General features: G+C 57.0%; 47 protein-coding genes, 1 pseudogene and 2 riboswitches (1 of these 50 running past the window's edge). Of the genes and pseudogenes, 15 read left to right on the top strand and 33 right to left on the bottom strand.

The features are described from left to right. From ACIGG6_RS14690 to ACIGG6_RS14680, 3 genes are all read right to left on the bottom strand, one after another. Positions 1-983, bottom strand: the 5' portion of a protein-coding gene (locus ACIGG6_RS14690; protein WP_399845375.1) for an ABC-F family ATPase. The gene continues 604 nt to the left of window position 1, outside the view; the window shows 983 of its 1,587 coding nt (coding positions 1-983); the start codon lies at positions 981-983; the stop codon falls past the left edge of the window. 125 nt (positions 984-1,108) lie between these two features. Then, on the bottom strand, positions 1,109-1,963 hold the full coding sequence (locus tag ACIGG6_RS14685) for a sirohydrochlorin chelatase (protein WP_399845373.1): 855 nt from the start codon (positions 1,961-1,963) through the stop codon (positions 1,109-1,111). A gap of 26 nt (positions 1,964-1,989) precedes the next feature. Continuing rightward, entirely contained in the window at positions 1,990-2,901 is a 912-nt protein-coding gene (locus ACIGG6_RS14680) for a histone deacetylase (protein WP_399845371.1), read from the bottom strand. A 38-nt stretch (positions 2,902-2,939) separates the two neighbouring features. Here ACIGG6_RS14680 and ACIGG6_RS14675 point away from each other — a divergent pair, with 38 nt between their 5' ends. Continuing rightward, positions 2,940-3,527, top strand: coding sequence for a gamma-glutamylcyclotransferase (locus ACIGG6_RS14675; protein WP_399845370.1), 588 nt, complete (start codon positions 2,940-2,942; stop codon positions 3,525-3,527). Here the strand turns inward: ACIGG6_RS14675 and ACIGG6_RS14670 are convergent. Next, positions 3,518-4,045 carry an HPP family protein gene (locus tag ACIGG6_RS14670; protein WP_016915214.1) on the bottom strand — a complete coding sequence of 176 codons (528 nt, stop codon included), beginning with the start codon at positions 4,043-4,045 and terminating at the stop codon, positions 3,518-3,520. The genes ACIGG6_RS14675 and ACIGG6_RS14670 overlap by 10 nt on opposite strands. 105 nt (positions 4,046-4,150) lie before the next feature. Between ACIGG6_RS14670 and ACIGG6_RS14665 the strand changes: the two genes are divergently transcribed. After that, positions 4,151-5,062: a DMT family transporter gene (locus tag ACIGG6_RS14665; protein ID WP_399845367.1), complete on the top strand. Its 912-nt coding sequence runs from the start codon at positions 4,151-4,153 to the stop codon at positions 5,060-5,062. On the opposite strand, the gene ACIGG6_RS14660 is transcribed toward ACIGG6_RS14665, so the two are convergent. Continuing rightward, positions 5,037-5,330, bottom strand: coding sequence for a hypothetical protein (locus ACIGG6_RS14660; protein WP_399845366.1), 294 nt, complete (start codon positions 5,328-5,330; stop codon positions 5,037-5,039). The two genes, ACIGG6_RS14665 and ACIGG6_RS14660, sit on opposite strands and share 26 nt — an antisense overlap. A gap of 177 nt (positions 5,331-5,507) precedes the next feature. Then, positions 5,508-5,598, top strand: a riboswitch (glycine riboswitch). A gap of 8 nt (positions 5,599-5,606) precedes the next feature. Beyond that, positions 5,607-5,714: riboswitch (glycine riboswitch) on the top strand. 60 nt (positions 5,715-5,774) lie between these two features. Here ACIGG6_RS14660 and ACIGG6_RS14655 point away from each other — a divergent pair. Beyond that, a complete protein-coding gene (locus ACIGG6_RS14655) occupies positions 5,775-7,016 on the top strand; it encodes a D-amino acid dehydrogenase (protein ID WP_399845364.1) in 1,242 nt (413 codons plus the stop codon). 49 nt (positions 7,017-7,065) lie between these two features. Here ACIGG6_RS14655 and ACIGG6_RS14650 read toward each other — a convergent pair whose 3' ends face one another. The 3 genes from ACIGG6_RS14650 to ACIGG6_RS14640 form a co-directional block, all read right to left on the bottom strand. Next, entirely contained in the window at positions 7,066-7,980 is a 915-nt protein-coding gene (locus ACIGG6_RS14650; protein WP_399845361.1) for a GGDEF domain-containing protein, read from the bottom strand. 187 nt (positions 7,981-8,167) lie between these two features. Continuing rightward, complete coding sequence (locus ACIGG6_RS14645; protein ID WP_399845360.1) at positions 8,168-11,227, bottom strand: efflux RND transporter permease subunit; 3,060 nt, start codon at positions 11,225-11,227, stop codon at positions 8,168-8,170. Continuing rightward, positions 11,214-12,371 carry an efflux RND transporter periplasmic adaptor subunit gene (locus ACIGG6_RS14640; protein WP_399845358.1) on the bottom strand — a complete coding sequence of 386 codons (1,158 nt, stop codon included), beginning with the start codon at positions 12,369-12,371 and terminating at the stop codon, positions 11,214-11,216. The genes ACIGG6_RS14645 and ACIGG6_RS14640 overlap by 14 nt, the downstream gene beginning before the upstream one ends. Before the next feature lie 98 nt (positions 12,372-12,469). Between ACIGG6_RS14640 and ACIGG6_RS14635 the strand changes: the two genes are divergently transcribed. Beyond that, positions 12,470-13,120: a TetR/AcrR family transcriptional regulator gene (locus ACIGG6_RS14635; protein ID WP_054645052.1), complete on the top strand. Its 651-nt coding sequence runs from the start codon at positions 12,470-12,472 to the stop codon at positions 13,118-13,120. Positions 13,121-13,190: 70 nt separating this feature from the next. Here ACIGG6_RS14635 and ACIGG6_RS14630 read toward each other — a convergent pair whose 3' ends face one another. Then, positions 13,191-15,323 carry a PhoX family protein gene (locus ACIGG6_RS14630; RefSeq protein WP_399845355.1) on the bottom strand — a complete coding sequence of 711 codons (2,133 nt, stop codon included), beginning with the start codon at positions 15,321-15,323 and terminating at the stop codon, positions 13,191-13,193. Positions 15,324-15,618: 295 nt separating this feature from the next. Here ACIGG6_RS14630 and mgtE point away from each other — a divergent pair, with 295 nt between their 5' ends. Further along, positions 15,619-16,977, top strand: coding sequence for a magnesium transporter (gene mgtE / locus ACIGG6_RS14625; RefSeq protein WP_399845353.1), 1,359 nt, complete (start codon positions 15,619-15,621; stop codon positions 16,975-16,977). Between the two features lie 93 nt (positions 16,978-17,070). Here mgtE and ACIGG6_RS14620 read toward each other — a convergent pair whose 3' ends face one another. The 9 genes from ACIGG6_RS14620 to ACIGG6_RS14580 form a co-directional block, all read right to left on the bottom strand. After that, positions 17,071-18,198, bottom strand: coding sequence for a Gfo/Idh/MocA family protein (locus ACIGG6_RS14620; protein ID WP_399845351.1), 1,128 nt, complete (start codon positions 18,196-18,198; stop codon positions 17,071-17,073). 74 nt (positions 18,199-18,272) lie between these two features. Then, the gene (locus ACIGG6_RS14615) at positions 18,273-19,775 is read right to left on the bottom strand and encodes a CoA-acylating methylmalonate-semialdehyde dehydrogenase (protein WP_399845348.1); all 1,503 of its coding nucleotides are present in this window, start codon (positions 19,773-19,775) and stop codon (positions 18,273-18,275) included. A 28-nt stretch (positions 19,776-19,803) separates the two neighbouring features. Then, positions 19,804-20,706 (bottom strand): myo-inosose-2 dehydratase, encoded by a 903-nt coding sequence (iolE, locus tag ACIGG6_RS14610; protein ID WP_399845345.1) that lies wholly within the window; start codon positions 20,704-20,706, stop codon positions 19,804-19,806. A gap of 31 nt (positions 20,707-20,737) precedes the next feature. Continuing rightward, complete coding sequence (gene iolD, locus ACIGG6_RS14605; RefSeq protein WP_399845344.1) at positions 20,738-22,585, bottom strand: 3D-(3,5/4)-trihydroxycyclohexane-1,2-dione acylhydrolase (decyclizing); 1,848 nt, start codon at positions 22,583-22,585, stop codon at positions 20,738-20,740. A 1-nt stretch (position 22,586) separates the two neighbouring features. After that, positions 22,587-24,545 (bottom strand): bifunctional 5-dehydro-2-deoxygluconokinase/5-dehydro-2-deoxyphosphogluconate aldolase, encoded by a 1,959-nt coding sequence (locus tag ACIGG6_RS14600; protein WP_399845342.1) that lies wholly within the window; start codon positions 24,543-24,545, stop codon positions 22,587-22,589. A 100-nt stretch (positions 24,546-24,645) separates the two neighbouring features. Next, positions 24,646-25,446 (bottom strand): TIM barrel protein, encoded by an 801-nt coding sequence (locus ACIGG6_RS14595; RefSeq protein ID WP_399845340.1) that lies wholly within the window; start codon positions 25,444-25,446, stop codon positions 24,646-24,648. Positions 25,447-25,452: 6 nt separating this feature from the next. Continuing rightward, positions 25,453-26,343, bottom strand: coding sequence for an ATP-binding cassette domain-containing protein (locus ACIGG6_RS14590; RefSeq protein WP_399845338.1), 891 nt, complete (start codon positions 26,341-26,343; stop codon positions 25,453-25,455). A gap of 1 nt (position 26,344) precedes the next feature. Next, positions 26,345-27,475, bottom strand: coding sequence for an ABC transporter permease (locus tag ACIGG6_RS14585; protein ID WP_399845335.1), 1,131 nt, complete (start codon positions 27,473-27,475; stop codon positions 26,345-26,347). Positions 27,476-27,531: 56 nt separating this feature from the next. Further along, positions 27,532-28,488, bottom strand: coding sequence for a sugar ABC transporter substrate-binding protein (locus tag ACIGG6_RS14580; RefSeq protein ID WP_399845334.1), 957 nt, complete (start codon positions 28,486-28,488; stop codon positions 27,532-27,534). Positions 28,489-28,726: 238 nt separating this feature from the next. On the opposite strand from ACIGG6_RS14580, the gene ACIGG6_RS14575 reads away from it, so the two are divergent. The 5 genes and pseudogenes from ACIGG6_RS14575 (at position 28,727) to ACIGG6_RS14555 (ending at position 33,891) form a co-directional block, all read left to right on the top strand. Then, positions 28,727-29,590 carry a MurR/RpiR family transcriptional regulator gene (locus ACIGG6_RS14575; RefSeq protein WP_399845332.1) on the top strand — a complete coding sequence of 288 codons (864 nt, stop codon included), beginning with the start codon at positions 28,727-28,729 and terminating at the stop codon, positions 29,588-29,590. Positions 29,591-29,633: 43 nt separating this feature from the next. After that, positions 29,634-30,629, top strand: coding sequence for an inositol 2-dehydrogenase (gene iolG / locus ACIGG6_RS14570; protein WP_399845330.1), 996 nt, complete (start codon positions 29,634-29,636; stop codon positions 30,627-30,629). An 89-nt stretch (positions 30,630-30,718) separates the two neighbouring features. Further along, positions 30,719-31,512 (top strand): annotated as a pseudogene (gene iolB, locus ACIGG6_RS14565) (5-deoxy-glucuronate isomerase). 107 nt (positions 31,513-31,619) lie between these two features. Then, a complete protein-coding gene (locus tag ACIGG6_RS14560) occupies positions 31,620-32,363 on the top strand; it encodes a sulfite exporter TauE/SafE family protein (protein WP_253504557.1) in 744 nt (247 codons plus the stop codon). Between the two features lie 136 nt (positions 32,364-32,499). Further along, complete coding sequence (locus tag ACIGG6_RS14555; RefSeq protein WP_399845328.1) at positions 32,500-33,891, top strand: alpha-amylase family protein; 1,392 nt, start codon at positions 32,500-32,502, stop codon at positions 33,889-33,891. A 78-nt stretch (positions 33,892-33,969) separates the two neighbouring features. On the opposite strand, the gene ACIGG6_RS14550 is transcribed toward ACIGG6_RS14555, so the two are convergent. Together ACIGG6_RS14550 and ACIGG6_RS14545 are read right to left on the bottom strand one after the other, a co-directional pair. Continuing rightward, entirely contained in the window at positions 33,970-34,671 is a 702-nt protein-coding gene (locus ACIGG6_RS14550; RefSeq protein ID WP_399845326.1) for an HAD family hydrolase, read from the bottom strand. Positions 34,672-34,739: 68 nt separating this feature from the next. Further along, the gene (locus ACIGG6_RS14545) at positions 34,740-37,439 is read right to left on the bottom strand and encodes a bifunctional diguanylate cyclase/phosphodiesterase (protein WP_399845325.1); all 2,700 of its coding nucleotides are present in this window, start codon (positions 37,437-37,439) and stop codon (positions 34,740-34,742) included. A gap of 219 nt (positions 37,440-37,658) precedes the next feature. Between ACIGG6_RS14545 and ACIGG6_RS14540 the strand changes: the two genes are divergently transcribed. Then, entirely contained in the window at positions 37,659-39,188 is a 1,530-nt protein-coding gene (locus ACIGG6_RS14540; RefSeq protein ID WP_399845322.1) for a sensor domain-containing diguanylate cyclase, read from the top strand. A 9-nt stretch (positions 39,189-39,197) separates the two neighbouring features. Here the strand turns inward: ACIGG6_RS14540 and ACIGG6_RS14535 are convergent, their stop codons facing one another. The 5 genes from ACIGG6_RS14535 to ACIGG6_RS14515 all read right to left on the bottom strand — a co-directional run bounded on the left by ACIGG6_RS14535 (position 39,198) and on the right by ACIGG6_RS14515 (position 43,327). After that, entirely contained in the window at positions 39,198-40,502 is a 1,305-nt protein-coding gene (locus tag ACIGG6_RS14535) for a TRAP transporter large permease (RefSeq protein WP_253504864.1), read from the bottom strand. 23 nt (positions 40,503-40,525) lie between these two features. Continuing rightward, the gene (locus tag ACIGG6_RS14530; protein ID WP_044629684.1) at positions 40,526-41,089 is read right to left on the bottom strand and encodes a TRAP transporter small permease; all 564 of its coding nucleotides are present in this window, start codon (positions 41,087-41,089) and stop codon (positions 40,526-40,528) included. Between the two features lie 77 nt (positions 41,090-41,166). Further along, positions 41,167-42,156, bottom strand: coding sequence for a TRAP transporter substrate-binding protein (locus ACIGG6_RS14525; RefSeq protein ID WP_089675852.1), 990 nt, complete (start codon positions 42,154-42,156; stop codon positions 41,167-41,169). A gap of 17 nt (positions 42,157-42,173) precedes the next feature. Next, positions 42,174-43,163: a LysR family transcriptional regulator gene (locus ACIGG6_RS14520; RefSeq protein WP_089675853.1), complete on the bottom strand. Its 990-nt coding sequence runs from the start codon at positions 43,161-43,163 to the stop codon at positions 42,174-42,176. Positions 43,164-43,168: 5 nt separating this feature from the next. Then, a complete protein-coding gene (locus ACIGG6_RS14515) occupies positions 43,169-43,327 on the bottom strand; it encodes a hypothetical protein (protein ID WP_253504867.1) in 159 nt (52 codons plus the stop codon). 363 nt (positions 43,328-43,690) lie between these two features. Here ACIGG6_RS14515 and ACIGG6_RS14510 point away from each other — a divergent pair, with 363 nt between their 5' ends. Genes ACIGG6_RS14510 through ACIGG6_RS14500 form a run of 3 tightly spaced genes read left to right on the top strand, consistent with a single transcriptional unit; the run spans position 43,691 to position 46,073 of the window. Continuing rightward, the gene (locus ACIGG6_RS14510; RefSeq protein ID WP_289125416.1) at positions 43,691-44,443 is read left to right on the top strand and encodes a 5-oxoprolinase subunit PxpA; all 753 of its coding nucleotides are present in this window, start codon (positions 43,691-43,693) and stop codon (positions 44,441-44,443) included. Continuing rightward, positions 44,440-45,144 carry a 5-oxoprolinase subunit PxpB gene (pxpB, locus tag ACIGG6_RS14505; protein ID WP_253504872.1) on the top strand — a complete coding sequence of 235 codons (705 nt, stop codon included), beginning with the start codon at positions 44,440-44,442 and terminating at the stop codon, positions 45,142-45,144. The genes ACIGG6_RS14510 and pxpB overlap by 4 nt, the downstream gene beginning before the upstream one ends. Continuing rightward, positions 45,141-46,073, top strand: a complete 933-nt coding sequence (locus ACIGG6_RS14500) for a biotin-dependent carboxyltransferase family protein (RefSeq protein WP_399845320.1) — start codon at positions 45,141-45,143, stop codon at positions 46,071-46,073. The genes pxpB and ACIGG6_RS14500 overlap by 4 nt, the downstream gene beginning before the upstream one ends. Positions 46,074-46,114: 41 nt before the next feature. Here the strand turns inward: ACIGG6_RS14500 and ACIGG6_RS14495 are convergent, their stop codons facing one another. The 6 genes from ACIGG6_RS14495 to ACIGG6_RS14470 all read right to left on the bottom strand — a co-directional run bounded on the left by ACIGG6_RS14495 (position 46,115) and on the right by ACIGG6_RS14470 (position 54,530). Further along, positions 46,115-47,635, bottom strand: a complete 1,521-nt coding sequence (locus ACIGG6_RS14495) for a sodium:solute symporter family protein (RefSeq protein ID WP_399845318.1) — start codon at positions 47,633-47,635, stop codon at positions 46,115-46,117. Next, positions 47,628-47,816 carry a hypothetical protein gene (locus ACIGG6_RS14490; protein ID WP_054641039.1) on the bottom strand — a complete coding sequence of 63 codons (189 nt, stop codon included), beginning with the start codon at positions 47,814-47,816 and terminating at the stop codon, positions 47,628-47,630. Before ACIGG6_RS14490 ends, ACIGG6_RS14495 begins: the two co-directional genes overlap by 8 nt. A 139-nt stretch (positions 47,817-47,955) precedes the next feature. Next, positions 47,956-50,112 carry a catalase/peroxidase HPI gene (gene katG, locus ACIGG6_RS14485; protein WP_399845316.1) on the bottom strand — a complete coding sequence of 719 codons (2,157 nt, stop codon included), beginning with the start codon at positions 50,110-50,112 and terminating at the stop codon, positions 47,956-47,958. A gap of 237 nt (positions 50,113-50,349) precedes the next feature. Further along, complete coding sequence (locus tag ACIGG6_RS14480; RefSeq protein ID WP_399845315.1) at positions 50,350-51,792, bottom strand: NAD(P)(+) transhydrogenase (Re/Si-specific) subunit beta; 1,443 nt, start codon at positions 51,790-51,792, stop codon at positions 50,350-50,352. Positions 51,793-51,808: 16 nt separating this feature from the next. Beyond that, positions 51,809-53,380 carry a Re/Si-specific NAD(P)(+) transhydrogenase subunit alpha gene (locus ACIGG6_RS14475; protein WP_399845313.1) on the bottom strand — a complete coding sequence of 524 codons (1,572 nt, stop codon included), beginning with the start codon at positions 53,378-53,380 and terminating at the stop codon, positions 51,809-51,811. A 226-nt stretch (positions 53,381-53,606) separates the two neighbouring features. Further along, on the bottom strand, positions 53,607-54,530 hold the full coding sequence (locus tag ACIGG6_RS14470; RefSeq protein ID WP_399845310.1) for a LysR family transcriptional regulator: 924 nt from the start codon (positions 54,528-54,530) through the stop codon (positions 53,607-53,609). 151 nt (positions 54,531-54,681) lie between these two features. On the opposite strand from ACIGG6_RS14470, the gene speB reads away from it, so the two are divergent. Next, positions 54,682-55,605 carry an agmatinase gene (gene speB, locus ACIGG6_RS14465; protein WP_399845308.1) on the top strand — a complete coding sequence of 308 codons (924 nt, stop codon included), beginning with the start codon at positions 54,682-54,684 and terminating at the stop codon, positions 55,603-55,605. Between the two features lie 102 nt (positions 55,606-55,707). Here the strand turns inward: speB and ACIGG6_RS14460 are convergent, their stop codons facing one another. Together ACIGG6_RS14460 and ACIGG6_RS14455 are read right to left on the bottom strand one after the other, a co-directional pair. Then, positions 55,708-56,388 carry a response regulator gene (locus ACIGG6_RS14460; protein WP_399845306.1) on the bottom strand — a complete coding sequence of 227 codons (681 nt, stop codon included), beginning with the start codon at positions 56,386-56,388 and terminating at the stop codon, positions 55,708-55,710. 217 nt (positions 56,389-56,605) lie between these two features. Next, a complete protein-coding gene (locus tag ACIGG6_RS14455; protein WP_399845305.1) occupies positions 56,606-57,160 on the bottom strand; it encodes a response regulator transcription factor in 555 nt (184 codons plus the stop codon). Positions 57,161-57,671 lie beyond the last annotated feature (511 nt).

The following is a 57,671-nucleotide window of genomic DNA, read 5'->3' as shown; positions in this document are numbered from 1 at the left end:
CCTTTGGTAATCGCCTCCACGTTCACCGCGTTACGGTGGATCTTCTTGTTTTGATCAAAGCGGATAAACGGACTCACCCGGCTGGAGGGTTTGATGTCTTCCAACTTGATTTTATCGATCTGGCGCGCCCGCGAGGTGGCTTGCTTCGCTTTAGAGGCGTTGGCCGAGAAGCGGCTGACGAACTGCTGAAGCTCGGCAATTTGCGCTTTCTTCTTGGCGTTATCAGAGTGCTGACGCTCACGGGCAGCGGTGGCGGCCGTCATGTAGTCGTCGTAGTTGCCGGGGAACAGGGTGATTTCGCCGTAATCCAGATCCGCCATGTGGGTACACACGCTGTTCAGGAAGTGGCGGTCGTGGGAAATGATCACCATGGTGCTGCTGCGCGCTTTTAGAATCTCTTCCAGCCAGCGGATAGTATTGATATCCAGGTGGTTGGTGGGTTCGTCCAGCAGCAGCACGTCCGGGTCGGAGAACAGCGCCTGGGCCAGCAGCACGCGCAGCTTCCAGCCGGGGGCGACTTCGCTCATGGGGCCGGTGTGCTGTTCGATAGGAATGCCCAGGCCCAGCAGCAGCTCGCCCGCGCGGGACTCGGCGGTGTAGCCATCCAGCTCAGCAAAGCGCACTTCTAAATCCGCCACGGCCATGCCGTCTTCTTCGCTCATCTCAGGCAGCGAGTAGATACGCTCGCGCTCGGCGGCCACTTTCCACAGCTCGGCGTTGCCCATGATGACGGTGTCGATGACCCGCTCGTTCTCGTAGGCAAACTGGTCCTGGCGCAGCTTACCCAGCCGGGTGCTGCTATCCAGCATCACCTGCCCAGACGAGGGCTCCAGCTCGCCACCCAGGATTTTCATGAAGGTGGACTTACCGCAACCATTCGCGCCAATCAAACCGTAGCGATTGCCGTTATTAAATTTGACGGAAACGTTTTCAAATAGGGGCTTGGCCCCAAACTGCATGGTGATATTGGCGGTTGCGATCAAGATAGAGGCCCTGGTTAACGAGGAAGCGCTGTTTGAGAAACGAGCACGCTTGCAAAAGCTCGCGATTCTACGCGCCTTTGGACAACGTTACATCTCCCCTTGCGCGCTTCCCTTAACCGGGCACTTTACTGCTGAGCAGGCATTTCAAGCAGAAAACGTTCACCGTCAAGCGCTTGGCGTAGGCGCGAATGTAGAATTTCAACAATTCCCTGGTGCTCGCCTACCAGGGCGGTGGTCGTTACCTTCAACCCGCTGTGGCGCTGTTCGGCGGCAGCGCAAATCTCGGCGATATCGCCACCCTCACCGGCATGACGGCCTGGAGAGAGAAACAGCATCGCCAGCACCACGTGGCCACTGCTGAATTCGGGAGTATCCAGCAGGTGCTCCAATAGCGGCTCGTTAAAGCGGTACTCGTCGCCGTCACGTCGCTCCATAGAGGCCGCCGCCACGCAGCGCACTTCGTCGCCCAGCAGCACGCTCAATTGCCCGGCCAAGCGGTTACGCACGGCGGTAACGTCGGGAATGGGGCTGCCGTGGTCCACCAGCGCGACCTTGGCAACTCCTTGTTCAGGCAGCTGCGCACGTACGTTATCGGCCAACAGCTGTGCCAAGCGCAGGTCGTTACTCCCAAGTTCATCCATCAGCGGCTGAGCAACCCGCACCGACACGTTAGGAAAGCGTGCCTGCAACGCAGCCATACGCTCCGGCAAATACCCCGTTAGCGCTTTGCTGGGGCCGAAGAAAAACGGCAGCACGATAATCTCGGTGGCGCCTGCCTCGGCGCTGCGTTCGGCAGCGGGGCCTAACGTAATGGCCGGAATGCCATCGACCTCTTCAGCGGGGATTTTATTGGAGTGCAACAGCGAGGCCGCCTGAACAGTCTCCCCTAGCGTCTCGCTCAACGCGGCCGCTACCCGGCGCAGATTATGGGTCGCCTGGGGGCGCAGGGAGCCGTTATCGACAAGAAAAATAGCGCGCATCGCGTTCGTCCTTTTCAATCAAAGCGTTAATGAGCCGCCAGCACATCCGCAGCGGCTCGATGTAGCTGGGCGTGACGTGTAGCCAGGGCGGCAATATCGCGGTCGTAGCCGCCGCCGATGACCGCCGCCACGGGAATGTCAGACTCACGACAAAGGTTCAACACGTAGTGATCCCGGGCATAGAGCCCGTCGCTGCTGAGCGATAAGTAGCCCAGGCGGTCATCGTGATGCACATCCACGCCCGCATCATAGAGCACTACGTCTGGCTGGTAGGCGGCGAGTACCCCAGGCAGCCAAGATGCGAGTTCGGCCAGATAAGCCGCATCCTCCATGCCGTTGGGCAGGGCGATATCCAGATCGCTTTTTGCTTTGCGGGCGGGGAAGTTACGCGCCGCGTGCATGGAAAAGGTAAACACGCCGGGCTCGTTGGCAAAGAGCCGCGCGGTGCCATCGCCTTGATGCACGTCGCAATCCACAATCAGCACCCGCTCTACCCAGCCCTGCGCCAGCGCGTGGGCGGCGGCCACGGCTAAATCGTTAATCAAACAGTAGCCGCTGGCGGCATCCGCATGGGCGTGGTGTGTACCGCCCGCCGAATTGCAGGCAAGCCCGGTGGCCAGGGCCGCTTCAAGGGTGAGCAGCGTGCCGCCGGTTTCCAGCCGCACTCGCTCCACCAAGGCCTCAGACCAAACGAATCCACTACGTCGCTGAGCGGCACGATCAAGCTGGCCGTGCAAAAATGCCTGAACATAGTCACGGGTGTGCACGCGCTGGAGGCTTTCGAGGGTGGCCGGTTGGGGCGTGTGCCACTCGATGGGGCAGGCCAGCGTTTGCTCGCCCAAGAGCTGCCGAAGCACCCGAAACTTTTCCATGGGGAAGGGGTGATTGGCTGGTAAATCAATCGTATAACCCGGATGATGAACCACCGTTAACGCCATGCGCGTGCAGCCACTTTGGTCACAAATGTAGATCGCTTATGTTGCTTGATACCACGACGTTAAACCAGCAAAGAAACTTCTTCGACGGCCATGCGGATATCTGGCTCTTTGGCTACGGTTCGCTGATTTGGAAGGCCGATTTTGACTATTTAGAACGCCGGCCTGCGGCCATTACCGGTTGGGCGCGGCGCTTCTGGCAGGGCTCCCACGACCACCGCGGCACGCCGGAAGCACCGGGGCGTGTGGCGACGCTGATTCGTGCCGAAGGCGCGGTATGTCACGGCATGGCCTACCGCATCACCCCAGAGGTACTCGCACCGTTGGATGTGCGGGAGAAAAACGGCTACCTGCGGGAAAAAGTCACGCTGACGTTTTTGGATGAGGCGGGTAACCCTGACGCCGACCAAGCGCCTAGCGAGGGGCTGATTTATCTGGCAAGCGACGACAACCCGGCGTTTTTAGGCGATGCCCCGCTGGCCGACATCGCCCAGCAAATTGCCCAGGCCCATGGCCCCAGCGGCCCCAACAGCGCTTACTTGCTGAACCTAGCCCAAGCGCTGCGCGAGCTGGGCACCGAGGATGCGCATATTTTTGCCCTGGAAGAGCAGCTACAGCGCTACCAGTAGCGCGGATAGCGGCGGTGGCGCGCCAGGTTATTGACCAGAATCGCCACCACCAGCATGACGATGCAGCCTGCGCCAATGGGGATCAGCGGATACCACCAACCCAACTGATGCACGCTGGCACCGCCTGCCACGGCAATCAGCGCAGCGGCAGCCCCTGGCGGGTGAACGGTATGGGTAAGCTGCATGACCAAAATGGAGAGCGATACTGCCAACGCCATCGAAAGCGGCGTGGCCCCCAGCAGTTGGTAGCAGCCCACGCCCACACAGGCAGAGAGCACGCTGCCAAACAGCACATGGCTTGGCTGGGCAAAGGGGCTTTCCGGGGCGGCGTAAATCAGCACCGAGGTTGCCCCGAACGAGCCCACGATCAACAGCTGCTGGGAGAGCCACTCGGCGCTTAGCCAGCAAATCAGCGCCATGCCAGTAAAGGCACCCAGCCACGACCAGCAGGCATCCTGCCAGCCCACCCGGGGACGCGGCGTTCGTTCTCCGCGCATCTTGCCAAGATACGTTTTCATCGCACTCGCCTTTGCACAAAAAGAGTGCAGATGATGACAAAATGCACCAAAGAAGCAAATGACGATGCGTCATATGCTCATGAAACTCGCTCAAGGACGACCAGCATGCCACCATCAACTTCCTCTCTCACCGTTGCACCTTCCAGCCTATTGCTAGCGGTGGTGGCTGCTGTGGGTATGGCCACCATCGGCGTGATTTCTCGGATTACCGGGCTGAACGCGGAGAGCATTACCTTCTACCGGTTGGGGTTAGGGGCGCTGTTTTTGCTCGGCTATTTACTGCTGACAAAACGCCATGCAGGACTCACCACACTGCCAGGGCGGCAGGTGGTGATTAGCGGTAGTTTGCTGGCGGCGTTCATCCTGTTTTACGTGCAGGCGATGAACTACACCCAAATGGCCAACGCCATTTTGATGGTGTATCTCGCGCCGATTGTGGCGGCTATCGCGGCCCATGCGCTGTTTAACGAACGGCTTGCAGCGGCGCAGGTTTCGCTCATTGGCTTGGCGCTGTTTGGGTTCGCGATGATGCAGGAGTTTCGACTCAACCTGGACGATCAGCAGGACGTGATTGGCATGGGTTTTGGCTTAGCGGCCATGCTAGCTTACAGCGGTTTTATCCTGACGAACCGCCGATTGCCGCGCCACCTGGATGACCGCACCTGCGCCTTCTGGCAGTTGGCGGTCGGGGCGCTGGTGATCTTGCCGTTTGCGCTATGGCAGCAAGCAGGGCTTGCGGCCAGCACGTGGCAAGTGCCGTGGTTGTTGGCCGCAGGCCTGGTGCCCGGTTTTTTGGCGCTGCTGTGCGCGGTGATGGCGATTAACCGCCTGCCCACCGCGCTATACGGCACGCTGGCTTACTGTGAACCGGTGGCGGTGGTGATTTTTGGCTGGAGCCTGTTTGGCGAAGCGCTTTCGCCTTTGCAGTTAAGCGGCTGTGGGCTGGTGATCGCCTGCGGCGTCGCGCAGGCGTGGGTCGGTGGCCGGGGCGCTACATCATCAGCCACGACAGGATAAACAGCCCAATCAGCGTGCGGAAAATGCCGCCAACAATGGAGCCACGCAAAAACGCACGCAGCCCACCCCATAGCACCAGCAAGCCAATCAGCAGTATGGCTAGGCTTAAAAACGAGTCATTAATCCCCAGCGAACGCGTCAGCCCGCCGATAAAGTCGTCAAAGGCACCGAAAAAGTTGGTAAAAAGCCCTACCAAAAACTCCACCACGACGCGAATGGCGTCGCCTATCGCCTCGCCGATGCCTTCAAAAAATCCGTTTGCCTGCATGCGCGTTGTCCATTGCTTGAAGATAATTGATCGAAAATAGCGAGTTGAAGATAGCTCGTTGAAGATAGCGGGCATTGTGTGTGAAAACACGCAAACTGGCAAAGCCAGGTGATTCAGCGGAGCGGCTTCCACCTTTCGCCTATTCCCTTTTTAGCACTGCCGCGTTACAACGTTAAGTACGCATTTGCGGGAGAGACTGGTGTACGACACCAGCGCCGAAGGAGCAACGACCCCGGAAACTCTCAGGCCAACGGACCGCAACTGCTAACGTTTTTACCAATACGTTCCGAAGAGCGGTTGATGACTGCGTCACTCAGCCCACCGAAGGAGCAAACGCCACATCATCGGCGTGAATCTCTCAGGTTCCATGACGGAAGGGGTACGCCTAGCAAACACGTTTGCTGGGGGTATCGCCCGACGCTCATACAATCTGTGGAGAGACTCATGCAACGCATGGCAATTATTGGCGGTGGCATCACCGGTATTACCAGCGCCTACGCCCTCGTGAAACGCGGCTTTGACGTCACTGTGTTTGAAAAGCATCGCTACGCCGCGATGGAAACCTCGTTTGCCAACGGTGGTCAGCTTTCCGCCTCCAACGCCGAGGTGTGGAACCACTGGCCTACGGTCATCAAAGGCCTGCGCTGGATGCTGAAAAACGACGCCCCGCTGCTCGTCAATCCTCGCCCTACCTGGCACAAGCTGAGCTGGTTTGCGGAATTTATCGCCGCCATTCCCCGCTATGCCGACAACACCACCGAAACAACGCGCCTCGCCATTGCCGCCAGGGAACACCTGTTTCAGTGGGCGCGAGACGAGCAGATCGATTTTGACGTGAAACAGAAAGGCATTCTGCATATCTACCGCGATAAAGCGGGCTACGAGCATGCCGCGAAGGTCTCACAGCTGCTGCATAAAGGCGGGCTTGAGCGCCGCGCGGTCACCCCAGAAGAGATGCGCGCCATCGAGCCTACGCTGGCGGGCAGCTACTACGGCGGCTTCTTTACCGAAAGCGACGCCACCGGGGATATTCATAAGTACACCAACGGCCTCGCGATGGCCGCGGCTAAACACGGCGTCAAGCTGAACTACGGCCACCAGGTGACCGACCTGGGTGCGGATGAAAACAGTGCCTGGGTCAGCGCTTCAATCGACGGTGAAGAGGTACGCCAAAGCTTTGATAGCGTGGTGGTGTGTGCCGGGGTCGGCAGTCGTGCCATCGCCGCCAAGTTGGGCGACCGCGTTAACATCTACCCGGTCAAAGGCTACTCCATCACCGTACAGCTGGACGACGAAGCCTCACAGCAGGCCGCACCGACGGTGAGCCTGTTGGATGACGAAACCAAGCTGGTGACCAGCCGTCTGGGAAACGACCGCTTCCGCGTGGCCGGTACCGCTGAGTTTAACGGCGCGAACCGCGACATTCGCAATGATCGGATTCAGCCGCTGGTGCGCTGGGTAGAGCAGTGCTTCCCCGGCGTGAGTACTCAACGAGTGGTGCCTTGGGCGGGCCTGCGCCCGATGCTGCCGAACATGCTGCCCAAAGTCGGCCCCGGCAAATTGCCGACCGTTTTCTACAACACGGGCCACGGCCACCTGGGCTGGACGCTCTCCGCCATCACCGCCGAAATGCTCGCCGATGAGGTAGATAACTCCCCTGCCACTTCCCTCGCTATGACACGCTAGGCTGAATCATCCGCTTAGAACAACGAAAGGGGCCGCTTGGCCCCTTTCGCTAACATGCCACCCTATCGCGCCCACTCTCTTTCGCTTGATAGAGCGCATTATCAACCCGCTTCAACATACTTTTGGGCGTATCACTGTGGGTGGCTTCTGCCACGCCAAGGCTGACGGTAACATGCTCAGCCCCTGGAAAAGAGGCGCTGCTGATGCGTTGGCGAATCTTCTCGGCCAGTTGTGCCGCTTGGTCGAGTGAGGTTTCAGGGGCAAGAATCATAAACTCCTCCCCACCCCAACGGGCGCAGTAGTCGGCGGTGCGCAGATTGTTTTCCAGTAACGTAGCCAAGGCGCGCAACACTTGGTCGCCCACGTCGTGTCCTTGGCTGTCGTTAATCGTCTTGAAGTAGTCGATATCCAGCATGATGAGCGAAAATGGCCGCACATAGCGGTTCAGCCGCCCAAGCTCGTGTTTGAGCAGGTAATCAAACCGGGAGCGGTTCATCAGCCCGGTGAGCATGTCGGTAGTGGCGAGGCGTTTTAATTCGGCCTCTTTCTCCACCCGCTGGGTGATATCTCTCTGGACCAGTACTAACACATTATCGGCATAGCCAGGCATCGACATAGCTGTGACACGCCACTCAATCAGCGGCCTTGGCGCTTGAGAGCGCGGTGCTTCATCGGCGTGGTCTAGCCCTGACATGGAGCATCCCAGACTGAGCTTACCGCAAGCCAATGCGCTGTTGAGCTGGCAGATCAACTGCTCGTTCGCTGACGCTTGATGCACAATTTTAGGAGAAGCGCCTAACCAGTGGTCACGCTCTCCTCCCCAAAACTGAACATACTCCGCGCTGACATCCAGAATACGGATACCCTCGCCCTCGGGCAGACCGCTCAGTACGGCAACCGCTTGACTGCTGAGTTCGCTGAGGAACAGCGGCTCTCCTTTTTCTTGCTTTATCTCTACCATCATCATTTCATCCAATGAATGTCAGCACTCGGGCCGTCTCATCCTAGAAACAGGCAGTGTTCCAAGTGCCATTAGCCTGCCGGCAATACGTCATCCTTACGCGCTGGCAATAACGCCATTACACAAAAGATACGCTCGTTTACCAAGTAGCAATATAGTCCACGTTATGAATAAGCGAAAAGGCGTGCCCTTATGCTGCGGCTCTTGCGACCCAAAGCCGGTACAGCGCTGGCGTAAAGAAAAACGACACCAATGTAGCCAAGAGCAGACCAAACCCAACGGTTTGCGCGAAAGGTGGCCATAAGCCGCCGGCCGCGACCATGAGGGGAATCAGTCCTGCAAAGGTCGTGATGGTGGTGGACACAATGTGCCGACTCGTGGGGCCGCTGATTACCGCGAGCATCGCGTCCATATTGCCTTGCCGGGCGGCCGGATCATCATCAAAGGCGGCAATAATAATGATGGTGGCGTTAATGGCGACGCCTACCAACCCCATAATGCCGACGATAATCACGAAGCCAAAAGCATGGCCACTCATCAGCAGCGCCACAATCCCCATGCCCATGGCCTGGGCGCCGGCAATAAACACAATGGCGGCGCGGCGGAAGGAGTTAAACGCCAGCACCACCGTAGCCACCATGGCAATCACCAGCAGCACCACCGAGGCGAGCAGTTTACCTACGGCCTCATCACGCTCAGCGGCCTCGCCCCCCGTTTCAATACGGTATCCAGCGGGCAACGTCAGCTCACCGTTCTCAAGCGCTGCCTGGAGCTTGGCATCTAGCTGCGCCATGGATACGGCCGGTAGCGCATCCGCCAATAAATAGCCTTGCACCAGCTGTACCCGCTCCGCATTACGGCGGGTAATCACGCTCCATGAAGGGGCAAGATAGCTCTCGGCGACAGCCGCTAACGGTAAGCCTTCACTCACCTGATTACTCACCAAACGCAGTGCAGCTAGCTGCTCGGCATCAGTACGCCACCCATCGGCATAACGCACACGTATCGGTAGTTGTTGTGTATCTTCCAACAACATACCGGCAGGCTGGCCGGAGAGGGCAGCACCTACCTGTTCCGCCAGGCTCTGCGTCGACAGCCCTGCATCGCTCAATGCGGTGTGGTCGACATCAAGCACTAGCCGAGGCAAATCACGCTGCATCCCTGCGCGTACGTGGGTTACCTGTGGAAGCTGGTGCATCAGGCCCGCTAGCTCCAGGCCCAGAGAGGAGAGCACCTCCAGATCATCGCCATACACGCGAAGCTCAATGGGCGCTTTAAAAGGCGGGCCTTGCTCGTATTTTCGCACAACGCTTTGGGCTTGAGGAAAGCGCTTATCCAGAGATTGCTGCAGCCCCGGCACCTGTTGATTGGTGGCCTCTAACGACACCGTATCGACGATCAGATGTAGGAAGGCGGGGTTGTTATCCTCATTAGTCAGCACGTTGTAATACATCATCGGCGCACTTTCGCCGATAAACGAGGAGACACGCACCACGCCCGGCAGCTCGCGCACCATGTTCTCCACTTCGTGGGCCAGCGCTTCTGTCTTGGCGATACTACTGGCGGCGGGCAGGCGTACTTCAATGTGGAACTGGTCGCGGTCGGCGGGAGGGAAGAACGCTACGTCTAGCGTTGGCATCAGCGCTATTCCACCTACCGGCACACAGAGGGTGATCACCATCGCCGCCACGGGGTGGCGCAGTGTGCTGCGAATCGTGCCGCGAAACGCCCGCTTCATTATATTATCTCGCGGGGCGGGCGGTTTAGCGGCTACCTTGGCCAGCAGCATGGGCGAAAGCGCAGGCACCAGCAGCAGCGAAATCAGATAAGAGCTGACCAGCGCCACCATGACCGCCATGGCGAGCGGCCCGACGAACTCCCCGGCGGGGCCGGGCATCAGCACGATGGGCATAAACGCCAAAATGGTCGTGAGCGTGCTGGCAAGCAGCGGTACCGCCAAATGGCGTAACGCATCCCGAGTCGCGGCCAGCGCGGAATCCCCCTGAAGGAAGCGCTCACGCAGGGCATTGGTCATCACAATGGCGTTATCCACCATCAGCCCCAACGCGACAATAATACCGATGATGCTCATCTGGTGGATTTCCATCCCCAGCGGCTTGAACAGCGCCAGGGTGAGCAGCGCCGTCGCCGGAATGGCCAGCCCAACGGTGAGCGCAGAGCGCCAGCCCATCGTGAGAAATAGAATCGCGACCACCAGCACCAGGCCCATCAGCAGGCTAATCGCTACATCACTGAGACGCTGGTTGGTATAGCTGGCCTGCTCAAAGACTTCTTCTACCGCCAACCCTACCGGCAGTTCATCGGCAAACGCCGCCAGTTGCGCCTGGGCACGCTCAACCCACACATCGATACGCTGGCCCGGCACCATACGGGCACCTACAAATACGGCCCGCTCACCGTTTAGCAGCGCCACCGCGCTGGGTGGGTCTTGAACACCACGGCGCAGCTCGGCAATTTCCCCTAGCTTGACGCTCTGGCCCTGCTGGGTGGTGACGTTGATCTCTCGCAGCCGGTCAAGCGCATCAAACTCGCCGCTCAAGCCCACCGTTAGCCGATGCCCTTGTGTGACCACCTCGCCAGCCGTGCGGCGGCCGTCGCTCGCCTCAATGGCCCCGGCAAGCTGACCAACCGAGAGTCCTAACGCATTCAGTTCCAGCGGGTCTACCATCACCTCGACCTGCTCTCCGGCGACGCCAAAACGGTGGGTATATTCGGTGCCCGCTACCTGCCGTAACTGATCTTCTAGGCGTTCGGCATAGCGCTCCATCAGCTGTGGATTGGGAGGGGCATCCAACGTCCAGCGCAGCGCGGCCACGATACTGAACGCATAGCCACGGTCATCCAACAACTCCGGCGTTTGCACGCCTTCCGGTAGCGAGGGCGCTACATCGCTGAGCTTATCGCGCACGCGGCTCCACACCGGCGTGACATTGGTAACCGCGTCGCTCAGCTCCAGGCTGAGCACGGCAATGCCTTGCCGCGAGGTAGATTCCAGCACATCGATCTCAGCAATGGTGCGTAGCTCCTGTTCGATAGGACGCGCGACCAAGGCTTCGATTTGTTCGGGAGTCGCCCCTGGATACGGTGCCAGCACGGTGGCAATCCGCGCGACAAGGTGTGGGTCTTCCGCCCTGGGAAGGGTTTGGATAGCCGATAGCCCCGCGACAATGAGCAAGCCAAGCGACAGCGCCAGCAGGCGGCGATTAAACAACCACTCAATGCGCTGCATGGGCCACTTCCTCACTGAGCGTGACCTGCTGCCCAGGCGTGATGCGGTGAGTGCCGCTGCTAATTAATCGCATACCGGGGGCCAGCGTGCCGCGCACAAAGGCGTCGTCGCCTTCGGTATGCAGCAGCTCTACGCTCGCCTGGGCCACACGGTAGCGCTCATTTTCCTGAGGTTCGGCAACCAGTACGTTCCACAACCCGCGGTCGGCGGCACGTAGTGCAGATAGTGGTACCCAGTAACCGCTAGCGGGCTCGGTAATTGAGTAGCTCAACTCGGCCAAATCACCAGGCACCGCGCGGCTGTTACTTGTCAGCGCCACCACCAGTGTTTGCGTGCGGCTGTCGCTATCCACCTGGGGCAGGCGAGCGAGCACCTCACCCGTAATAGGCTGGCCGTTTACGTGCAGCGTCACGGACTCCCCCATGGTGAACGTCGCCGCTAGCCGGGCTGGCAAGCCAAGGTGCGCTTCTAAGTGGCGAGTATCCACGATATCGAAAGCCGTCGTGCCGCTGCTCACCAAGCTGCCCACATCAATATGGCGCTCTACCACCCGCCCAGCGAAGGGGGCTTTTAGGGTGCTGTCTTCTAAGTCAGCCGTGAGACTGTCGCGCTCGGCCGCTAGGGCAGCGAGTCGCGCTTGCAGGGTTAAGCGGTCGGTACGGGCTTGGTCCAGCGCCGTGCGGCTAGCAAAGTTACTCTGATTGAGCTGCGCTTCGCGCTCTTCCTGGCGCTGGGCAAGGGCCAAGCTGGCACTGGCTTCTTCGCTGCGCGCCGCCACTTCGGCTAAACGGCTCTCCAAGCGGCGGGTATCCAGACGGGCGAGCACCTCCCCTTGTTCAACCGCATCTCCGCGCTCGGCCAGTACGGCTTCCACCCGCCCCGCTGGTTCAAAAGCCAACGACACCGACTGGCGCGCCACCACCCGACCGGTTAAGCGCACTTCCCGCCTCAACGCATCTGCCTCGGCAAGCGGAATCGTTGCCACCTGTAATAAAGCGTTATCTCCCCCCTGCTGGCGTGCCTGCTGGGCACTACTGTGCTGGCTGGTTAGCAGGAGTATTACCACAACGGTAGCGCCTATCATCAGCAGTGCCGCCAGCATGCCGCGCAGCCGATGCCCCCAGGAAGTGTTTAACGTGCCCATGTTGGCCTCAAATGGTTTATTCTTGAACGATAACGTTCACTATAATATGTGTACGCCACCGTTCAATAACTATTTATGCATGGGCAGAGGTTAATTGCATGACAGACGCTCAACCGCCGTCATCTGACCAAAAACGCAGCGCGGGCCGCCCTAAAGATATGGCCAAACGTAATGCGATGATGGACGCTGCAGCGTGCCTGTTTTTCCGCAATGGTTTGGAAGCCGTCACCATGGAGGCCGTTGCTCGAGAGGCGGGCGTTTCCAAAGTGACGGTGTATGGGCACTTTACGTCTAAGGAAGCGCTGTTTGGCAGCGTGATACGGCGAGAAACCGCAACAATTCGGCAAGGGTTAGAGCAGCTCCCTGACACCCACGACGCGGTACGCCAATCGCTCATTGAGGTAGGCATCGGCATGGTGCGCTTTTTACTGGAGCCCCATGTATTGGCGGTCGAACGGGTGATGAGTCAGCAGGGTGAACAGCACCCCAAGCTGTTACAGGCTTTTTTTGAGGCAGGCCCCTGGGCTATTAGCCAGTGGCTGCGGGAAAAACTGGAAGGACTGGCCAGCGCAGGCCACCTCACCCTGCCCGCCCCCGCGCTAGCTGCCGATCAACTCTGCAGCATGTGGCAGGGGATGCTGACCAAAGAAGTTCGTATGGGCGTACGCCCACCGCCCACGGATGACGAGCTAAAGCGCCAGATCACCAGCGCTGTAGACGTGTTTTTAATGGCGTATGGGCGGCGCTGATGCTCATTAAAAAGCCCCGCATTCGCGAGGCTTTGGTGACTGCTTGAAACAGCGGTAGCACGTTAGCGGTTTACACCCCCACCGGCCCACCATCGCGCTTCTGAATCACCACGGTAGCGGCGCGGGGGCGTACCTGGCCGCTGGCGGCAGCGGTGGCGTCTTGCACCAGGGCGTTGCCATCGGCGGGCCAGTTGCCGGGGTGTTGGATGTTAATAAACAGCGCGGTTTTATCCGGCGTGGCAAAGATGCCGGTTACTTCACACCCGTTCGGGCCGACCGCAAAGCGTTTGAGCTGCTGCTGGTTGCTGCTGTTAATCACCGGCCCGGTGCCGCGAATATCCTCCAGCCCATTGGGCACTACGGCCAGTAGCTGGTCGTTGGTGTGCTCGGTAACGCCTTCATAGCCGTTGTCGGTCTGAATCCACAGGATACCTTGGCCATCTTCACGCTCATCGAACCACAGGCCATCGGGGCTGGCGAACTGGTTCATCTCGTTTAGCCCGGAGTGGTTATCCGCGTCGTCGGCTGCTGCGCCAAACACGAACACTTCCCAGGTGAAGGCGTTGGGCAAGCGGCTCTCCCGCCAACGAATCACGTGCCCGGCCTCGTTATTGGCGCGGGGATTGGAGGCGTTCGCAGGGGCGGTAGCGAAGCCAACGCCCGGCTGGGTAAGCTCGCTGCCGTCGTTAGTGAAGGTGGCATCGGAGCCCTCTTCACTGCGCTGGGTGTTGTTCGTCAGCGTTAGATACACCTCACCCGAGGCCGGGTCTACCGTGGCCCACTCTGGGCGGTCCATCGGCGTGGCGCCCAGCAGGTCGGCGGCATCGCAGGTGTTGATGATGATTCCTGCCAAGTCGTTCTCGGCCAGGCCAAGTGCGGCGGCCAGCGTGCGACCATCCTGGGTCTTGGCGCTCGGTGTGAGCGGCAGCCACTCGCCACTGCCATCAGCATGGAAGCGCGCCACAAAGAGCGTGCCGTTATTCATGTATTTACTGCCAATGGCGAGGCGGTCGTACTCTGCGCCGGGGCGGTTGGCATCGGCGGGATCCCAGGCGGCATCAGAGACGTACTTATAGACATACTCGTTACGGGCATCGTGGCCTGAATAGTAAACGATGGGCTTGCCCGCTTCTAATTTGCCCAGCCAGCACCCTTCATGACGGAAACGTCCCAGCGCCGTGCGCTTCACCGCGCGAGCACCGCTGTAGGGGTCGACTTCTACTTGGTAGCCGAAGGTACGTGCCTCGTTGCGGTAGTCATCTTCGGCACGCTCACCGCGTGGAGTGATGTCAAAGCGGGCAAACTCACCGTTCTGCTCGGTGGCGTCGCCCGCTGAGGTATCCCAGCCATAGCGGCTTTTATCCGTAGGAATACCGATGCGCGCATCATCTTGGAAGCGCTCGCCACGGTTGACGAAGATATCGGGCCAGTTCTCTTCACAGGCGATATAGGTGCCCCAGGGAGTCACGCCGTTACCGCAGTTGTTGTTGGTGCCGCGGGTTTGCGTGCCGTCAGGGGAGAACTGGGTTTTTACATAGTCGCTACCCGCGACGGGTCCAGCAAGATCCATCACCGTGGCGCTGGTGAAGCGGCGGTTATAGGGCGAATTGGCAACGTGAGACCACTGGCCGCTGGCGTCTTTCTCAACTTCAACCAACGTGACGCCGTGGGCATTGATTTCGGTGCGCGATTCGTCCGCTGGACGCGCGCCCGCCTCGGCATTGGTCGGCCCACCTTGGGGCGCCCACAGCGCGTCTTGGTCAATGTACTCGTTGTTTAGCGCCAGTACAAAATGGCGCGAGGCGTTATCCGCATCCAGGGCAAAACCGGCCATGCCGTCGTGATGCATGCCCACGCTCATCGCCTGAAGCTCGGGTGTCATGGGCTGGTCGGCCTGCCACTCCTGGCCTGCCTGTAGCGGCGTGCCCCAGGGCACTAACACCTGGGCTACGTAACCCTCCGGCACGACCACGGCATCGGTGCGAGAACCGCGTACGGCCTCAAAGGCCAGTGTGAGCGGCGTCTTTGCCTGCTCGCCCGCGAGCGCCTGCGCGGCACCGCCAAACCCCAGCATGGACGCCGCCGCTAACCCTAGACCACCTCGCATTACGTCGCGACGGGAGACGTGCTGAGCCAGCACCTCTGCAAACGGCTGGTTGTGACTTTGGTTAAACAGACGGTGATCTTCGATTTCCTTGCTCATGGAGCCCCCTCGTAGTCATGGACATGGTCATAACGGTTTTTGAAGAGGCTAGTAGCGCAAAATGAAATATGTATGACGGGTAAGCGACTTTTTAATGACGGTTCGATGGCAGGCGCTATATGAATAATGCTGCGGATAAGCTCATCAGCCACCATGCGTCACTACGCTCTCCTTAATTATGCCGGTCAATAAGCCTGCATGGCTTTCAACCCAGGCTATCGATAAGATTCATAGTGAGCCATCAAGCGCTTTCAAGTAGTTGTGTTAAAAATTAATTCCCCAAAGGATGGACTCTATGCGCGATGAAGAGAAATACACCAACACCGAGGAGCAGCTGCTCTATCTTCAAAAGTTGCTAGACGAAGAAGATACCGCTGCCTTAAACGAGCTGTTTAATGAGCTCGATATTTTAGCGATTGCGCGCACTCTTGAGTCTTTTCCCGCCAAAACCCGTGATTTGCTGTGGGAGTACATTCCAGAAACGATGCTCGGCGAGGTGCTGGCCGAAGTCGATGAAGACATCCGTGCCGACTACATCGAAGACCTGACCGCCAGCGACGTTGAGCAAATTGTTAAGGGCCTGGATGCCCAGGAAGTCGCCGAGGTTCTCGATGTTGCTGACGAAGAGATCAAAACCACCGTCTACGCCAGCCTAGACCAGGAGATCCGCGCCCAGGTCGAGAATCTTCATGCCTATGAAGAGGACATGGTTGGCCGCTACATGGACCCGGAAACGGTCAATGTTAAACAGGGTGTGTCGTTGGAAGCGGTACAGCGCTATATCCGTATTCATCACTTGCTGGATGATGATTCTCAGCAAGTGATGATCACCGATAAGGAGAAGCGCCTGCTGGGCACCCTGACGCTGATTGATTTGGTCAAACAGCCCCAGGAGAGCACCGTGGACGAGTTCATGGACGATGCTCCCTACACGCTCAACGACCAGATGAAAGTCAGCGAAGCCGCCGCCCTGCTGCGCTCCAAAGAGCTGCCCTTTGTGCCGGTATGTGATAGCGACGGGCTACTGGTAGGCCAATTAAACGCCGCCGACGTACTGGAAATAACTCAAGACGACGCAGACATGACGCTGAAACACATGTCGGGCGTGAGCGACGAAGAGGAAGTGTTCACCCCTATTCTGCGCAGTGCCAAGAGCCGCGGCATTTGGCTTGGTATCAACCTATTAACCGCCTTTCTAGCCGCCTTTGTGATCGGTCAGTTTGAAGCGGTGCTGGATCAAATTGTAGCGCTCGCTATCCTCATGCCGGTGGTCGCCAGCATGGGCGGGATTGCTGGCAGCCAGACGCTAACAGTGGTCATTCGCGGCTTAGCGCTTGGGCAAATCGCCGGTAACAACAAGCAGTGGCTCTACAACAAAGAGCTGTGGGTGGGCATGCTGAATGGCTTGGTATGGGCGCTGGTGGTCGGCGGTATTTCCTACTTGTGGTTTAGCGACCCTCTGATCACCCTCGTCATCACTTTAGCGATTTTTATCAACATGAGCCTCGCCAATGTGTCTGGTGTACTGATCCCCCTGGTACTCAAAAGGCTGCAAATTGACCCTGCTCTATCCGGCGCGGTGATCCTGACCACGGTCACGGATGTGGTGGGCTTTCTATCGTTCTTAGGACTGGCGACGATGATTATTTTGTAATCCTTGAACATCCCACTGACCTTGAAGCCATCGCTTCAGCGTCAGTGGGCTTGCCTAACCGGTATCTGTTAAATATCGCGTTATGATTCAGCTCTAAAGCGATACCTCAACCCACTTGCCTTGTTGATCCGAAGCTTCAATTGCATCGATTAGTCGATTAACGCGGGCAGCTTCGCGAAAATCAGGATAAAGGGGGCGATCGTTGATAATGCCTTCCACTAGATCGCGCACCTCGATAATTTTCTGATCGTTGTAACCCAGGCCGTGGCCCGGTGCGGGGCTGAAAGCGGCATAGTCAGGGTGTTCGGGGCCTGCTAGCAACGTTGTAAAACCGCGCCTTCCTGGAGCATCACTATGGCGATATAGCTGTAGCTCGCTCATGCGCTCTTGATCAAACACGATAGCGCCTTTCGTACCTGTTAGCGTGTAAGCCAGCCCCATTTTGCGCCCAGCGGCCACTCGGGACGTCTCGATATTACCAATTAACCCACGATCAAAACGCAGCATCGCCTGGGCGTGATCGTCGTTCTCCACTGCGGCCATTCCTCTACCGTCGGCCTTCGGTCGCATCGCGATAACGGTCTGTAGTTGACCGCACACCTCCTTAATACGCTGCCCAGTTAAAAACTCAGCCATGTTGAGAATATGTGAGCCCAAATCGCCTAGCGCACCAGCCCCCGCTGTTGCCCGCTGTGTATGCCAATCGTGGGACTTGTGCGGGTCGAGCAGGTAATCCTCGTTGTGCCTTCCACGAAAGTGAATCAGCTCACCAATTTCACCACTGGCGACAATCTGGCGGGCCAACTGGGTGGCGGAATTGCGAATGTAGTTAAAACCCACCAGGGTTTTGACACCCGCCTTTTCAGCTGCGGCGACCATCTCGTCAGCGTCTGCCGTGCTCAGCGCCAGCGGTTTTTCGGCGTAAACATGCTTGCCAGCGGCAATGGCGGCCAATGCCATCTCTTTATGCAGGAAGTTGGGCGCGCAGATATCCACCACGTCCACCTCCCTATCTTCTACCAATTCGCGCCAATCGTCGGTGGCGCGGGCAAATCCCCAGGCCCGCGCCCGACTCTCTGCCGTAGCGAAATCAACATCCGCTAGCAGTTCGCAAACGGGCTTGGCGGGTAACTCAAAAACGCTGGGCGCCGCATTAAAGGCAATGGCGTGAGCTTTGCCCATAAAGCCGATGCCGATTAGGCCAATTTTGAGGGTTTTCATTGTGATTATCCCTATTTTAAAACAATAACGCCGGGCTGGCCCGGCGTTGATTGGTGTCGTGCCCCGTAAGCTGTTTACATGGTCGGCATGGTGAAGTGGTTGGTCTCTTCACGAATGCCACTGGGCCAGCGCTGGGTGATGGTTTTCATACGGGTGTAGAAACGCACGCCGTCGGGGCCGTGCATATGCAGCGGACCAAACAGCGAGCGCTTCCAGCCGCCGAAGCTATGGAACGCCATGGGCACCGGAATCGGTACGTTAACGCCGACCATGCCGACCTGGATCTGCTCGCAGTACTGACGCGCCGCATCGCCATCCCTGGTAAAGATCGCCGTGCCATTGCCGTATTCGTGGGCGTTGATCATGCTGACCGCCTCGTCGAAGCTCGCCACGCGAGCAATGGCCAGTACTGGGCCAAAAATCTCCTCGGAGTGAATACGCATGCTGGGCGTGACATGGTCGAACAGGCTGCCGCCGATAAAGTAGCCATCGCCTGCGCCCTCAAACGTTGTCTGGCGACCGTCGACCACTAGCTCTGCGCCTTCATCCACACCGGTTTGGATATAGCCTGCCACTTTGTCGCGGTGCTCGCGGGTGATCAGCGGCCCCATATCGTTATCCGGGCCATCGACCAGGCCAGGCCCAACCGTCAGCTTATCCAGTTCGGCCACCAGTTTTTCGCGCAGGCGGTTGGCGGTCTCTTCGCCAACGGGTACGGCCACCGAGATCGCCATGCAGCGCTCGCCTGCCGAGCCATAGGCTGCACCCATAAGGGCACCCACGGCTTGATCGAGATCCGCATCGGGCATGATTACCATATGATTTTTGGCGCCGCCCAGGGCCTGAACGCGCTTGCCATGGGCTGATGCGGTAGCGTAGATGTACTCGGCAATCGGCGTGGAACCCACAAAGCTCACTGCCTGAACACTCTCATCGGTGAGCAGCACATCCACCGCTTCTTTATCACCATTGACGACATTAAAGACCCCATCCGGCAGACCCGCTTCTTTAAGCAGCTCGGCTAAGCGCAGCGGCGTAGAGGGATCTTTTTCCGAAGGTTTCATGACAAAGGTGTTGCCGCAGGCCAAGGCGATGGGGAACATCCACATGGGTACCATGGCAGGGAAGTTGAACGGCGAGATACCAGCGCATACACCCAGCGGCTGCATCATTGAGTAGCTATCGACGCCGGTGCCGACGTTCATGGAGTGCTCGCCCTTCTGGAGGTGGGGAATGCCGCAGGCAAACTCGACCACTTCCAGGCCCCGGGTCACTTCGCCTTTGGCGTCAGAGAACACCTTGCCATGTTCGCTGGAGATCAGGCGCGCCAGCTCATCTGTATGCTCCTCAACCAGCGCCTTGAACTTAAACAAAATACGCGCGCGCTTTAGCGGCGAAGTTTTAGACCAGGCGGCAAAGGCCTCATCGGCGATACGCACCGCTTCGCGAGTTTCATCGACGGTGGCGAGCGCTACTTGGGCGCTCTGCTCACCGGTGGCCGGATTATAGACCGGCGAAGTGCGTTGGCTCTGACCGGCAAAGAGCTGGCCATTGAGATAGTGGGATAGCGTCTTCATACAAGCTCCTGATTAAAAACGGTGCTGTTTAGCTGGCAACGTCGAAGCCTGCCTGCTCGGCAAGTTGGCGTAGGTTGCGGTACCCCAGGCGGGCGTAAGTCAGCGGGTGGGCGACTTCCGGGTCTTGTTCGGCTTCAACCACTAACCAACCCTGATAGCCCTGTTCGCACAGGTAGGTTAAGGCAGGCAGGAAATCCACATTGCCATCCCCTGGCACCGTAAACAGGCCGTCTAACACGCCGTTTAAAAAGCTTTTGTCGCGGTTGCGCACTGCCTCCAGCACAGGGAAGCGCAGGTCTTTACAGTGCACATGATGGATGCGCCCACTGTAGCGTTTGACGATGGCGAGCGGATCGCCGCCCGCACCGCGCAGATGACCAAAATCGAGCAGCAACCCCACCCCTTCGCCGGTGTTGTCCATTAAGCGCTCAACGTCGGCCTGGCTTTCGATCACCGTGCCCAGGTGGTGGTGATACACCAGTTGAATGCCCTGGGATTTCAGGTAGTCGCCGACTATCTCCAGGCCATTCAGCAGGCGCTGCCACTCCTGCTCGGATAGATGCGGGCGCTGGGAGAGCGGGCGCTCCTGATCGCCGTGTACACAGTGGGTAACTTCACACAGCACCATCACCTTCGCGCCGCACTCCTTGAGCAGGTTCATATGATCCTGAATGGCTTCAATCTCTTCTTCAGGCGTGCGCTCCAGCAAGCGTGCGGAGTACCAGCCCGACACAAGCGCCAAGTCGTGGGCGCTAAGCACCTGATTCAGGGCGTCAGGCGTTCGGGGAAACTTGTTACCTAATTCAAAGCCGCTAAACCCCGCTTCGCGGCCCTCTTTCAAACAGGTTTCCAGTGGTGTTGCGCCGCCCAGGCTGGGCAAGTCGTCGTTCGTCCAGGTGAGCGGGTTGATGCCTAAAGTAACCGTTGGCATAGCATATTCCTTGTGATTATGTTTGTTGGTATTAATGGCGTTGGCGCTGCTTGGCTTTGCGGTACCCCTGATAGGCTTTATTGACCGCTTCACGCTCGGAAACCTCGGGCACAGCCACCTCCCACCAGGCACCGCCTTCCTGGGTGCTGGGCAAGGGGTCAGTGTCCAGGGCAATCACATAGGTCGAGGTAGCGTTACGAGCACGCACCAGCGCCTGCTCCAGCTCCGCAATGCCACTCACTGATTCAGACTCACAGCCCAACGCTTTGGCATGGGCGGCGAAGTCGGTTTTCGGTGCGCCAGCCTCAACAGTCCGGCAATCTTGCAGCAGGTTGTTGAACCCTGCACCGCCGGTGGCCTGCTGTAGGCGGTTGATGCAGCCATAGCCACGGTTATCCAACACCACCACAATCAGCTTGTGGCCCAACATCACCGAGGTCGCCAACTCCGAGTTGTGCATCAGGTAGCTGCCATCACCGACCATCACCACCACTTCCCGCTCTGGTTTGGCCATCTTGACGCCCAGTCCGCCCGCTATTTCATAGCCCATGCATGAGAAGCCGTACTCCACGTGATAGCTGCCGGGGCCCGAGCATTGCCAGAGTTTATGCAGCTCACCGGGCAATCCACCGGCGGCGCATACCACGGTGGTATCGTTGCCTGCCTGGCGATTGACGGCGCCGATCACCTGGGCATCAGTGGGCAGCGCCAGCCCTTGATCAGCAGTCACATTGCGCACGATTTCGGCCCATTCGTGCTTGAGCGCTCCGGTTTGTTCGCGCCATTCATCGCCGCCGCGCCACTCGCCCAGCGCCGCGTCGAGTTGCCCCAGCCCGACCAAGGCGTCGCAGGTGAGTGGCAATGCCTGATGCTTCAGGCTGTCGAAACGGCCAACGTTGAGGGCAACCAGTGTTTTAACACTATCTTCAAATAGCGCTCGAGAGCCGGTGGTAAAGTCCTGCAGCCGCGTGCCCACCGCCAAAATGACATCCGCCTGCTCCGCCAACTGATTGGCGGCGGCGCTGCCGGTCACCCCGATGGCACCTACCGCGCAAGGATGGCTGTCGGCCAGTGCGCCTTTGCCAGCTTGGGTTTCAGCGACCGGGATGTCCCGCTTTTTGGCAAACTCTGCCAAGGCGTCGCAGGCAGCGGCGTAATGTACGCCGCCACCGGCGATAATCAGCGGGCGTTTAGCCTGTTGCAGCGCGGCGATTGCTTGACGAAGCTCGACAGCATCCGGCGGCGAGCGGCGAATGCGGTGCACCCTGGGAGCAAAAAAGGCCTCTGGATAATCGTAGGCAAAGGTTTGCACATCCTGGGGCAGCGCCAGGGTTGCAGGGCCGCAATGCTCGGGCTCAAGCAGGGTAGCAATCGCCTGAGGCAAGCTGGTCAGCAGCTGTTCCGGGCGATTAATACGGTCGAAGTAGCGCGATACCGGGCGAAAACAGTCATTGACGGTAATGGTCGGATCACCGAAATGTTCCACCTGCTGCAGTACCGGATCCGGTTCGCGGGTGGCAAAGGTGTCCCCCGGCAGCAGCAAGATCGGCAAACGGTTGGCGTGAGCGAGCGCCGCAGCGGTGACCATATTAGTCGCCCCTGGGCCAATGGAACTGGTCGCCGCCATTAAGCGCTGACGGCCATTGGCTTTGGCAAAGGCAATCGCAGCGTGGGCCATGGACTGTTCGTTATGGGCGCGGAAGGTGGGCAGCGTGTCTTGCACGTGGTAGAGCGCTTCACCCATTCCCGCCACATTGCCATGGCCAAAAATCGCAAATACGCCTTCAAACAGCGCCACTTCCTGGCCATTTATCTCAATACGCTGAGCGGAGAGATACTTGACCAGCGCCTGGGCCATGGTGAGTCGAATAGTGCTCATCTTACACCTCCTCTGTGTGAGCCAGCGTTTGCGGCTGCGCCTGCCTTAATTGCCGCCACGTCTTTATCAGTTCGGCATAGTTCTGGGCGACCCGCTCTACCACGCTGTCGTCGTCGATACGCCCAGCCAGCCAGTCACGACTCGCGCTGGCAAATAGCGTGCGTCCAACGGTGAAACCCTTACAGCAGGCATAATTGGCCGCTGTTTCAAAGCCGCGTTTCATGTCGTCCATAGGGGCATCGAGCCCGAGTAGTACGACTCCACGGCAGTAGGTATCCTCCCTCTCAATGATTTCTCCCACCGCCTGCCAGGCAATATCTGTCATTGAGGGAAGCTTCCACCAATCAGGGCGAATGCCCAGGTTGTAGAGTCGCTGCAGGCTGCGCGACAAGGTGGTGTCGTCATTGGGCATGTTCGCGGGGGGAATGACCTCAATTAGCAATTCCAGCCCATAAGCACAGGCCGCCTGGTAGAGCTGGCGTAACCGCTCCTCCTGCTCTAGGCGCAGTGAGATCTCATCGTCAGGGTGGTAGAACACCAGGCATTTAATGATCTGTTCTCTAGGCCAGTTGCGCAGGCAGACGCCTAAATCGTCGCCATGCTGGAAGCGCAGCGGTCTTGAGCCTGGAAGCTCTACCGGTCGACCGATCCACCAGCCTTTTCCACTGGCTTGATTGAGCGCGTCCTGACCCAATACGTCGTCTACCAGAATCGCGGGAGTGGTAATACCACCCCGCTTGGCACCCTCTTCAGCGGCGGTGACCAGGAGTTTTTTAAGTGCTGGCAGTCGTGCGCTGTCGGCATACTCTTCGCGGGCCATATCAGTGAGCTGGCGGCGGTGATCAAATGCTAGGCCCAACACTTCGGGCCATTGCGCAGGCACTCGGGTGGTGACCCGGTGGAGATGATTCAGGCGTTGATCAGTATCCGGGCGGGGTACCTCGATGCGGCGGGCCAGGTAATCAAATAACTCGTCTTCTGTGGGCATGGCCGGGGCACAGCCGTGGCGGGAGACCACCAGCGCGCCACAGGCATTGGCGTAACCGGCACTGGTTTGCCAGGATTCACCGCGTAACCAGCCGCGCAGCAGCCCGCTCATAAAGGCATCACCAGCGCCCAGTACATTGAGCACTTCAACCTGTACGCCTTTGACTAAGATGCCGTCTTCAATGCGATTCGGAATGGCGCCTTCAAACACTACACAGCCCATGGGCCCCAGCTTGCATACCAGAGTGGCTTCGCTAACCTCACGTACCGCGCGCAGGGCCGTTAAGGTGTCCGTGCTGCCACCGGCAATATGAAACTCCTCTTCGGTGCCTACAATCAGGTCAAAGTCCGGCAACCAGCGTTGAAGATCTGTAGTGACTTTTTCATCGGCGATAAAACGGGTTTCACCATCGCCGGGATTGGTCAGCCCCCACAGTACGGGGCGATAGTCGATATCCAGCACCCGCTTCACGCCATGATGGGCGGCGGCGTCCAGTGCCTTGCGGCACGCCCGGCGAGTGGTATCGGTAGAAAGATGGGTGCCGGTGATCGCCAACGCCTTGGCCCGGGCGATAAATTCAGGATCAATGGCGTCGGCGTCGATGGCCATATCGGCACAGTCGCGGCGATAAAACAGCAGCGGAAAACTCTCGCGGTCTTTTAACGCCAGCAACACCAGGCCAGTGTGGCGCTCAGGGTCGGTTTGTAATGCGGAGGTGTCCACGCCGACCCGTTCTAACTCCTCGCGAACAAAGTTGCCCATCTGCTCATCGCCGACTCGCGAGAGCATGGCGGATTTCAACCCGAGACGAGCGGTACCGTAAGCCATATTGCCCGAGCTGCCACCCAGGTACTTCGCAAAGCTGGCCACATCTTCCAGGCGGCTGCCAATTTGTTCGGCGTAGAGGTCAACCGCTACGCGCCCCAGGCAAATCAGGTCAAGCGGTCGGTGTTGACTATTGTTATTCAGCATAAATGTCTCCCCACGTCACAAATTCGTGGTACTGGGCAAAAAGTGGCTCTGGGTATAAAAGCGTCTTGGGTGGCAATCGATAAGGCTTATCAACCGTGGCTTAAAGTGAGAAGGCAGCACGGAATCGGTCGAGCGCGAGGTCGTCATCGCCAGAGGCCCAGCCTTCCAATCCCACGGTGCCGCGGTAGCCCATGTCGTTCAGCGCTTTGGCGATGGCCGGATAGTTAATTTCGCCGGTTCCCGGTTCGCAGCGCCCCGGCACATCAGCCACTTGCACTTCACCAATGTACGGCCCGCAGCGGCGAATCAATTCAATCAAATTACCTTCGCCAATTTGGGCGTGATAAACATCCAACATAATGCGCAAGCTGGGCCGATCAACACATTCCACCAGCGCTAGAACATCTTCCAAGCGCGCAAACGGCACACCTGGGTGATCAACGTCGGTATTGAGGTTTTCAAGCACAAAGGTGACGTCGTGCTGCTCGCCCAGATCCGCCAGCCGATTGAGTGTGTCTCGGGCTTTTAGCCACATAGCGCCTGTCATCTGCTGGCAAGGCTGAACGGGCAACCCATTACCATCTAGCCCGGTGCCGTGAAGGTTAAGGCGCGGGATGCCAAGGCGCTTTGCTACCTCAACCGACTCAGCGGCGGTACGTAGCAGCTCATCTGCTCCGGCGGCATCCGCCAGGGTGCCGGTGACATAGCCGGTCATGGATGAAAACGTCGCCCCGCTATTGGCCAGTGCGTCAATGTCGTGCTTAGTCCAGTCCCAGATTTCGACTTGAAAACCTAGTTCAGAAATACGCTTAACACGCTTCAATACGGGCAGGTGGCGGAACACCATTTCAGCGCAGACGGCCAGCGTGAACGGGGAAGATGGGATAGGTTTATTCACCATGACTCCTTAATAGCCGCTCGCAGTTCGCGGTGAAGAGGGTTCAGCGCTGCTTGTTTCATCCGCAGGCTGAGTGTCTTGTTCGGCTAAGTTGGCCTTCTTGGCCTTATCGTCACGCTGAAATTCCGCAAGCTCCGCATCCAGGCTTTCAAGCTCAGCGCCACCGGCCATCATATTGAGCACTTCTTCGCGGCTGACTTCTTCTTTGCGGAAGGAGCCCAAACTGCCACCGCGCGACAATAGAGTGAACGCATCGGCCACGGGGTAAGCATGGTGGACGTTGTGGGTAATAAAGATGACCGCAAGCCCATCCGCACGGGCTTTGGCAATGTAGCGCAGTACGACAGAGGCCTGCTTAACCCCAAGCGCTGACGTAGGCACATCAAGAATCAGCACCTTGGCACCAAAATAAACCGCACGGGCAATCGCCACACACTGGCGCTCCCCGCCAGAAAGCGTGCCCACCGGCTGGCTAGGGTCGCGTACATCGATACCGATTTTAGCCATTTCCTCTTTGGCAACCCGGTCGGCATATTTCCAATCAATCCGCTTTAAAGGGCCCCAGCCTACCGTCGGTTCGCGACCCATAAAAAAGTTACGGGTAATCGACATCAATGGCACCATCGCCAAGTCCTGAAAAACGGTCGCGATACCGGCGTCTAGTGCGTAAGCCGGGGACTTGAAACGAGCAGGCTTGCCATCCAGTAGCATTTCGCCATGGGTGGGCTGGTGAACACCGGAAAGGGTTTTAATCAACGTTGACTTGCCAGCACCGTTATCCCCCAGCAGGCACATAACCTCACCGGAATAGACCTGCATCGAGATATCACTAATGGCGATGACACTGCCGAAGTGTTTGCTGACACTGCGCATTTCAATCATTGGAGTGCGTGTAGTCATGTTATTTAGCCTCCATCGCCTTTTTGCGCATGTAATTGTTGAATAGCACCGCCACCAGCAACATCACGCCCAGGAAGACCTGGAACCAGTCGGTATTAACACCGGTGTAGAAGATACCCATCTGCACCATGCCGAAAATCAGCGCACCGAGGGCCGCACCAATGGCAGATCCATAGCCACCGGTCAGCAAAGCGCCGCCAATGACCACTGCGATAATGGCCTCCAGCTCTTTTAATAAACCTCGAATGGTGTCCGCCGAACCTGTATCCATGACCTGTATGCAGGCAAAGATGGTGGCGGAGAAAGCGGTGAACATGAACAGTGAAATCTTGACGCGGTGGACGGGGACGCCCGAATTGCGCGCCGCATTGGCATCGCCACCGCTGGCGAAGATCCAGTTGCCGTACGGCGTGCATAGCAGCACCCAAGTCGCTACAGCGGTTAAGCCCAGCCACCAGACAATCGAGACTGGGATACCGGTGACCGTGGGGTTGCCCGCAAAGTTGGTCGCCATCCAGCCATTTGCCGCCATCCAGCTAAATAGTCCCGTAGCAACTTCTCCAGAGAAAAGCGCCGCGAACCAATCTCCGGGGATATGGTCCTGTACACCCCCCACCTGAGTACGTCCCGTCAACAACCGGCTAGTACCGATAGCCAAGCCACGCAGAATGAAAAGGAAGCCCAGGGTAACGATAAATGACGGCAACCCCGTTTTATTGACCAGATTACCGTTAATCCAACCCACTAGGCCCGCACAGGCGAACGCCAATAAAATTGCGGCCCATAGCGGCCAGCCATACTCCACCGCAGGGATGGCAATCAGGATGCCTGCCAAGCCAATCATCGAACCAATCGAAAGATCGAATTCGCCGCCGATCATCAGCAATGCAGCCGCCGTGGCGATAATGCCGAGCTGAGCGGCGACTTCAAGAAAATTAATAATACCCGCTGGGGTAAACATCCCGGTGCCGCTGGAAGCAGCGATAAAGAAGGCAAGCACCAATACGGCACCGGCCAGCGCCCCCAACTCCGGGCGATTAAGAGCCTTCTTCCAGAAAGAGACTCTCTGGATACGCTCATCTTGAGGAGCGGTTGCTGGCGCAACCGATTGTTTCGCTTCATTAGAATTCATGGCGATCGACCCCCAAGGCTCGACACCGCACCGAGCCTTTTTCGATTAGGTAGTTATCAACGGATGCCCTGGCCACTCAGCTCAATAACCTGTGCAGCGTTTTCTTGAGTGACAAACCCTGGGCCGGTGGCAACATCCCCTGCGGGTAGCAGCCCGTTCTTGACGAACTGATCTAGGAACATGACGGGCAAGTAGCCTTGCATGTACTGCTGTTGGTCGATCGCGAAGTCCAGCTCACCCGCATCCAAGGCTTCCAAAATGCCGGGTGAAAGATCAAAGGTACCGAGGGTAAACATATCGGTTGCCCCCTGCTCACGCATGGCCCGAATCATCGGATCAGCAGCCAATGCACCCAGGGTCAGCACACCACGCACATCACTGTTCTCGTTGAGGTAAGCGACAATCGCATTGCGAATATTGGTGGGGTCGTAGGTGGTCGCTAGCTGCTCAGCATTGCCATCGAAGCCCTCGACAAAGCCATCACAGCGCTGATCAAGCCCCTGGTTACCTTGTTCATGGTTAACACAGACACCTTTCTCGACGCCCATTTCTTGCATGCGTTCAGCGGCCTGTTTCCCTGCTTCATACTCACTCTGCCCGACGTGCAGCCGGGCACCATAATCCCTCGCCACGTCACCACCGGAGTTAATGGTGATGACGGGTATGCCGTTATCGACAGCATTTTGGACAACGCCGCCCAGAGCATTTTCGTCGGTAAAAGAGATGATCAAACCATCCGGATCAGATGCCACCGCTGCCTGTACGAGTTGCTGCATCTTGGCCATATCAAAGGTGGACGGTGCACGGTATTCCAGCTCTGCGCCCACGAGATCAGCAGCAGCCTCTGCGCCGTTCTTCACCACTGACCAGAAAGGATCAGAAGGGACACCATGGGTCACCATGACGAAACGACTCGCTTCTTGTTCCGGTTCTTGTGCTTGTACTTGTGCGGCACCTGCCATTAATGCCGTGGTGGCGGCAGAGGCTAGAAGCCATTGAGATAGACGTGCCATAAAGAATTCCTCATAACGTTATCGTTGTTGGTAGGGAAGTGGCATTAAATGCCTTGGCGCTATGGAATATAGGTTCCAAACAGCAATTACCGCAAATTATTTATTCTATACTTTGGTATAAATGGAATATTTATTCCAATCAACTAGACTGCATAACAGCCAGCCACTTTGCTCAGTGTTACTGCCCAGTCGTGCATGAGTGAATGAGTGGTACATGAGTTAACGCTAAGGAATTTGTATGCCGCAGCCACCACAAAGCTACCGTGAGCTGGAAATTCTGATCACTGCCGAGTACGCCACGCTAAGCAAACGTTTGCAGCAAACCGCGCGTTTTATGCTTGATCACCCCCAGGAGGTTGCTCTGGCGACCGTGGCCAAAATTGCCGAGCAGGCAGATGTCACTCCATCCACTTTAATTCGCTTGGCTAATAGCTTGGGCTTTAAGGGCTTTTCCGAAATGCAGCAGCTGTTTCGCAGCCGCTTGGTCGATGAGCTGCCTAACTACACTGAGCGAATTCGCGCGGTACGCAGCGCCACCGGTGAAACACCGGATAGCACCCAGCTGTTATGGGAGTTCGCCGACGCCAACCGCGCCGTGCTTGAGCAGCTACCCAGCCGCATTAATCCAGAGAGCCTGGAAAAAGCGTTGGATATTTTTGAGAAGGCGCACGCCATTCATGTGATGGGCGCACGACGAAGCTTCATGGTCGCCAGCTACATGACCTATGCCTTAGCGCATGTGGATAAACCTGCGCTGCTGGTTAATGGTTTGGGGGGAATGTACGGCGAGCAGCTGCGCGCTATGAGCCAACACGACGCCCTACTGACCATCAGCTTTTCTCCCTATGCCGAAGAGAGCCAAAAAGCCTGCGAAGACGCCCATCAGCGCGGTCTGCCGATTGTGGTGATTACCGATTCAAACCTTAGCCCGCTGGCCCGCTTCGCGGATGTTGTCTTCGTGGTCAACGAAGCCGAAGTGAAAAGTTTCCGTAGTTTGACTGCGTCGCTCTGCTTGACCCAGACCTTGGCAATTGCCCTGGGGGTGCGGCAAGACAAAACACGCGACAAAGAAAAGGGCCAGGACAAACAACATAAGGCCTAAACACCAGAAGCAAGCCAACAGTAAAAACAAAACAGGAGAGCTTATGAAAATCGCACTCATCGGCGCAGGTCGCATCGGTAAGGTGCATGCCCAGGCCATTCACTCGCACCCAAACGTAACCCTGGCCGCCGTGGCCGATTTTCATCAGCCTGCCGCAGAAGCGTTGGCCGAGCAGTACGCCAGCCGAGCGGTCTCTGTGGATGAAATCTTCGCGGACGACGCCATTGACGCCGTACTGATTGCTTCAAGCACGCCCACCCATGCGGAGTATCTGGAGCGTGCTGCACGCGCGGGCAAGGCGATTCTGTGCGAAAAACCCATCGCCCTGGATTTAGCCCGCACGCGAGACGCTCTGCAGGTACTCAGTGAGCATCCAGTGACCTGTGCGCTAGGCTTTAACCGCCGCCACGATCCTCAGTTTACAGCATTGAAAAAAGCAATTACCGATGGGCGTATTGGCGCACTTGAAACGCTGACGATTATTAGCCGCGACCCCTCTCCCCCACCTGCCGAGTACGTGGCTGAGTCCGGCGGCCTGTTCAGGGATATGATGATTCACGATCTAGACATGGCGCGCTGGCTACTCGATGAACCCATCGAAAGTGTCTTTGCCGTTGGCAGTAGCATCATCAACCCAGCGATTGGCGAAGCGGGAGACGTGGATACGGCGATGGTCACTCTCACCACGGCCAGTGGCAAGTTATGCCAGATCAGCAACTCAAGGCGCGCCTGCTACGGCTACGATCAACGCATTGAAGCCTTTGGTAGCCAAGGCATGCTCCAGGCCCAAAACGAAAGCGACACCCGTCTGCGCTTCACTGGTGAAGCGGGGCAGGTGGAGGAGAAACCCAAGTGGTTCTTCCTAGAGCGTTATGCCCAGGCCTATCAACTTGAAATTGGTGATTTTGTCGCCGCATGGCAAGAGAAACGTGCACCACTCGCAAGTGCCCAGGATGGCCTAGAAGCGTTGCGCTTAGCCGATGCAGCGGAGCGTTCATTGCTTGAAGGGCGCAAAATTCTTCTCGACGCCTCGGTGTAAACAGGCATCAATGTACCTATTTTTCAGACCCTTCATATCATAAACGACTAGCTGCCAACCGAGCTGCTAGCCATCAGAAGGAGCGACATATGGCTTCCCTACTGGTACGCCCCACCGCCCCAGACACTCAAGGCACCGTGATTAACGTTACCCCAGAATCGGCTGGCTGGACGCATGTTGGCTTTCGGGTGCATAAACTCGCCAAGGGCCAGCGCCTGGAGGCCAGCAGCGATGATCAGGAAGTCTGTTTGGTGCTACTTACCGGTCGCGCCACGGTGACCTGCGGCGAGCACCGCTTCGAGAACATCGGCGAGCGTATGGATATCTTTGAGCAGATTCCGCCTTACGCGGTTTATATGCCCAATGAAACCCACTAGCAGCCACCGACTTGGAGCTAGCGGTGTGCGCGGCACCGGGGCATGGACATCATGCGCCAAGGCTAATCACTCCCGACACGATCAAGCAAAGCACCCGGGGCCAAGACACCAACACGCGACACGTTCACGACATTCTGCCCGAAACCGAGCCCGCCGATAGCCTGTTGGTCGTCGAGGTATTCACACCCGCTGGCAACTGGTCGAGCTACCCTCCACACAAACACGACGAGGATAACTTACCCCACGAATCGCTGCTGGAAGAGACTTACTACCACCGGATCCACCCTGCCCAAGGGTTTGCATTTCAGCGTGTCTATACTGACGACAGGTCTTTAGATGAAACCATGGCAGTAGAAGACGGTTGCTGCGTGCTGGTTCCCAAAGGCTACCATCCAGTGGGGGCCTCTCATGGCTACACGCTTTACTACTTGAATGTGATGGCGGGACCCAAGCGGGTATGGAAGTTTCACAATGACACCAACCACGAGTGGCTGATGAACGTTTGATAAAGCGACACTTCGCCCGCTAACTTTTATCTAATGCTATGCTGTTGTGCCCCGCCACTGCGGGGCTTTTTTATGTCGGTCGCTTTTGAACACTTTGAGAGGCTCCCATGCTCCCCGATTACTCCCTTATCGCCTGGCTGTTGATTATCTTTTCTGTCTACCTCACCGGCGTCTCTAAAGGGGGCTTTGCGGGTGGCTTTGGCACGCTCTCAGTGCCGCTGATGGCGCTGGCGATTAGCCCGACCCAGGCAGCCGGGCTGCTGCTGCCGCTATTGCTGGTGATGGATGTGTTTGCGGTTAAGGCGTGGTGGGGCAAGCACGACCGCGCTGAAGTGTGGCGCTTTGTGCCGGGGCTTTTCATTGGCGTGACAGTAGGCACCCTGCTGTTTGGCAGCCTAAGCGAGCAGGGCGTGCGGCTGGCTTTGGGAATTCTATCCGTCGTTTTCGCCGCCTATATGCTACTAAAACCTGTGGCTAAAAAACCGATTTCCAGCCGATGGGCACTGCCTGCGGCCAGCGTGTGCGGCTTTACCAGCTTCATTGCCCACGCGGGCGCGCCACCGATGAACATGTACCTGATGCCGCGCAAGCTCACGAAAGAGACCTTTATTGCCACCTGTACGGTGACCTACGCGGTGGTAAACACTATCAAACTAGGCCCGTATATGTGGCTAGGCGAAGTCAACATGACCAGCGCCTGGGCCTCGCTGCTGCTTGTGCCCGTTGCTTGGATCGGTGTACGTAACGGCCTCTGGCTACAGAGTCGCGTCAATGAAAAGCTGTTTTACCGCTTAGTCATTCTGGCCATGTTCTTAGTGGGGATTAACTTGGTGTGGCAGGCCGTGAGTTAGCCCTCTATTACTGACGTTTTCCACAAGTAGGCGCCCTCCTCCTCTTATCTACGCCCCTTAACAGTCTCGCAAGGAGGGTTTGAGTCACCCTGCATACCGTCATGTTATGAGCAACAATGACAACAAAGGTGATCTCATGTTTGCGAAATACTCCGTTGCCCTGGCTGCCAGCGCGACACTGAGCATAGGGCTTTCCGCGCAACCTGCTAGCGCTGACACGTTCGTGCACTTATTTGAGTGGCAGTGGGAAGATGTTGCCCAGGAGTGCGAAAATTGGCTAGGCCCAAAAGGATTTAAAGCCGTACAGGTCTCGCCCCCACAAGAGCACATTCAAGGGGATGCTTGGTGGACTCGCTACCAACCGGTCAGCTATCAACTTGAAAGCCGCAGCGGCTCCAGCGAAGCATTTGCTGATATGGTGCAGCGCTGTAACGCAGCGGGGGTCGATGTTTATGCGGATGCGGTGATTAACCATGTTGCCCACGGCAAGGGCCAGGGCATTGCAGGCTCCTCTTATGACAATGAAGCACTGAGCTATCCCCATTATCAACGCGACGACTTCCACGAACCCTGCGGCATCGAACAGAGCGACTATACGCAAAATGCCGAAAGCGTTCGACAATGTCAGTTAGTTGGCTTGCCCGACCTTAATACTGGCGACCCCACCGTACAGAGTCGTATTGCGGGCTACTTGAACACGTTGGCGACACTTGGCGTGAAGGGTATTCGTGTCGATGCGGCCAAACATATGGCACCCAGCGATATTGCGGAAATTCTGGCGCAGGTAGACGCTCCGCTTTATGCCTTTCAGGAAGTGATTGACCTAGGGGGCGAAGCGATCAGTGCCACGGAGTATCAAGGCACGGCGGATATCACTGAGTTTCGCTACGGCGCGTCTCTTGGTGATATTTTCAACAATCAAGCCCTTGCCAACCTTCAGCAGTTTGGCGAATCGCCTGCCCTGCTGCCGAGCGAACAAGCCATCGTGTTTACCGACAACCACGATAACCAGCGTGGTCACGGTGCGGGCGGCAGCAATATTCTGACGCATCGGGATGACCAGCTCTATCGATTAGCCAACATGTTTATGCTGGCATGGCCTTATGGTTACCCGAAAGTCATGTCAAGCTACGCCTTTTCTAATAGCGACCAAGGCCCACCGCAAGCCCCCGTCTATCAGCAGGGCGAGGCCCAATGTGGGGAAGCATGGGTATGCGAACACCGCTGGCCCGAGATTGCCAATATGGTAGCGTTTCGCCAACAAGCCGAAGGCGCAGAGGTCACCCACTGGTGGGATAATGGCCATCATCAAATCGCCTTCAGCCGCGAAGCCCAGGGCTTTATTGCGATTAACCGGGAGCAGCAAGCGCTCACCCACACTTTTCAAACCGATATGGCAGATGGCCGCTATCAAAACGTGACGGCTGAGGGACAGTGTATCGTGGTAGAGGATGGTCAACTGACGTTGAGCGTTCCCGCCATGTCTGCGGCAGCCCTGCACGTCGGCGCTCCCTGTCCAGCCTCATAGCCTGGTCGTCTAACGGTCTCTGCCAGCAGAGCCCTTCAAAGAGACGTTATGGCGCGACTGGCAACTCTCGCCATGCGCTTAAATTGCCTTAGCAAATTGGGCAAGTGCGGATGCCCGCCAGTCTAAGCGCCGCCACCCTTCTACGCTAGCTACCTCGGCCAATATCGGGTCGGGGTTGACCGCTACGGCGCAATCCACGTACTGCAGCAGCGGCAGGTCATTGCGGGAGTCGGAGTAGAAGGTGGTATGACTTGGCGTGATGGCGTGTTCTGCTAGCCACTGCTGAAAGCGGATCACCTTGCCGCCTCGGTACGAGAGCACGCCTTGGCTACACCCAGTGTACACACGCCCCTCCTCCGAAGTGGCGACTTCCAGCTCCACCGCGAGCACGTGCTCGATGCCCAATGCCGCCGCAATGGGGGCCACCAAATGGTGGGATGAGGCAGAGATCAGCACCAGGGTATCGCCCGCGTTGCGATGGCTTTCCAGACAGCGCCACGCCTGATCGAAAATGCGCGGCTGCAAATGGGTGTCGACGAAGCGCTCCACCTCTTTTTCGACGTCGACCACTCGCCGCCCTTTCAAGGGAGCCAATGTCATGGCGAGGTACTCTTCCAGCTTAAGCTTGCCCGCATGGTAGGCCTGCTGCATCTGCTCTGCACGCGCCATGAAGCGCTCCGCGTCGCTGATCCACCCTTGCTCAATCACCCATAAATTCCAGCGGTCGCTGCAGTCTCCATCCAGGAGGGTGTCATCAAGGTCAAACAGGGCCAGGCGCATGGGAAACTCCTATCGTCGCGGTTTGGCGCGCGTAGGGTATGCCAACGGTGATGACATTAAGATGACGTCTAGTCGTTTAGCCAAGTACGGGTGAACTCATCGGCGGGTAGCGGTCTTCCAAACCAGTAGCCTTGGGCCTGGTTGCACCCCATGTCTGCCAGCAGTGCCGCTTGGGCGGCACTTTCGACGCCTTCGGCAAGGGTTTTCATTTCTAATGTGTTTGCCATGGCGATAATCGTTTGCACAATCGCCCGATCGTGATGGTTATCAAGCATATCGCGCACGAAGGAGATATCGATTTTCAGCGCATCAGCGGCAAAGCGACGCAAATAGGAGAGCGAGGAGTAGCCAGTGCCAAAATCATCAATAAACAGCGCATACCCGGCTTGACGCATGGCCTGGGTAATAATGACCGCTTGGTCCGGGTCGCGCATAAAGTCGCTCTCCGTTAGCTCCAGAGCAATCGCGCTGGGCGAGATATTGGAGGTCAGCGTAGCAATATGCGTGGTGAGCCGGGGGTCAGCAAACTGCTGAGCGGAGATATTAATTGATAAGCGTCCCGGCAGAGGCGTACCCGCCGCCTGCCAAACACTGAGCTGTCGGGCGGCTTCTTCAAGCACCCAGTCGCCTAGCAAGCGGATCATCCCACGCTCTTCGGCCAGAGGAATAAACTCACTGGGGCTGACCCATCCCCACTCCGGGTCGTGCCAGCGGCATAGCGCCTCTGCCCCGGTCAGCGTTTGGGTGTTCAAGTCCACCTGTGGCTGAAAGTAAAGCTGCAAGCGGCGCTCTAAAATCGCTGAATGTAGCCGCTCAGTCATCCATTGGCGGCGCTCTAGCGTATGGCGCATGGTTTGCGTATAGGGAGAGATATTAGATTCAAGCTTTTTCGCATGATGAAGCGCAATGCTAGCAGCATTGAACAGCTCACTTGGGCTAGCGACATCGCCCGGATAACGCGCGAACCCGATACTAACATCCAGATTAAATATGCGGTGATCAAGCCTGGTAGGCCGTTTAACCAGCGTACTTAACTGCCTAACCACTTCATCAAGGCTAGCACGCTCAATGCTCGGCAATAGCAATGCAAATTCATCACCCGAGAGGCGCGCGCAGTGCACGTCAGGCAGGCCGAGGTGCTGTAGTCGTCTTGCCACTGTGGCAAGCAACTGGTCGCCCACTTGATGACCATGAAGATCGTTGATCTCTTTAAAACGACGCAGATCCAACAACAGTAACGATAATGGAGAGCGCTGCTGCCCCGATAGCTGACCCATAGTAGACAGCATTTCCATAAACCGTGCGCGGTTGGGTAGCCCAGTCGTGCTATCGGTGTAAGCCAATTGATGTATATGGCGATGATCACGGCGACGCTCTAACTCAGCGGCAGCGCCAGTAGAGAGAATCCGTAATACCGAGGTGGCGAAGGCGTTGGTGTTCAGCGGTGCTTTATAGAACACCATCATCACCCCAATGGCCTCACCTTTAGCATTATCCAGACGTCTACCGATCCATGCCTGGGCGCTGAGCGTCGCTCCCGGCAACGTAAATCGCTGCCCATGATGCACGACGCTCTCCTGCTCTAGCACAACCCCCTCCACCGGGGTGTCACGGAGTAGGAACGTGTAGTTCTTACGTATCTGACCATCCACCACTAGACTAACAGTATGACCTGTAGTGGCAGGCAGCAGGTTGTTAGGGTGAAAGCCATCTCCCTGTAATGGCGGCACCGGCTGATCCAGTAGCGCAATAAAGCCCGCATCGGCCTCCAGCAGCGTTGTTAATGTGGCGATCAGCTGCTGAAAATAGTCATCACCTACCCGAGAGGTGACCGTCGAGGCCACCTGCATCACAGCGCGTTGTACGCGCTGTGACTCCTGCTGGTCAGTCACGTCAGTAATAAAGCCTTCCAGGCAGAGCACCTCCCCTGACTCCTTAAAAACGGCTTGCCCTTGCTCCCACATCCAGCGTTCGCTGCCATCTCGGTGTCGAATCCGATAAATCACACGGTAGGGGCGTCGCTGGCAAATGGCCTCCTGTATGTCCAGAAATATCCGTTCCTGATCATCTTTATGGACTAAGCTGGCAAAGCTGGTCACACGGTTCGCTTCCAGCTCATCAGGCCGGTAGCCAGTAAGCGCCTCGGCCCCTTTGCTGACCAGTTGCATGGTCCAGTCTTGATTATTCAGGCAGCGGTAAGCCATACCTGGCAGGTGATTGAGCAAGGTGTTCAGCCGGCGCTCGCTCTCTTTGGCAGCGGCCTCGCTTTTGCGTAGCGCATTTTCCGCTTGGCGACGCCCTAATTCAGCGCCAGCTTGGGCGGCCGCAATACGCAGAATTTCATTTTCCAATCCATCAAACTGTATTGGCTGATTGTGGAGCACTGCCAGCAGACCAATGGCGGTGCCATCTGGGGCGAATAGCGGCAACCCCATATAGCTATCGGCACCGAGCTGGCTTAGGAGATCGTCTTCTGGAAAGCGGGATTGCACATCGCAGGCGTACAGACAGGGCTCATGGCCCACCACGGTTTCGCAGGGCGTGCCCGCCAGGGGATAGGAGAGATTGGCTTGCAAGCCACCATTTGACCAAACAGCCAAGGTTTCAGCTATATTATCGTGAGTGACCACCGCCACCAGTGCGTGATCCACAGTTAATAGTCGAGCAAGCTGTTCAACCAGCGTAGCAAAGAAGTTGGGATGGCCACTGCGCCCAAAACCTTCCGCTAGCTGACGAAAAATCTCTGCTGCTTCTTTCCTTGTGTGCATCGTCGCACTCGCTTATGTCGTTGTAGAGCAGCTAAGCTTTGCCACTGTTTTAACAAAGCACAGCGACGTTTGCACCATAAACAGCTACCTTACTGATTGACAGTGCTATCCATAGCAATATCGTTAGAATCCACAATATTCCACAATATGCTAGAAGCATCTATTCAGATCAGATGGCACTCACCACCGGCTTCGCTGAACGGCATACAAGGAGATAATATGACGGTTAACACCGCCGCCAGCGAAACGCGTTACACCACTCTCGCTGACCAGCTTCCTAGTTTTATTAGTAGTACATTGCTGCAATGCAAGCGCTTGCCCTCTCTACCAGCGGCAGCCCTGCGAGTGCTGAATGTCGCTCGCACTGCCGACGCTACGTGCAGCGACTATGCCAAAGCGATAGAGCATGACCCTGCCCTCACTGCACGGGTAATGAGCGTGGCCAATAGCGTACATTACCTGCGTACGGCACAGCCCTCGCATACCTGTTTCGATGCCACCCAGCGTTTAGGCTTGGATGTTACTCTCGCCACCGTGTTGAGTTTTTGCCTGTTTGAAGACGACCATGACGCACACAGCCGAGCACGCTTCTGGCAGCGTGCCATCACAGCAGCGGCCGCCGCGAGCTACCTAGCAAAACAGCTCTGCCCTCACCAATCAGGCAGCATTTTTACCACAGCGTTGCTACAAGATATTGGCATCCTGGCACTACAGAAGGCTTATCCCGCCGATGCTGACCTGCTCTATGCCGACGACCGCTCCTCTCATCAGCACATCATACAGGTAGAAAAGCGCTACTTTGGTTGTGACCACACGCTGGTAGGTGCATGGTTAATGGCGAAGTGGGGGGCGCATGACGAATTGATCAATGCGATTTACCACAGTCACGGCAGCCTTGAGACGGACGATATGGCAGCAGTTTGCTTACGTATGTCTGGCCCTATCGCAGATGCGTGGTTATCGGCTAATCCATCGCAAGCGCTAGCAGATGTGTTACGGCAGTGGCGTACTTTACCTACCTTCAATAACTGGGCAGTTGATGGCTTATTAGCTCACTTGCAGCAAACGCTGCCGCCGTTATCAAACGCCTTAGGATTGAGCGCCCCCTGCGGAGTAGATAGTTTGGCACTGCTTCAAAACGCCCAACAGCTGCTTTTTGAACATACTCTGTCACTCAGTGCCCGCTTGGATGCTCAGTACAAGGCGCGGGAAACATTGTTAAACGACTATGCGAAGCTAGAGCAGCGCAGCCGTATCGACCCCCTAACCAAGTTGGCTAACCGTGCTTGGCTTGAAGAGCAGTTGCGGGAGCGCTTCCATCTCTGTCTCACGACGAAGCGCACGATGTCCGTTGTATTTATCGACTTAGACCATTTTAAAGTGCTTAACGACCAATACGGCCATCAGGCGGGTGATCGAGTGCTGACTCATTTTGGCAAAACGCTTACCTCTCTCATTCGCTCAGGCGACGTAGCGGGCCGCTACGGTGGTGAAGAGTTTCTAGTGATTTTGCCAGATGAAGATGCCGACAGCGCTAAATGCTTTGCCGAACGCATCACACGACGCTTACAAGAGCGCCCCATGGCACGCGTCGATCAAAAGCCAGTGTACGTTTCCGTATCGATTGGCGTGGCCTGCCTCAACGATGGTGGGTTTGGTAATGAGCAAGAGCTGATTGACGCCGCCGACCAGAGCATGTACTTCACCAAGCGCTCTGGCCGGGGCGGTGTGTCGGTTTACGGTCATTAACCCTAGCAATCAGCTGGTCATGGCGTAAGGCAGGTAAAGCGCGATGCTGGGGAAGAGATGCATTAGCGCAATCGCCAGCAGCATTAGTAGAAAGAACGGCAGCGTCGCTTTGGTAATGGTCAGAATATCCTTACCGGTTAACCCTTGGATCACAAACAGGTTAAACCCAACCGGCGGCGTGATTTGCGACATCTCCACCACAATCACCAAGTAGATACCGAACCAAATCAGGTCAAAGCCTGCCGCGCTGACCACCGGCATGATAATCGCCGTCACCAGTAGGATGAGCGAAATACCATCCAGAAAGCAGCCCATGATGAGTAGCAGCAACGTGAGCGCAATCAGCAGCATGGTAGGCGATAACCCCATTTCACCAATCGCCTGAGCGAGCTTCATGGGTACCTGGGTAAAGCCCATGGCTGAGGTTAAAAACGACGCCCCGGCAATAATAAAGGCGATCATGCAGGCCGTGCGTACCGCAGCAAACAGCGAATCGGTAAAAATCGCCCGATTAAAGTGGCCGTTGAACCGAGCAATGATCATCGACAGCACCACGCCCACCGCTGCCGCTTCCGTCGGTGAGGCCAGCCCACCGTAAATCGACACGATAATCCCGCCGATTAGCAGCAAAATAGGCACCAACGACCAGGTATTACGCAGCTTTTCGGCAAAGCTCATATCGGATTCGTCAGCACCTGTCAGGCCGTCACGGTTGCCTTTGAGCAGCGCCCAGAGTACCAAATAGGCCATGAACAGCGCCAAGATCATCAAGCCTGGGCCAATGCCCGCCATAAACAGCCGCGAGATGGATTGCTCCGTAACCACTCCGTAGACGATCAGCACAATCGAGGGTGGAATCAACAGCCCCAGCGTAGACGCACTGGCCAAAGTGCCAATGGCCATATTGCTGTCGTAGCCCCGGCGCTCCAGTTCCGGCAGGGTCATTTTGCCCACCGTGGCACAGGTAGCCGCCGACGAGCCACACACCGCCGCGAACATGCCACTGCCAATGATATTGGTATGCAGCAAGCGGCCCGGCAGACGGTTCAACCAGGGCGAAAGTCCACGGAACATATTGTCCGCCAGCCCCGAGCGAAACAGAATCTCGCCCATCCAGATAAACATCGGCAGCGCGGTTAAATCCCAGCCGTAGCTTGCGCCCCAAAAATCGGAGGCCAGAATCGGGCCAGGGTCAAAAGGGCTGAAAAATTGCAGCGCAATCCACGCTGTGCCTATCAAGGCAAAGGCAATCCACACCCCGCTGCCCAGCAGCAGCACCAGGGTAAAAATAGTCGCTAAACTTAGTAGTAGCACGAGGGTATCTCCCGAGTAGCCGCTTAATGCGCTTCGTTATCGTCGATGGAAGTGGCTTCGCGGAAGCTTGACGGGTCGCGTATGGCAATGCGCCCGGCCATCCACAGCGCTTCTAACAGCGCCAGGGCCAGCAGCCCTACCCCAACGGCCAGCACCACCTGGGGGATCCACAGGGGAATCGACAAAAAGCCCGACGAAACATCGTTGTACTCTAGGCTTTCCCTCGCCAAACCAATCAGGCCGTAGGCCAGTAGTACGCTGATAACCAGCGCAATAATCAGCCCAAACACCTCAAACCACACGCGCACCGCAGAAGGCAGGCGTGAAATCAGTAAGGTCACGCGGATATGGGCATGATGAACAAAGGTGTAGGCCAACCCAAGAAAGGTGGCGCCTACCAATAAATAGGAGGCCATTTCCGAGACGCCGGTAATGCTGACACCGAGCCGCTCCTGGCCGACCAATACCAATAGCGCATCCACTAAACGGAAAGTGACCTGAAGCGCGATCAGCGCACAAATCGCCACCATGCACGCTGCTGCGCCCCAGGCACCGAGGCGGTAGAGTTTGTCGAATTTAAACGTCATGTTCGCAGTCTCACAGAGCGCGTGGAGAAAGGGGCAGCACACAGGCTGCCCCCGAGGATTAACACAGCACCGGAAGGTTAGTTGCTACGCTGGGCACGATACGTTTCCAGCGCTTGCTTGGCTTCGTCATCCGCACGGGACTGCCAATCGGCAAATAGCTCATCACCTGCGGCTTGCAGCGCGGCGGCAACGTCAGCATTAGGCTCGGACACGCTGATGCCGTTCTCTTTCAGAGCTGCCAGGCTTTCATCGTTGTTGTCACGGCTCATCTGCCAGCCACGCTCTTCGGCACGCGCCGCTGCTTCCATCAGCGCTTCTTGAGTGGCTTCATCTAAGCGGTCAAAGCTGCGCTGGCTGATAAACACGATATTCTTCGGCAGCCACAGGTTGGCGTCGGTGTAGTCGGTGACGTAGTCCCACGCGGCCATGGAGTTACCGGTGGAGCTTGAAGTAATCATGGCATCTACTCGGCCAGTGCTGAAGGCAGTGGGGATATCCGACTCTTCGGTTTCGGTCGGGCTGCCGCCCAGGTTATCAACGAAGCGCTGGGTATTGATGTTTGGTGCGCGTACGCGCAGCCCATCAAACTGGGCTGGGTCAGTCAGCGGCTCGGCGGTATAAATGCCCTGAGCAGGCCATGCGACGGCGTAGAGCGGAATCAGCCCCTCATAGGCGAATAGCTCAGTAATCATCGGCTTAGTGGCTTCCCACAGCGCATAGGCATCATCGTAGCTACCGGCCACACCGGGCAGCGTATCGACTTCAAAAATCGGGTCGTCGTTGGAGAGAATCGACAGGAACACCTCACCGGCATCGATCGTTCCGCGACGCACAGAGGGTTTGATCTCGCCGTGAGAGACCAGCGCCCCACCGCTGTGTACGGTAATGGTGAGTTCGCCGTCAGTGGCTTCTGCCACATCTTCAGCAAATTGCTTGGTGTTTTGGGTGTGGAAGCTGGCGTCCCCATAAGGGGTGGCCATGGTCCACTCTGCGGCATGGGCCGTGGATGCCGCCGCAAGGCTGCATGCAGTGGCAAGAAGCAGTGGGGTCGCAATGCGAGTACGCATAGAAAAAATCCTCTTATTCATATTGATGGAGGTGTTGCCTTAGGGGTGGAGGAAGGGACGCTAGGTGTTACCCAGCATCCGGTAAAACACGTGTTAGTAATCTCGGTATGCTTTTCAGCGGCATACTCTAGCGCGCACTCCTGCGCCAAGCGGCCAACGCCACGGCAGAAACGAGGATGATTTGCGCTGCGCCAAATAACATCATAGTGCATGGCTGGTAGTGGCGCGGGAAGCGCCAAACGGAACAGCTCGCCCCGCCGCCACTCATCCAGCACAGTGGCTACTGGTAGCGCGCCGATACCCAGCCCTTCCGTGGTTAAACGCACAATCGTCATCAGCGTGCTCACACTATGAATACGCGGCTGTTGAACACCTTGGTCGGCTAAATAACTTACTAACTCTTCATACGGACGCGCCAGCTTGCCAAAGGAGATAAATGGCAGCGTTGAATGCCAAGCATCGGGGCGTTTGCTTAACATCTGGGCGTGTCGAGGTGAAACAAACATCCCCATTTCATAGGGGCTGAGCGTCTCATGGTCAATTTGCTCTGAAGGCAGGTAGCCGTTCATGGCCAGCAGAATATCCAGCTCATTGCTGTTCAGCCGCTCGTTCAGCGCCGGGGAGTAATCCACGGTGAGCTCAATAATCAACCGCGGGTAGCGCTCGGTGAGCCGCTGCATAAACGTGGGGAACCAACTGTGGGCAATGGTTTCAATCGTTCCCAGGCGCAGCGGGGCGGAAAAGTCTTCTTCACTATCGAAAAGTTTGAGGGCTTCATCGCGCTGGGCCAGCATACGTTCGGCATGCAGGAAGAATTCCCTACCACGCATAGTAGGCTGAATAGGCCGCGCCGAGCGCTCAAGCAGTAGCTCGCCCACCGTGCTCTCTAAACGCGAGATACGCTCAGATATCGACGGTTGCGTAATGTGTAAACGCACCGCCGCTTTACGAAAAGAGCCAAGTTTCACCGCCCAAACAAAGGCGTCGAGTTCCTTAAAATCCAGCATCGTGCTTAACCAGCCTGTAATGAAGCATTCACGGGAAGCACAGCGTCAAGCGCCTCCACCACGCCACACACCATGGTCTCCCATCGTGAGGCGTTGATATGCAAATGTAAGTGCAACATGCCGTGTTGGGCACGGACATGCTGTCGCGGGGCTGGCAACCGCATGTGGTACTCCTCGAGATCACCCTTTCATTGCCATTTTTATTGGTGGCGCAACGGCGCTACATCAGGCGGATAAGGGCGTCTCTTTTGTAATCTTTTTTGAGTCGCTTTCTTTAGTTGATAATCGTATAGCGCCCTAGCGTCAACTATTTTTCCACTAAATAACAGCATGATAGGAAGCACCGATACTTAATATCGCTAAAAACGATTGGCACTTGTGACGCAGGCTCCATATATTATTTTTGCGATAGCACAAACATAAACACGCTTATTATGTAATAAACATGATTAGCCAATATTTGTACTTATTTGACTAATCAATCGCGATATCAATCACTAACAACACGCAACCCTGCAGGAGACGTTATGGCGATTCCGCTGCTTAACTGCGATATGGGCGAAAGTTTCGGCAACTGGTCGATTGGTTTAGACGCTGATGTTATGCCCTACGTTGACTGTGCCAACATTGCCTGCGGCTACCACGCCTCAGACCCCCATGTGATGCGTAAAACGGTGGCGCTTGCCGTCCAGCACGGCGTGAAGATCGGCGCGCATCCCGGCTACCCGGATTTAATGGGCTTTGGCCGCCGCTCCATGGCCTGCTCTCCTGCCGAAGTGGAAGACATGATGCTCTACCAAATTGGCGCGCTGGCAGGCATTTGCCAAGCGGAAGGCACCGCGCTGAGCTACGTCAAACCCCACGGGGCGATGTACAACGACATGGCTGCCAATCTGGAATTGCTGGAAGGTGCCATGCGGGCCGTGAAGGCATTCGATGCCCGCCTGCCGCTCATGGTGATGGCCACCGCCAACCCAGAGCCGCATCGTCAATTAGCGGAAAAAATGGGCGTGACGCTGTGGTTTGAAACCTTCGCTGACCGCGCTTATGAGGCCACTGGGCATCTCGCCTCTCGCCGCCTGCCGGGGGCTGTGCATCACGACCAAGCCACCATCGTCGCCCAAGCCGTTGCCCTGGCCAAAGGCGAAGCGCTGACCGCCCGGGATGGCAGCGCCTTGCAGTTGCCCTGCGACACGCTCTGCGTGCATGGCGATAACCCCGAATCCGTGGCCGCCGTGCGTGCCATTCGTGAGGCCTTTACGGCGCTGGAGTCCGCGTGAAACTGCGCTTAGAAACGGCGGCGATGGACGCCCTGACGGTGCGCCTGTTCGACGCCATTGATGAAACTAATATGGCGTGGATCATGGCCGCTGACGAGGCGCTGCGGCGCGCCTTTGATCACGCGCTGATTGATCTTATCCCGTCGTACACCACCCTGCTGGTGCACTACGACTGCCAGAAGCTCACTTTTGCTCAAGCCTCAACGCTCGCGCGCAGCGCGCTGCGCAATTTAACGCCCGCCGATGCCCAACAGGGCCAGCTCCACGAAATCCCCGTATGGTACGACGAGCGCGTTGGCCCGGAACTGCCCACCGTTGCCCAGCGCGCCGGGCTCAGCGTCGAGGCGCTGATCGAGCGCCACTGCAGTCACGATTACTGCGTGTTTGCACTGGGCTTTGCCCCTGGCTACGGCTTTATGGGCCTGGTTGATGAGGCCATTGCCACGCCGCGTTTAAAAACGCCCCGCCGCCGCGTGGCGGCAGGAAGCGTCGGCATTGCCGACCGGCAAACCGCCATTTACCCCCTGCTTTCGCCGGGCGGCTGGAACATTCTTGGCAGAACAGCCGTGCCGCTTTTCGAGCACGCCAAACGTGGCGAGCCGCTGCTGCGCCCGGGCGATAAAGTGCGCTTTAAGGCGATATCCCAATCAGAATTTGAAGCGGCCGGGGGAGATACGACCCCGCTGGAGGAGCGGTCATGAGCCAACCCATGTTGACCGTTAAGCAAGCCGGACCGCTGGCGCTGATTCAAGATGCGGGCCGCTTCGGCGTCGGCCACTTAGGCGTGACTCAGGGCGGTGCCGCCGACTGGATCGCCTTCCGCTGGGCCAACTGGCTGCTGGGCAACCCGCTGGAGAGCGCCGCGCTGGAAATCGTGATGGGCGGCAACCTGACGCTGGTGGCCAATAGCGACGTGCGCCTTGCCCTCACAGGAGCCGACCTTGCCGCCACGCTGGATGGCCAGCCGCTGACGCCCAACGACAGCTTTATGATGCAAGCGGGCCAAACGCTGGTCTTTCGTCAGCCGCGAAAAGGCCTGCGCGCGTACCTTGCCTTTCCTGGCGGGCTTGATGCGCCAACAGTGCTGGGCAGCCAAGCCTGCACGGCAAGAGAGCAAATCGGCGGCCTGCACGAAGATGGCAAACCGCTTAAAACCGGCGACCAACTCACCTGGAAAGGCAGCAGCGCCACGTCGCGACAGTTGCCTCAAGGCACCCAGCTTCCTCTGCCTGATGCAGAAGACACCGTGCTGGACATGGTGTTAGGCTCCCAGGCCGCGCACTTTGCCGGGCGCAGCCTGTTCGATGCCTTCAACCAGCCCTGGACCGTGGACCAACGCGCTGACCGCATGGGCATTCGACTGACCGGCAAAGCGCTGAACAGCCGCCTGGGCGGCATCGTCTCTGAAGGCATTCCGTTAGGAGCCGTGCAGATTCCTCCCGATGGCCAGCCGATCATTCTGATGAACGATCGCCAAACCATCGGTGGCTACCCGCGCCTGGGTGCTTTAACACCCATGGCCTGCGCCCGCCTCGCTCAGTGTTTACCGGGCACCAAGGTGCGCTTGCAGCCCATCAGTGCGACGCAGGCGCAGGCGGCCTACAGAGCGCAGTTATTGCAGTGGCAGTAAGCTGACAAGCCCCTCATCAGGGGCTTTTATCGATAGGGTGCCTAATGAGCCGCTTGCTTGGTCGTTGGGTCACTGGCGGGGCGGCGCTGTTTACCCAACTCTTCCGCGATGGCGGCAAAGAAAGCATCGGTAGAGTCTTGATGAGGCTTGGTCACAAGACTAACGCCAACAAACAGCACACTCGCGACCACAATGCCCCATACACCGGCAGGCAGGCCCAGCAACGAGTTACCGGTGGCATACATCAGCAGCACAAAGGCGCTGGTACCCACCACGCTGGTCAGTGCACCGGCAGCCGTGCCGCGCTTCCAATAGAAAGCACCGATCAGCGCAGGCACCATAGCCACCAAGCCCGACGAGGCGGCCACCGACAGCACCGCAATCAGGTCAAGCTGCAGCTCTGCGAAGGCCAGCGCCATCAGTGCAATCACCGGCACCACACACTTACCCACCAGCAGTTGTCGCTTTTCACTGACGTTCGGCTTGAGGTTGGAATAGACGTCGCGGGAGACCATGGACGCCAGAGTCAGCATGATTGAATCGATCGTGGAAACAGCGGCGGCCATAATACCGATCATCACAATCACGCCTAATACGGGCGGCACAAACTCTGAGGCCAGTAGCGTGGGCGTGGCTAAATCGGCGCGCTCTAGGCTAGGGAAAGCAGCCAAAGCCGAGAACCCCCAAAGCACCGAAACGAGGGTGTAAATAAAACCGAACACCAAAAAGCCAATCAGCATGTGGCGCATCGAGCGCAGCGACGAGGGCATGAAAAGACGCTGGCTGACCTGCGGATTAGAAAGGCTAAAGAAGAACCAGGGAATGGTGAGCCCCAAGAAGGTGACAAAGCTGAATAGTCCTGGGCCAGGTACCGTCAGGGACTGCGGGTGCTCCGTTGCCAGCGTATCGAAGAGCGCACCAAAACCGCCCAGACTTTGAATCACCAGAAAGGCTACCAGGGTAGAGGCCACAATCATCATGATGGCCTGGAGCGAGTCGGTCCACATGACCGAACGAATCCCCGCGATATAGGAGAAGAAAATGGCGATCACCGTGGCTAGCACGACCCCGGTGGTAAAGGTAATGGCGCCATCAGTAATACCCTGCAACAGGTAGCCGACACCAGCGAGCTGAACGGCGGAATAAGGGATCAGGAAGATACAGCTGGCAATCGACACGGCCATGGCCACCTGCTTGCTATGGTAGCGGTGGCCCAACATCTCGCTGGGCGTCACGTAGCCGAACTTCTTGCCGACCGCCCAGAACTTAGGGCCGAAAACCGCCACCAGTGAGACACCGGCAAAGTAGATGATTTCAAAACCGAGCGCGCCCACGCCGCCCGCATAGGTCAGGCCAGCCAGGCCCACCATCATAAAGGCGCTATACGTCGTGGCACTGTAGCTCAGCGCCGAGACAAACCCGTTCATTTGGCGGTTACCCAAAAAGTAGCCGGACATGCTTTCTGAACCGCCTTTCGCCGGGCGTTGGCGCGACAGAATAGCAATGCCTATGGCCACTAATAAGTAGATAGCAATGGACCACCAAATGAGCGACTCAGTCATCGCTATGCTCCTTAAAATCTGTCGTAATAAACACGTTCAGAGCAATGATGGCCACCCCGGCCACGGCCCAAAACAAAAAGCTGCCGTACCATCGCGACACGTCGCTTAACAGCGTGTAAGGCACTAAATAACTTAACAAGACAACGGCCCATACTAGCCATATCCATTTACTGCGTTTCATCGTCGATCTCGTGTTGTTATATCAAAGGGAAAGCATGCGCTACTGTAGCAAAGCTGACGAACCAGCGATGCCCAGGCACGCATACAAAAAAAGGCACCCGCTAGGGGTGCCTTAGATAGTACGACGAACCGTTGCTGACTTACGACGCGACGTCGAAACGGTCGGCGTTCATCACTTTGGTCCAGGCGGCGACGAAGTCTTTGACGAACTTCTCGCCGTTATCGTCCTGGGCGTACACTTCTGCGTAAGAGCGCAGCAGCGAGTTGGAACCAAATACCAGATCCACCCGCGAGGCGGTCCACTTCACGGCACCGGTCTTACGGTCGCGGATTTCGTAGGCGTTGCTACCTACCGGCTTCCAGCTGTTCCCCATATCGGTCAGGTTCACAAAGAAGTCGTTGGTCAACTGGCCTTCACGATCGGTGAATACACCATGCTTGGTGCCAGCGTAGTTGGTGCCCAGTACGCGCATACCGCCCAGCAGCACGGTCATTTCCGGGCCGGTTAAGCCCATCAGCTGCGCACGATCCAGCAGCATCTCTTCCGGCTTCACCACGTACTCTTTCTTCTGCCAGTTGCGGAAGCCATCGGCCAGCGGCTCCAGCGGTGCGAAGGAGTCTGCGTCGGTCATCTCGGCGGTCGCATCGCCACGGCCTTTCAGGAAGGGAACGCGTACATCGTAACCTGCTGCTTTCGCGGCTTTCTCGATGCCTACGCTACCGGCCAGAACGATCACGTCCGCGACGCTAGCGCCGGTGTCAGCAGAGATCTGCTCGTAGACGCTCAGCACTTTCGCCAGGCGCTCAGGCTCGTTGCCCTGCCACTCGTTCTGTGGGGCCAAGCGAATGCGGGCACCGTTAGCACCGCCGCGCATGTCAGAGCCGCGATAAGTACGGGCGCTATCCCAAGCGGTGGAGACCATCTCACTAATGCTCAGGCCACTTTGCGCAATTTTCTGTTTGACCACTTCTTCGCAGTAGTCGGTGTTGCCTGCCGGGATCGGATCTTGCCAAATCAGGTCTTCCGCCGGTACTTCCGGGCCGATGTAGCGTGCTTTCGGACCCAGGTCACGGTGCGTCAGCTTGAACCACGCCTTCGCGAAAGTTTTCTTGAAGTACTCCGGATCCGCGATGAATTTTTCGCAGATAGCGCGATAGGTCGGATCCATCTTCATCGCCATATCCGCATCAGTCATGATCGGGTTGTGGCGAATAGAGGGGTCGCTGGCGTCGACCGGCTTGTCTTCCTCTTTGATGTCAATCGGCTCCCACTGATGGGCACCGGCAGGGCTCTTTCTCAGCTCCCACTCGTAGCCAAACAGCAGGTCGAAGTAGCCCATATCGAATTTCGTGGGGTTAGTGGTCCACGCACCTTCAATGCCCGAGGTCACGGCGTTGCTCGCCTTGCCCTGCATGTTGGGGTTGCCCCAGCCAAAGCCCTGGTTTTCAACGTCAGACGCTTCAGGCTCAGCGGCCAGCGCAGAGGCATCACCGTTACCATGGCATTTACCTACGGTGTGGCCGCCAGCAGTGAGGGCTGCGGTCTCTTCGTCGTTCATCGCCATACGTGCGAAGGTTTCACGTACCTGCTGCGCGGTTCTCAGCGGATCAGGCTGGCCGTTAACACCTTCCGGGTTCACATAGATAAGCCCCATCTGGACAGCCGCCAGCGGGTTTTCCATAGTCTCTGGCTTGTTCACGTCGCCGTAGCGTTCGTCAGAAGGTGCCAGCCACTCTTTTTCGTCACCCCAGTAGATATCTTTTTCGGGTTCCCAAATATCGACGCGGCCGAAAGAGAAGCCGTAAGCAGGTAAGCCCATGGACTCATAAGCCACGGTGCCAGCCAGAATCATCAGGTCTGCCCAGCTGATTTTGTTGCCGTACTTCTTCTTGATCGGCCACAGCAGACGGCGCGCTTTATCCAGGCTGACGTTGTCCGGCCAGGAGTTGAGCGGTGCAAAGCGCTGGCTTCCGGTACCACCGCCCCCACGGCCATCAGCAATACGGTAGGTGCCTGCGGAGTGCCAAGCCATGCGGATCATCAAACCGCCGTAGTGCCCCCAGTCAGCGGGCCACCACTCTTGGCTATCGGTCATCAGCGCGTGAACGTCTTTTTTCAGCGCGTCGAAATCGAGCTTGCGTACTTCTTCACGGTAGTTGAAATCCGGATCCATCGGGTCTGATTTGCGATCTTGCTGATGCAAAATATCCAGATTCAACCCTTCCGGCCACCAATCTTTGTTAGAAGTACCGGTCGAGGTGTTACCACCGTGCATGACAGGACATTTACCGCTCATAGCTCTCTCCCTTATTGCTCTATGCCTTGGCGATACCAAGGGAACAAATGCTCTGCATCTTTGCTGCAAGCTACTGTGTAGATCGTCAGCGGATGCGTTATTCATGTTTTACAGTTTTAAAGCACCTACTCAATAGTCACAATTTGCATTTAACCAACAAGCTGATAGCTATTAACAATCAAACGTGAAACGGGGCGCTGAGCGCCCCGTTCCTTGTCAGTCTACTGCTTTACTTGATTACTCCACCAGCGGTAGCAGGGCGTTTAAGCTATCGCGAGCATCGCCGTAGAACATTCGCGTGTTCTCCTTGAAGAATAGCGGGTTCTCAATACCCGAGTAGCCAGTGCCCTGGCCACGCTTGCTGACGAACACCTGCTTCGCTTCCCATACTTTGAGAACCGGCATCCCCGCAATAGGGCTGTTGGGGTCCTCTTCGGCCGCAGGGTTCACGATGTCGTTGGAGCCGATGACGATGACCACGTCGGTACTGGCAAAGTCGTCGTTGATCTCATCCATCTCCAACACGATATCGTAGGGCACCTTGGCTTCCGCCAGCAGTACGTTCATATGCCCTGGCAAGCGCCCAGCCACGGGGTGAATCCCGAAGCGGACGGTTTTGCCAGCGGCGCGCAGCTTGCGGACTAAATCGCTCACCACCGTTTGCGCTTGGGCCACCGCCATACCGTAACCCGGCACGATAATGATGCTATCGGCATCGTTAAGCGCCGTGGCAACGCCATTGGCATCAATCGACACCTGCTCGCCTTCAATCTCGGCAGCAGGCCCTTTCGTGCCCCCAAAGCCGCCTAGAATCACGCTGACAAAGTTACGGTTCATCGCCTTACACATAATGTAAGAGAGAATCGCACCGGAAGAGCCCACCAGCGCACCGGTCACAATAAGCAGGTCGTTGGAGAGCGTGAAACCAATTGCCGCCGCCGCCCAGCCGGAGTAGCTATTCAGCATAGAGACCACCACTGGCATATCCGCCCCGCCGATGCCCATGATCAGGTGGTAGCCGATAAAGAACGCCAGCGCCGCAATCACTAGCAGCGTCCAGAAGCCTGCGCCGTTGAGGTACATAATCGCCAACAGCAGCGACAGCGCCGCCGCACCGGCATTCAACATATGGCCGCCGGGCAATTGCTTTGGCTTGCCATCCACTTTGCCAGCGAGCTTGCCGAAGGCAATCACCGAACCGGTGAATGTTACCGCGCCGATAAAGATGCCCAGCACCACCTCAACTTGCAGAAACATCAGCTCATCGGGGGCTTTGGTCGCCACCAGTGCCGCAAAGGCGGAGAACTGGTCCAGCGATGCTTCAGCGGCACGTGCTGCCATCACCCGGCGACGCTCCAGGTCTGCGCTCCAGGCAACGAAGACCGCTGCCAAGCCCACAAAGCTGTGCAGCGCAGCCACGAGCTGAGGCATTTCGGTCATTTCGACCTTACCCGCCACGTAGGCCCCAATGCCCGCGCCAATCAGCATCATCGGGATGAGCCACCAATAGCCGCCAATGCCCGGGCCAAACGCAGTGAAAAACACCGCTAGCGCCATCCCGACAATGCCGTACCACACGGCCCGTTTGGCTTTTTCCTGGTTACTCAAGCCGCCCAGCGACAGAATAAACAGCACGCTTGCCGCAATCGCTGCGGCAGATACGAATCCTTGCTCTAACATATCGTCTCTCCGCCGCTTAGGATTTTTGGAACATGGCCAGCATCCGGCGTGTTACCAGGAAGCCACCCACGATATTGATTGATGCGATTAACACCGAAATAGCCGCCAGCACGCTAACCACCGCGCTGCCCGAGCCAATCTGCAGGATCGCTCCCAAAATAATGATACCGGAAATGGCGTTAGTGACCGCCATGAGCGGTGTATGCAGCGAGTGGCTCACTTTCCAAATCACCTGGAAGCCGATAAAGCAGGCCAGCACGAAGACAATAAAGTGCTGCATAAACGAGGCAGGAGCGACTAACCCCAGTAGCAGCATCAGCGCGCCGCCCACTGCCAACATGGTCACTTGGCTCTTCGTTTGCGCTTTGAAGGTGGCAAGCTCAGCGGCTTTCTTCTCTTCTGGAGTCGGCGCTTTCTCTTTTTTCTTCGGCTTGGCCGCGCCAATGGCTTTGACCTTGGGCGGCGGCGGTGGGAAGGTGATCTCCCCTTGGTGAGTCACCGTGGCCCCACGAATCACGTCGTCTTCCATATTGTGGTGGATAACGCCGTCTTTCTCCGGGGTGAGATCGGTGAGCATATGGCGAATATTAGTGGCGTAGAGCAGAGAGGCCTGTGTCGCCATGCGCGAGGGGAAATCGGTATAGCCGATCACCACCACGCCGTTATCGCTCACCACGCGCTCGTCGGGCTTGGTCAAGTCGCAGTTGCCGCCCTTCTCGGCGGCTAAGTCTACAATCACCGAGCCGGGCTTCATGGCAGCAACCATATCTTCCAGCCACAGCTTAGGCGCAGGCTTGCCGGGAATCAGCGCAGTCGTGATGACGATATCCACTTCCGGCGCCTGTTCGCGGAAGCACGCCAGCTGCTTTTCGCGGAACTCAGGGCTTGAGGGGGCCGCGTAGCCACCGCTCTCGGAGCCGTCCTGGCTATCCTCAAAATCGAGAAACAGGAACTCAGCGCCCATGGATTCGATCTGCTCAGAAACTTCAGGGCGCACGTCAAAGGCGCGCACTACCGCCCCTAAGCTGGTCGCGGTGCCTATCGCCGCTAAACCTGCCACCCCAGCCCCGATGACCAATACCTTGGCAGGCGGTACTTTGCCTGCGGCGGTCACCTGGCCGGTAAAGAAACGGCCGAAGTTATTGCCCGCTTCAATGACTGCGCGGTAGCCCGCAATGTTCGCCATGGAGGAGAGCGCATCCATCTTCTGCGCTCTGGAAATACGCGGCACCATGTCCATCGCGATCACGGTAGCGCCTTGAGCTTTGCACTTCTCCAGTAACGCTTCGTTTTGCGCGGGCCAGAAGAAGGCAATCAGCGTTTGACCTTCACGCAGCCGCTCGGCCTCTTCATCAGAGGGCTCGCGGACTTTAATGACCACCTCAGCGTCGCGCCAAAGCGCGTCGGCACTCTCCGCCACCGTCACGCCAGCGTCGCGATAAGTGTCGTCATTAAAACCCGCAGCCAGGCCGGCACCTGTTTCGATGAGGCATTCATGGCCAAGCTTCTGAAGTTGCTTTGCGCTCTCGGGGGTCAACGCGACTCGCGCTTCTCCCCGAGCAATCTCTTTCGGTGCGCCTATTTTCACACGCTTTCTCCCTTGGTTTGTCCGCGTTCAGCGCCCAATCCCTTGCAGCTGGGTGGTTGCCCTAGCGTCTTTGGGCGCTGTCTACTCACTATTGCCTATTCACTATTGCGCGAAAAAATGCGCCAGATAGCAGTTTAGGATCTAATGCCGAGCCCGCCAGTGACCATTCAACCTTTGATTCAACTATGTTGTTTATCTACAACACAACTACATACACGTCATTTTTCTACCGGCTAGCACTCTGTGCAAACGCGGTCAGCTCGTCATAGAGCCACACGTTTTCAGGGGCATTGGCGTAGAGACTATGCTGGATCAGTGTCATGGTTAAGGCGGGTAGTTCTTCAGGTGGGGCAACCATGCGAACGGGCAGCATCGCGACAAAGCGCTCGGCCATTTGCCGGGGTAAGGTAATAATGGCATCGGTGAGCGCCACCACCCGCGCGGCGGCGATGTAGTTGAGGTTTTTCGAGATCACCCGGCGGCTCAGCCCATGCTGGGCTAGGCAGCTCTCAATGCGGCTGGGCAGCAGGCCGCTGATATCGGCAAGCTCCACATGGGGCTGGCGGGCAAACTCCTCTAGCGCCAAGGCATCGCCTACGTGAGGGTTCTGCTGGGCGGCTAGGCACACCAGCTCTTCATGCATCCAGGGCGTTTGCAACACGCCACTGGGTAGCGATGATTGGCTATCCAGCCCCACCACCATATCTACTTGGCGCTGCTCTAATGCCTCACTAAGCACTTCCGGGGTAATCAACTCAATGGAGAAACTAATGCCCGGCGCATAGCCCAGCAGTTGGCTAAGAAACGCTGGGTACATGACTTCTTCAAAGTAGTCGGTAGTCGCCAGGGTAAAGCGCCGGGTGCTGGTCGCTGGGGCAAAGATGGCAGGCGGCGCGAGGCCTTCCTGAAGCGCGGCTAAGGCTTGCTGCACCACTGGCAGCAGTGTGAGCGCTCTGGGCGTTGGCTGCAGGCCCTGCTCGGTGCGTACCAATAGCGGGTCACCCAACGCTTCACGCAGGCGCTTGAGGGCATGGCTTAGCGCTGGCTGGCTTAAATGGAGCTTCTCAGCGGCGCGGGTCACATGGCGCTCGCGCATCAGCGTCTCAAACACCAGCAGAAGATTTAGATCAAAGTGGCGAAGCGAACGCATAGCACCTCACTATTCATAGTGTGAATGATTTCATTCTAAACATTCATTTCATTCATCGCGAAAAATTCCTTATCGTCGCGCTTCCTTGAGCATCCCCGCTCGCGCTTGCCACCCTTTTCTTACTGTTGCACACCATAGGAGTACACGTTAGATGACCCCATCTCAGATCATGCCCAGCCTGTTTGGTGACGTTATCTCCACGTTTATGGGCGTGCCCAAAGCTACCGATCCCAACGCCACCGATGCTGAAGTCGTGGTTAGCGGCGTACCGTTTGACCTAGCGTGCTCTGGCCGTTCTGGCACGCGGATGGGGCCGAACGCCATTCGCCAAAGCACCGCCAACTTGATTTGGGAAGGCAAGCGCTGGCCGTGGGATTTTGCTCTGGAAGAGCGCCTGCGGGTGTGCGATGCCGGCAACCTGGATTACGCCTACGGCGAGCCGGAAAGCCTGGTAGACAACCTAGAAACCCACGCCATGCGCTGGTTGAAAGCGGGCAAGAAAATGCTGACGCTGGGCGGCGACCACTACATCAGCCTGCCGCTGCTGCGCGCTCATGCCCGCGAGCATGGCCCGCTGGCACTGATTCATTTCGATGCCCACACCGATACCTATGAGCAAGGCACGCGCTTTGACCACGGCACCATTTTCCACCATGCCTTACAAGAAGGCTTGGTCGTACCGGAGCATTCGCTGCAAATCGGTATTCGTACCAGCTATGACCGCAACAACCACCCTTACGAAGTGCTCGATGCTGATTGGGTGAACGACCATGGCCCTGCGGCGGTACTGGAGCGGATTCGTGCTCGGGTAGGCCATCACCCAGCCTATGTGACGCTGGATATCGACGGCCTGGACCCCGCCTTTGCGCCGGGCACCGGCACGCCAGTATGCGGCGGTATGTCCACCGATCTGATGCTGAAAGTAATGCGCGGCATGGTGGGTATGGAGCTGGTGGGTATGGACTTAGTGGAAGTGAACCCCGCCTACGACCACGGCGACATTACATCACTTGCTGCAGCTACGCTGGGGCTGGAGTTTTTGTATGTGCTGGCGGCGTCTAAGCGCATTGTATAAATAACGCAGACATAGCCAAGCTCGATATGAAGGCTTCACTAGTCAATCCATACCACATAAGACGGCTATGGAAGCCCTCAAGACATAATAATGTAGGGGCTGCTAAGGCTCTTCGTGGCCCTGGGGAGAAGCCAGCAGCCCTAGCCGGATGGCTTCGTGCACTAAGCCAGCGGTGTGCCTGACCCCTAACCGACGCATGATGTCAGCTCGATGAGTTTCGATGGTTTTGATGCTAACGTTCAGCTGATCCGCAATCGCCTTACTACGGTACCCTTTGGCAACTAACTGCAACACCTCGCTTTGGCGTGTTGTCAGCGGACTTCTATGGGCGGAGGCCACTCCCACCATAGAGGTTGCATTGAGGAACCGTTCCGGCCCCATCGCAGTGAATATAAAACGCTCCCCATCAGCCGCTTTTCGAATGGCGGTCTCCAGCGCACTGACATCTGCGTTCTTATGCAGAAAGCCGTAGGCGCCCACTTCTAGCAGGCGGCGGATAAAATTATCGCTAGAATATGTGGAAAGCACGATTATCCGGATACCTGGGCAAAGATCTGTGAGGTATGTCAATGATTCCAAACCACTTAAAGCGACTACCGCTGAATCAATGAGAGCAACATCTACTCGATAATGGGCAGCCTCTCTCATGAGTTGTTGCTCAGAGCTTACCTCGGCGACTACCGTCATATTGTCGAAGGTTTCGATAAGGGAACTGACCGCAGAGCATACTAAGCGATGTTCATCGGCTAGTAATATCCGGATGGTATTTTCTGAACGTTTCATGGAAATATGCCACAGACCTTAATAAGGTGAAAACCTGCAGTAGAACCCCCTCACTCGCACGGGTTCATCGTTATCATTTTATCGGTCTAGGGAATGCCCACCTCCTAATCCTAATACGGTAGTTAGGAAGATCTAGTCCCGCAGTACCGGCTGAGCTAATTTGTGCCGCAAGGTAACTCAGTGATTAGAAAGTCAGTATAAGCAAAAACCCTGGTTATTATTTCTGTTGCAAAATACCTAATTTAAGTGCTTTGCTTAGGATATCTTCTATTGAGTAGCGTGCTTGAGCAGCCCCGGCTGGCAAGCTGTCACCACGAGCCATAGCGTCAATTGTCAGGCCTTCAGGCAACCGCTGGAGAATCGTCGGGCATAGAAATTTTTCGCCTCTCACTGCGGCATGAAGCGCAGTTTCCAGCTCACAGACGCCAGCTTCTCGTAAAAGGAAGCCATGCGCGCCAGATTGCAATACTCGCTCTACTTCGGCAAGGCTAGGATTCACTGAGAGAATGACCACTCGCGTTTTAGCGCCACTCTCGCCCAGCCGACGAGCAGCCTCAAACCCGGCTTGACTAGGAAATTGCGCATCAATTAACGCCACATCGGCACGCAACTGTTGTGCTACATCGCCTAAATCTTGAGGGCGTTGTAGGCTTGCCACCGCATCAATACCTTTAAAGCGCTCAATGACTCGCGAGAGCCCTTCACAAATAAAGCCGCTCTCATTGACCACCACCACCCTGATAGATGACTCAGAATTGTCGTGCGGCCTCATTCACGCACCTCCATCAATGCTTCTTTATGCCGTGGTGCGTCCTAGCCATTAAGACGCTTCGTGTGACTGACGAATAAATACACACCTCCCATATTGCAAAGCTAGAAGTCACGCTGCCACCGTAGCATTGGCGCTTAAAAAACCTCTATGAATCAAAAAATCCTACACAAAACCCCCTATCCACACTAAAAAATACCAGCACACCTTGATCAAACAAATGTTAATTTTTATTAAAAAATTAGTATAGATGTTACCAAATCAGCATACAGCGTGTTGATCCTATTATCATAGATTATTTTTAACGAAATGCTCCGTATTCGGGGTGTATGAGTTCATCTCAACAAGCCGTTTGTTTAAAACCTTTTCAGCGCATTTTGTTGTGTCATTATTGGCGACTCAGTTAAGAACAGGTTTAGGGAGGCTCTGAAAAAGTCTCTGCCTTCAGCGATAATACGAACATCGTCAACTGCATAGGGTTCAGTGCTGCCATGGATCAGATCACCTTCTCCGA

This window comes from Vreelandella lionensis (assembly GCF_044543515.1).
GTDB lineage: Bacteria > Pseudomonadota > Gammaproteobacteria > Pseudomonadales > Halomonadaceae > Vreelandella > Vreelandella lionensis.
Note: the sequence above shows the minus strand (reverse complement) of the source record. Positions and strands in the feature narration are given on the sequence as shown.

Excerpts from the sequence above, each read along its gene's own strand:
- ACIGG6_RS14685 (WP_399845373.1), bottom strand. The coding sequence starts at position 1,963 with ATGCGCGCTATTTTTCTTGTCGATAACGGCTCCCTGCGCCCCCAGGCG.
- ACIGG6_RS14680 (WP_399845371.1), bottom strand. The coding sequence starts at position 2,901 with ATGGCGTTAACGGTGGTTCATCATCCGGGTTATACGATTGATTTACCA.
- ACIGG6_RS14675 (WP_399845370.1), top strand. The coding sequence starts at position 2,940 with ATGTTGCTTGATACCACGACGTTAAACCAGCAAAGAAACTTCTTCGAC.
- ACIGG6_RS14670 (WP_016915214.1), bottom strand. The coding sequence starts at position 4,045 with ATGAAAACGTATCTTGGCAAGATGCGCGGAGAACGAACGCCGCGTCCC.
- ACIGG6_RS14665 (WP_399845367.1), top strand. The coding sequence starts at position 4,151 with ATGCCACCATCAACTTCCTCTCTCACCGTTGCACCTTCCAGCCTATTG.
- ACIGG6_RS14660 (WP_399845366.1), bottom strand. The coding sequence starts at position 5,330 with ATGCAGGCAAACGGATTTTTTGAAGGCATCGGCGAGGCGATAGGCGAC.
- ACIGG6_RS14655 (WP_399845364.1), top strand. The coding sequence starts at position 5,775 with ATGCAACGCATGGCAATTATTGGCGGTGGCATCACCGGTATTACCAGC.
- ACIGG6_RS14650 (WP_399845361.1), bottom strand. The coding sequence starts at position 7,980 with ATGATGGTAGAGATAAAGCAAGAAAAAGGAGAGCCGCTGTTCCTCAGC.
- ACIGG6_RS14645 (WP_399845360.1), bottom strand. The coding sequence starts at position 11,227 with ATGCAGCGCATTGAGTGGTTGTTTAATCGCCGCCTGCTGGCGCTGTCG.
- ACIGG6_RS14640 (WP_399845358.1), bottom strand. The coding sequence starts at position 12,371 with ATGGGCACGTTAAACACTTCCTGGGGGCATCGGCTGCGCGGCATGCTG.
- ACIGG6_RS14635 (WP_054645052.1), top strand. The coding sequence starts at position 12,470 with ATGACAGACGCTCAACCGCCGTCATCTGACCAAAAACGCAGCGCGGGC.
- ACIGG6_RS14630 (WP_399845355.1), bottom strand. The coding sequence starts at position 15,323 with ATGAGCAAGGAAATCGAAGATCACCGTCTGTTTAACCAAAGTCACAAC.
- mgtE (WP_399845353.1), top strand. The coding sequence starts at position 15,619 with ATGCGCGATGAAGAGAAATACACCAACACCGAGGAGCAGCTGCTCTAT.
- ACIGG6_RS14620 (WP_399845351.1), bottom strand. The coding sequence starts at position 18,198 with ATGAAAACCCTCAAAATTGGCCTAATCGGCATCGGCTTTATGGGCAAA.
- ACIGG6_RS14615 (WP_399845348.1), bottom strand. The coding sequence starts at position 19,775 with ATGAAGACGCTATCCCACTATCTCAATGGCCAGCTCTTTGCCGGTCAG.
- iolE (WP_399845345.1), bottom strand. The coding sequence starts at position 20,706 with ATGCCAACGGTTACTTTAGGCATCAACCCGCTCACCTGGACGAACGAC.
- iolD (WP_399845344.1), bottom strand. The coding sequence starts at position 22,585 with ATGAGCACTATTCGACTCACCATGGCCCAGGCGCTGGTCAAGTATCTC.
- ACIGG6_RS14600 (WP_399845342.1), bottom strand. The coding sequence starts at position 24,545 with ATGCTGAATAACAATAGTCAACACCGACCGCTTGACCTGATTTGCCTG.
- ACIGG6_RS14595 (WP_399845340.1), bottom strand. The coding sequence starts at position 25,446 with ATGGTGAATAAACCTATCCCATCTTCCCCGTTCACGCTGGCCGTCTGC.
- ACIGG6_RS14590 (WP_399845338.1), bottom strand. The coding sequence starts at position 26,343 with ATGACTACACGCACTCCAATGATTGAAATGCGCAGTGTCAGCAAACAC.
- ACIGG6_RS14585 (WP_399845335.1), bottom strand. The coding sequence starts at position 27,475 with ATGAATTCTAATGAAGCGAAACAATCGGTTGCGCCAGCAACCGCTCCT.
- ACIGG6_RS14580 (WP_399845334.1), bottom strand. The coding sequence starts at position 28,488 with ATGGCACGTCTATCTCAATGGCTTCTAGCCTCTGCCGCCACCACGGCA.
- ACIGG6_RS14575 (WP_399845332.1), top strand. The coding sequence starts at position 28,727 with ATGCCGCAGCCACCACAAAGCTACCGTGAGCTGGAAATTCTGATCACT.
- iolG (WP_399845330.1), top strand. The coding sequence starts at position 29,634 with ATGAAAATCGCACTCATCGGCGCAGGTCGCATCGGTAAGGTGCATGCC.
- ACIGG6_RS14560 (WP_253504557.1), top strand. The coding sequence starts at position 31,620 with ATGCTCCCCGATTACTCCCTTATCGCCTGGCTGTTGATTATCTTTTCT.
- ACIGG6_RS14555 (WP_399845328.1), top strand. The coding sequence starts at position 32,500 with ATGTTTGCGAAATACTCCGTTGCCCTGGCTGCCAGCGCGACACTGAGC.
- ACIGG6_RS14550 (WP_399845326.1), bottom strand. The coding sequence starts at position 34,671 with ATGCGCCTGGCCCTGTTTGACCTTGATGACACCCTCCTGGATGGAGAC.
- ACIGG6_RS14545 (WP_399845325.1), bottom strand. The coding sequence starts at position 37,439 with ATGCACACAAGGAAAGAAGCAGCAGAGATTTTTCGTCAGCTAGCGGAA.
- ACIGG6_RS14540 (WP_399845322.1), top strand. The coding sequence starts at position 37,659 with ATGACGGTTAACACCGCCGCCAGCGAAACGCGTTACACCACTCTCGCT.
- ACIGG6_RS14530 (WP_044629684.1), bottom strand. The coding sequence starts at position 41,089 with ATGACGTTTAAATTCGACAAACTCTACCGCCTCGGTGCCTGGGGCGCA.
- ACIGG6_RS14525 (WP_089675852.1), bottom strand. The coding sequence starts at position 42,156 with ATGCGTACTCGCATTGCGACCCCACTGCTTCTTGCCACTGCATGCAGC.
- ACIGG6_RS14520 (WP_089675853.1), bottom strand. The coding sequence starts at position 43,163 with ATGCTGGATTTTAAGGAACTCGACGCCTTTGTTTGGGCGGTGAAACTT.
- ACIGG6_RS14515 (WP_253504867.1), bottom strand. The coding sequence starts at position 43,327 with ATGCGGTTGCCAGCCCCGCGACAGCATGTCCGTGCCCAACACGGCATG.
- ACIGG6_RS14510 (WP_289125416.1), top strand. The coding sequence starts at position 43,691 with ATGGCGATTCCGCTGCTTAACTGCGATATGGGCGAAAGTTTCGGCAAC.
- ACIGG6_RS14500 (WP_399845320.1), top strand. The coding sequence starts at position 45,141 with ATGAGCCAACCCATGTTGACCGTTAAGCAAGCCGGACCGCTGGCGCTG.
- ACIGG6_RS14495 (WP_399845318.1), bottom strand. The coding sequence starts at position 47,635 with ATGACTGAGTCGCTCATTTGGTGGTCCATTGCTATCTACTTATTAGTG.
- ACIGG6_RS14490 (WP_054641039.1), bottom strand. The coding sequence starts at position 47,816 with ATGAAACGCAGTAAATGGATATGGCTAGTATGGGCCGTTGTCTTGTTA.
- katG (WP_399845316.1), bottom strand. The coding sequence starts at position 50,112 with ATGAGCGGTAAATGTCCTGTCATGCACGGTGGTAACACCTCGACCGGT.
- ACIGG6_RS14480 (WP_399845315.1), bottom strand. The coding sequence starts at position 51,792 with ATGTTAGAGCAAGGATTCGTATCTGCCGCAGCGATTGCGGCAAGCGTG.
- ACIGG6_RS14470 (WP_399845310.1), bottom strand. The coding sequence starts at position 54,530 with ATGCGTTCGCTTCGCCACTTTGATCTAAATCTTCTGCTGGTGTTTGAG.
- speB (WP_399845308.1), top strand. The coding sequence starts at position 54,682 with ATGACCCCATCTCAGATCATGCCCAGCCTGTTTGGTGACGTTATCTCC.
- ACIGG6_RS14460 (WP_399845306.1), bottom strand. The coding sequence starts at position 56,388 with ATGAAACGTTCAGAAAATACCATCCGGATATTACTAGCCGATGAACAT.
- ACIGG6_RS14455 (WP_399845305.1), bottom strand. The coding sequence starts at position 57,160 with ATGAGGCCGCACGACAATTCTGAGTCATCTATCAGGGTGGTGGTGGTC.